The 54,129-nt window shown below is 67.0% G+C and carries 58 protein-coding genes, 1 tRNA gene and 2 pseudogenes (2 of these 61 cut by a window edge); 30 read left to right on the top strand and 31 right to left on the bottom strand.

What is annotated here, in order from left to right:
* The 4 genes from M2421_RS03125 to M2421_RS03110 all read left to right on the top strand — a co-directional run.
* On the top strand, window positions 1-290 hold the 3' portion of the coding sequence (locus tag M2421_RS03125; protein ID WP_259203162.1) for a glycosyltransferase. 733 nt of this gene lie to the left of the window's left edge; 290 of the gene's 1,023 nt are visible here — the last part of the coding sequence; its start codon lies off the left edge, out of view; its stop codon occupies window positions 288-290.
* Between the two features lie 22 nt (window positions 291-312).
* Window positions 313-1,416, top strand: coding sequence for a CDP-glycerol glycerophosphotransferase family protein (locus tag M2421_RS03120; protein ID WP_259203161.1), 1,104 nt, complete (start codon window positions 313-315; stop codon window positions 1,414-1,416).
* 31 nt (window positions 1,417-1,447) lie between these two features.
* Complete coding sequence (locus M2421_RS03115) at window positions 1,448-2,233, top strand: SGNH/GDSL hydrolase family protein (protein ID WP_259203160.1); 786 nt, start codon at window positions 1,448-1,450, stop codon at window positions 2,231-2,233.
* Window positions 2,234-2,299: 66 nt separating this feature from the next.
* The gene (locus M2421_RS03110; RefSeq protein WP_259203159.1) at window positions 2,300-3,031 is read left to right on the top strand and encodes a hypothetical protein; all 732 of its coding nucleotides are present in this window, start codon (window positions 2,300-2,302) and stop codon (window positions 3,029-3,031) included.
* A gap of 12 nt (window positions 3,032-3,043) precedes the next feature.
* Here the strand turns inward: M2421_RS03110 and M2421_RS03105 are convergent, their stop codons facing one another.
* Window positions 3,044-3,586: a thioesterase family protein gene (locus M2421_RS03105; RefSeq protein ID WP_259203158.1), complete on the bottom strand. Its 543-nt coding sequence runs from the start codon at window positions 3,584-3,586 to the stop codon at window positions 3,044-3,046.
* A gap of 69 nt (window positions 3,587-3,655) precedes the next feature.
* On the opposite strand from M2421_RS03105, the gene M2421_RS03100 reads away from it, so the two are divergent.
* On the top strand, window positions 3,656-4,240 hold the full coding sequence (locus tag M2421_RS03100) for a TetR/AcrR family transcriptional regulator (RefSeq protein WP_259203157.1): 585 nt from the start codon (window positions 3,656-3,658) through the stop codon (window positions 4,238-4,240).
* A gap of 20 nt (window positions 4,241-4,260) precedes the next feature.
* Here M2421_RS03100 and M2421_RS03095 read toward each other — a convergent pair whose 3' ends face one another.
* Window positions 4,261-4,938: a MarC family protein gene (locus tag M2421_RS03095; protein WP_259203156.1), complete on the bottom strand. Its 678-nt coding sequence runs from the start codon at window positions 4,936-4,938 to the stop codon at window positions 4,261-4,263.
* 249 nt (window positions 4,939-5,187) lie between these two features.
* Here M2421_RS03095 and M2421_RS03090 point away from each other — a divergent pair, with 249 nt between their 5' ends.
* Genes M2421_RS03090 through M2421_RS03075 form a run of 4 tightly spaced genes read left to right on the top strand, consistent with a single transcriptional unit; the run spans window position 5,188 to window position 8,924 of the window.
* Window positions 5,188-5,550, top strand: a complete 363-nt coding sequence (locus tag M2421_RS03090; protein WP_259203154.1) for a hypothetical protein — start codon at window positions 5,188-5,190, stop codon at window positions 5,548-5,550.
* 35 nt (window positions 5,551-5,585) lie between these two features.
* A complete protein-coding gene (locus tag M2421_RS03085) occupies window positions 5,586-7,166 on the top strand; it encodes a multicopper oxidase domain-containing protein (RefSeq protein WP_259203153.1) in 1,581 nt (526 codons plus the stop codon).
* Window positions 7,166-8,311: a hypothetical protein gene (locus M2421_RS03080; protein WP_259203151.1), complete on the top strand. Its 1,146-nt coding sequence runs from the start codon at window positions 7,166-7,168 to the stop codon at window positions 8,309-8,311. Before M2421_RS03085 ends, M2421_RS03080 begins: the two co-directional genes overlap by 1 nt.
* A gap of 1 nt (window position 8,312) precedes the next feature.
* The gene (locus M2421_RS03075; RefSeq protein WP_259203150.1) at window positions 8,313-8,924 is read left to right on the top strand and encodes an SCO family protein; all 612 of its coding nucleotides are present in this window, start codon (window positions 8,313-8,315) and stop codon (window positions 8,922-8,924) included.
* A 66-nt stretch (window positions 8,925-8,990) separates the two neighbouring features.
* On the opposite strand, the gene M2421_RS03070 is transcribed toward M2421_RS03075, so the two are convergent.
* Complete coding sequence (locus M2421_RS03070) at window positions 8,991-9,269, bottom strand: hypothetical protein (protein ID WP_259203149.1); 279 nt, start codon at window positions 9,267-9,269, stop codon at window positions 8,991-8,993.
* 315 nt (window positions 9,270-9,584) lie between these two features.
* Between M2421_RS03070 and M2421_RS03065 the strand changes: the two genes are divergently transcribed.
* The 4 genes from M2421_RS03065 (at window position 9,585) to M2421_RS03050 (ending at window position 11,961) form a co-directional block, all read left to right on the top strand.
* Window positions 9,585-10,340 (top strand): cyclic nucleotide-binding domain-containing protein, encoded by a 756-nt coding sequence (locus M2421_RS03065; RefSeq protein WP_259203148.1) that lies wholly within the window; start codon window positions 9,585-9,587, stop codon window positions 10,338-10,340.
* A 90-nt stretch (window positions 10,341-10,430) separates the two neighbouring features.
* The gene (locus M2421_RS03060; protein WP_259203543.1) at window positions 10,431-10,811 is read left to right on the top strand and encodes a VOC family protein; all 381 of its coding nucleotides are present in this window, start codon (window positions 10,431-10,433) and stop codon (window positions 10,809-10,811) included.
* Entirely contained in the window at window positions 10,808-11,596 is a 789-nt protein-coding gene (locus M2421_RS03055; RefSeq protein ID WP_259203147.1) for a hypothetical protein, read from the top strand. The genes M2421_RS03060 and M2421_RS03055 overlap by 4 nt, the downstream gene beginning before the upstream one ends.
* Window positions 11,597-11,607: 11 nt before the next feature.
* Window positions 11,608-11,961: a hypothetical protein gene (locus M2421_RS03050; protein WP_259203146.1), complete on the top strand. Its 354-nt coding sequence runs from the start codon at window positions 11,608-11,610 to the stop codon at window positions 11,959-11,961.
* Here the strand turns inward: M2421_RS03050 and M2421_RS03045 are convergent, their stop codons facing one another.
* The 7 genes from M2421_RS03045 to hutI form a co-directional block, all read right to left on the bottom strand.
* Window positions 11,962-12,375, bottom strand: coding sequence for a hypothetical protein (locus tag M2421_RS03045; RefSeq protein ID WP_259203144.1), 414 nt, complete (start codon window positions 12,373-12,375; stop codon window positions 11,962-11,964).
* A gap of 129 nt (window positions 12,376-12,504) precedes the next feature.
* Window positions 12,505-13,413, bottom strand: coding sequence for a hypothetical protein (locus tag M2421_RS03040; RefSeq protein WP_259203143.1), 909 nt, complete (start codon window positions 13,411-13,413; stop codon window positions 12,505-12,507).
* A gap of 65 nt (window positions 13,414-13,478) precedes the next feature.
* Entirely contained in the window at window positions 13,479-15,587 is a 2,109-nt protein-coding gene (locus tag M2421_RS03035) for a TonB-dependent receptor (protein WP_259203142.1), read from the bottom strand.
* A gap of 792 nt (window positions 15,588-16,379) precedes the next feature.
* Window positions 16,380-18,047 (bottom strand): urocanate hydratase, encoded by a 1,668-nt coding sequence (gene hutU / locus M2421_RS03030; protein ID WP_259203141.1) that lies wholly within the window; start codon window positions 18,045-18,047, stop codon window positions 16,380-16,382.
* Window positions 18,044-18,898, bottom strand: coding sequence for an N-formylglutamate deformylase (gene hutG, locus M2421_RS03025; RefSeq protein ID WP_259203139.1), 855 nt, complete (start codon window positions 18,896-18,898; stop codon window positions 18,044-18,046). The genes hutU and hutG overlap by 4 nt, the downstream gene beginning before the upstream one ends.
* Window positions 18,895-20,436: a histidine ammonia-lyase gene (gene hutH, locus M2421_RS03020; protein WP_259203138.1), complete on the bottom strand. Its 1,542-nt coding sequence runs from the start codon at window positions 20,434-20,436 to the stop codon at window positions 18,895-18,897. The genes hutG and hutH overlap by 4 nt, the downstream gene beginning before the upstream one ends.
* Before the next feature lie 23 nt (window positions 20,437-20,459).
* On the bottom strand, window positions 20,460-21,659 hold the full coding sequence (gene hutI / locus M2421_RS03015; protein ID WP_259203137.1) for an imidazolonepropionase: 1,200 nt from the start codon (window positions 21,657-21,659) through the stop codon (window positions 20,460-20,462).
* A gap of 63 nt (window positions 21,660-21,722) precedes the next feature.
* Between hutI and M2421_RS03010 the strand changes: the two genes are divergently transcribed.
* Together M2421_RS03010 and hutC are read left to right on the top strand one after the other, a co-directional pair.
* Window positions 21,723-23,114: a formimidoylglutamate deiminase gene (locus tag M2421_RS03010; protein ID WP_259203135.1), complete on the top strand. Its 1,392-nt coding sequence runs from the start codon at window positions 21,723-21,725 to the stop codon at window positions 23,112-23,114.
* Window positions 23,115-23,144: 30 nt separating this feature from the next.
* Entirely contained in the window at window positions 23,145-23,873 is a 729-nt protein-coding gene (gene hutC, locus M2421_RS03005) for a histidine utilization repressor (protein WP_259203134.1), read from the top strand.
* A gap of 67 nt (window positions 23,874-23,940) precedes the next feature.
* On the opposite strand, the gene M2421_RS03000 is transcribed toward hutC, so the two are convergent.
* The 3 genes from M2421_RS03000 to M2421_RS02990 form a co-directional block, all read right to left on the bottom strand.
* On the bottom strand, window positions 23,941-24,969 hold the full coding sequence (locus M2421_RS03000) for a restriction endonuclease (RefSeq protein WP_259203132.1): 1,029 nt from the start codon (window positions 24,967-24,969) through the stop codon (window positions 23,941-23,943).
* A 269-nt stretch (window positions 24,970-25,238) separates the two neighbouring features.
* Window positions 25,239-25,739, bottom strand: coding sequence for a phasin family protein (locus tag M2421_RS02995; protein WP_259203131.1), 501 nt, complete (start codon window positions 25,737-25,739; stop codon window positions 25,239-25,241).
* A gap of 97 nt (window positions 25,740-25,836) precedes the next feature.
* Window positions 25,837-26,112 (bottom strand): polyhydroxyalkanoic acid system family protein, encoded by a 276-nt coding sequence (locus M2421_RS02990; protein ID WP_259203130.1) that lies wholly within the window; start codon window positions 26,110-26,112, stop codon window positions 25,837-25,839.
* 120 nt (window positions 26,113-26,232) lie between these two features.
* Between M2421_RS02990 and M2421_RS02985 the strand changes: the two genes are divergently transcribed.
* The 4 genes from M2421_RS02985 (at window position 26,233) to aroA (ending at window position 30,963) form a co-directional block, all read left to right on the top strand.
* Entirely contained in the window at window positions 26,233-27,033 is an 801-nt protein-coding gene (locus M2421_RS02985) for an FHA domain-containing protein (RefSeq protein WP_259203542.1), read from the top strand.
* A 160-nt stretch (window positions 27,034-27,193) separates the two neighbouring features.
* Window positions 27,194-28,279, top strand: a complete 1,086-nt coding sequence (gene serC / locus M2421_RS02980; RefSeq protein WP_259203129.1) for a 3-phosphoserine/phosphohydroxythreonine transaminase — start codon at window positions 27,194-27,196, stop codon at window positions 28,277-28,279.
* 53 nt (window positions 28,280-28,332) lie between these two features.
* Window positions 28,333-29,532: a prephenate dehydratase gene (pheA, locus tag M2421_RS02975; protein ID WP_259203128.1), complete on the top strand. Its 1,200-nt coding sequence runs from the start codon at window positions 28,333-28,335 to the stop codon at window positions 29,530-29,532.
* Window positions 29,533-29,649: 117 nt separating this feature from the next.
* On the top strand, window positions 29,650-30,963 hold the full coding sequence (gene aroA / locus M2421_RS02970) for a 3-phosphoshikimate 1-carboxyvinyltransferase (protein WP_259203127.1): 1,314 nt from the start codon (window positions 29,650-29,652) through the stop codon (window positions 30,961-30,963).
* Between the two features lie 701 nt (window positions 30,964-31,664).
* On the opposite strand, the gene M2421_RS02965 is transcribed toward aroA, so the two are convergent.
* Both M2421_RS02965 and M2421_RS02960 read right to left on the bottom strand, forming a co-directional pair.
* Window positions 31,665-32,246, bottom strand: a complete 582-nt coding sequence (locus M2421_RS02965; RefSeq protein ID WP_259203126.1) for an energy transducer TonB — start codon at window positions 32,244-32,246, stop codon at window positions 31,665-31,667.
* A 157-nt stretch (window positions 32,247-32,403) separates the two neighbouring features.
* Window positions 32,404-33,036 (bottom strand): energy transducer TonB, encoded by a 633-nt coding sequence (locus M2421_RS02960; RefSeq protein ID WP_259203125.1) that lies wholly within the window; start codon window positions 33,034-33,036, stop codon window positions 32,404-32,406.
* A 134-nt stretch (window positions 33,037-33,170) separates the two neighbouring features.
* Here M2421_RS02960 and serS point away from each other — a divergent pair, with 134 nt between their 5' ends.
* Entirely contained in the window at window positions 33,171-34,451 is a 1,281-nt protein-coding gene (serS, locus tag M2421_RS02955; protein ID WP_259203124.1) for a serine--tRNA ligase, read from the top strand.
* Between the two features lie 511 nt (window positions 34,452-34,962).
* On the opposite strand, the gene M2421_RS02950 is transcribed toward serS, so the two are convergent.
* Both M2421_RS02950 and M2421_RS02945 read right to left on the bottom strand, forming a co-directional pair.
* A complete protein-coding gene (locus M2421_RS02950) occupies window positions 34,963-35,316 on the bottom strand; it encodes an SH3 domain-containing protein (RefSeq protein WP_259203123.1) in 354 nt (117 codons plus the stop codon).
* Between the two features lie 201 nt (window positions 35,317-35,517).
* The gene (locus M2421_RS02945; protein ID WP_259203121.1) at window positions 35,518-36,099 is read right to left on the bottom strand and encodes an NAD(P)H-dependent oxidoreductase; all 582 of its coding nucleotides are present in this window, start codon (window positions 36,097-36,099) and stop codon (window positions 35,518-35,520) included.
* A 125-nt stretch (window positions 36,100-36,224) separates the two neighbouring features.
* On the opposite strand from M2421_RS02945, the gene M2421_RS02940 reads away from it, so the two are divergent.
* From M2421_RS02940 to M2421_RS02925, 6 genes and pseudogenes are all read left to right on the top strand, one after another.
* Complete coding sequence (locus M2421_RS02940; RefSeq protein WP_256774489.1) at window positions 36,225-37,217, top strand: LysR substrate-binding domain-containing protein; 993 nt, start codon at window positions 36,225-36,227, stop codon at window positions 37,215-37,217.
* Window positions 37,218-37,372: 155 nt separating this feature from the next.
* A tRNA-Ser gene (locus tag M2421_RS02935) sits at window positions 37,373-37,462 on the top strand.
* Between the two features lie 90 nt (window positions 37,463-37,552).
* Window positions 37,553-37,663: a DUF6538 domain-containing protein gene (locus tag M2421_RS20990; RefSeq protein WP_310439221.1), complete on the top strand. Its 111-nt coding sequence runs from the start codon at window positions 37,553-37,555 to the stop codon at window positions 37,661-37,663.
* A 574-nt stretch (window positions 37,664-38,237) separates the two neighbouring features.
* Window positions 38,238-38,450 carry a hypothetical protein gene (locus tag M2421_RS02930; protein ID WP_259203118.1) on the top strand — a complete coding sequence of 71 codons (213 nt, stop codon included), beginning with the start codon at window positions 38,238-38,240 and terminating at the stop codon, window positions 38,448-38,450.
* Between the two features lie 242 nt (window positions 38,451-38,692).
* A pseudogene (locus M2421_RS20985) lies at window positions 38,693-38,761 on the top strand (hypothetical protein); the annotation flags it as partial.
* Window positions 38,762-38,818: 57 nt separating this feature from the next.
* A pseudogene (locus M2421_RS02925) lies at window positions 38,819-39,277 on the top strand (IS3 family transposase); the annotation flags it as partial.
* A 744-nt stretch (window positions 39,278-40,021) separates the two neighbouring features.
* Here the strand turns inward: M2421_RS02925 and M2421_RS02920 are convergent.
* The 8 genes from M2421_RS02920 to M2421_RS02885 all read right to left on the bottom strand — a co-directional run bounded on the left by M2421_RS02920 (window position 40,022) and on the right by M2421_RS02885 (window position 46,040).
* Complete coding sequence (locus M2421_RS02920) at window positions 40,022-40,468, bottom strand: lysozyme inhibitor LprI family protein (RefSeq protein ID WP_259203117.1); 447 nt, start codon at window positions 40,466-40,468, stop codon at window positions 40,022-40,024.
* Window positions 40,469-40,529: 61 nt separating this feature from the next.
* Window positions 40,530-41,030, bottom strand: a complete 501-nt coding sequence (locus M2421_RS02915) for a DUF4189 domain-containing protein (protein ID WP_259203116.1) — start codon at window positions 41,028-41,030, stop codon at window positions 40,530-40,532.
* Between the two features lie 172 nt (window positions 41,031-41,202).
* Window positions 41,203-41,499, bottom strand: a complete 297-nt coding sequence (locus M2421_RS02910) for a hypothetical protein (protein WP_259203115.1) — start codon at window positions 41,497-41,499, stop codon at window positions 41,203-41,205.
* Between the two features lie 120 nt (window positions 41,500-41,619).
* The gene (locus tag M2421_RS02905; RefSeq protein ID WP_259203114.1) at window positions 41,620-43,122 is read right to left on the bottom strand and encodes a DUF1254 domain-containing protein; all 1,503 of its coding nucleotides are present in this window, start codon (window positions 43,120-43,122) and stop codon (window positions 41,620-41,622) included.
* Window positions 43,123-43,169: 47 nt separating this feature from the next.
* Window positions 43,170-44,570 (bottom strand): DUF1254 domain-containing protein, encoded by a 1,401-nt coding sequence (locus M2421_RS02900; protein WP_259203113.1) that lies wholly within the window; start codon window positions 44,568-44,570, stop codon window positions 43,170-43,172.
* A gap of 396 nt (window positions 44,571-44,966) precedes the next feature.
* Window positions 44,967-45,317, bottom strand: a complete 351-nt coding sequence (locus M2421_RS02895) for a hypothetical protein (protein ID WP_259203112.1) — start codon at window positions 45,315-45,317, stop codon at window positions 44,967-44,969.
* Window positions 45,318-45,335: 18 nt separating this feature from the next.
* Window positions 45,336-45,530, bottom strand: coding sequence for a hypothetical protein (locus tag M2421_RS02890; protein ID WP_259203111.1), 195 nt, complete (start codon window positions 45,528-45,530; stop codon window positions 45,336-45,338).
* A 78-nt stretch (window positions 45,531-45,608) separates the two neighbouring features.
* Entirely contained in the window at window positions 45,609-46,040 is a 432-nt protein-coding gene (locus tag M2421_RS02885; RefSeq protein ID WP_259203110.1) for an H-NS histone family protein, read from the bottom strand.
* A gap of 173 nt (window positions 46,041-46,213) precedes the next feature.
* Here M2421_RS02885 and M2421_RS02880 point away from each other — a divergent pair, with 173 nt between their 5' ends.
* The gene (locus M2421_RS02880) at window positions 46,214-46,426 is read left to right on the top strand and encodes a hypothetical protein (protein WP_259203109.1); all 213 of its coding nucleotides are present in this window, start codon (window positions 46,214-46,216) and stop codon (window positions 46,424-46,426) included.
* Window positions 46,427-46,452: 26 nt separating this feature from the next.
* Here M2421_RS02880 and M2421_RS02875 read toward each other — a convergent pair whose 3' ends face one another.
* Window positions 46,453-47,418 carry an AraC family transcriptional regulator gene (locus M2421_RS02875; protein WP_259203108.1) on the bottom strand — a complete coding sequence of 322 codons (966 nt, stop codon included), beginning with the start codon at window positions 47,416-47,418 and terminating at the stop codon, window positions 46,453-46,455.
* A 104-nt stretch (window positions 47,419-47,522) separates the two neighbouring features.
* Here M2421_RS02875 and M2421_RS02870 point away from each other — a divergent pair, with 104 nt between their 5' ends.
* Together M2421_RS02870 and M2421_RS02865 are read left to right on the top strand one after the other, a co-directional pair.
* Window positions 47,523-48,767, top strand: coding sequence for an MFS transporter (locus M2421_RS02870; protein WP_259203107.1), 1,245 nt, complete (start codon window positions 47,523-47,525; stop codon window positions 48,765-48,767).
* 219 nt (window positions 48,768-48,986) lie between these two features.
* Window positions 48,987-49,670, top strand: a complete 684-nt coding sequence (locus tag M2421_RS02865) for a thermonuclease family protein (protein ID WP_259203541.1) — start codon at window positions 48,987-48,989, stop codon at window positions 49,668-49,670.
* Window positions 49,671-49,675: 5 nt separating this feature from the next.
* Here the strand turns inward: M2421_RS02865 and M2421_RS02860 are convergent, their stop codons facing one another.
* From M2421_RS02860 to M2421_RS02845, 4 genes are read right to left on the bottom strand one after another with little or no spacing between them, the layout of a single operon-like run.
* The gene (locus M2421_RS02860; protein ID WP_259203105.1) at window positions 49,676-50,038 is read right to left on the bottom strand and encodes a hypothetical protein; all 363 of its coding nucleotides are present in this window, start codon (window positions 50,036-50,038) and stop codon (window positions 49,676-49,678) included.
* A gap of 54 nt (window positions 50,039-50,092) precedes the next feature.
* Complete coding sequence (locus M2421_RS02855; RefSeq protein WP_259203102.1) at window positions 50,093-50,218, bottom strand: hypothetical protein; 126 nt, start codon at window positions 50,216-50,218, stop codon at window positions 50,093-50,095.
* Complete coding sequence (locus tag M2421_RS02850; RefSeq protein WP_259203099.1) at window positions 50,215-51,345, bottom strand: PepSY-associated TM helix domain-containing protein; 1,131 nt, start codon at window positions 51,343-51,345, stop codon at window positions 50,215-50,217. The genes M2421_RS02855 and M2421_RS02850 overlap by 4 nt, the downstream gene beginning before the upstream one ends.
* Window positions 51,346-51,353: 8 nt before the next feature.
* Window positions 51,354-53,492, bottom strand: a complete 2,139-nt coding sequence (locus tag M2421_RS02845; RefSeq protein WP_259203098.1) for a TonB-dependent receptor — start codon at window positions 53,490-53,492, stop codon at window positions 51,354-51,356.
* A gap of 54 nt (window positions 53,493-53,546) precedes the next feature.
* On the opposite strand from M2421_RS02845, the gene M2421_RS02840 reads away from it, so the two are divergent.
* Entirely contained in the window at window positions 53,547-53,864 is a 318-nt protein-coding gene (locus tag M2421_RS02840; RefSeq protein WP_259203097.1) for a helix-turn-helix transcriptional regulator, read from the top strand.
* 21 nt (window positions 53,865-53,885) lie between these two features.
* Here the strand turns inward: M2421_RS02840 and M2421_RS02835 are convergent, their stop codons facing one another.
* Window positions 53,886-54,129 carry the 3' portion of an NADP-dependent oxidoreductase gene (locus M2421_RS02835; RefSeq protein ID WP_259203095.1) on the bottom strand. The gene runs 755 nt beyond the window's last position, so only the last 244 of its 999 coding nucleotides appear in the window; its start codon lies beyond the right edge, outside the window — the gene reads right to left on this strand; the stop codon is at window positions 53,886-53,888.

The following is a 54,129-nucleotide window of genomic DNA, read 5'->3' as shown; positions in this document are numbered from 1 at the left end:
TGGTCGACGCCGACTGTGGCGTGTTGCTCGCCTGCACGCCGGGGGCGCCGATGGGGCTGACCCAGCGCCATCGCGTGGATGCCGCGGCAATCGAAGCCGGCGTGGCGCGCGTGCTGCAGTTGAGCGAGGGGCAATGCAGTGCGCTGGGGCAGGCGGCCCGCGCCCGCTTCCTGGAACGCGACGCCGCGTTCCGTGAACGCCTGGGTGCGGTGCTCTACGAACCGCCACGCCTGCCCACCGATGCCCTGGCGGACACAGCGCTGCCAACCGCTGCCAGCGTCCTTTCCTGACCTGCGCATGGCGGCCACGTTGATGCCCACTGCCGTCCCGCCGCCGCACGCGCCCCGGCGCTGGGTGATGCTCGCCTCGGAGGCGTACGCGCTGCCGATCCTGCGCCCGTTGGCGGCGTGCGCGCAGGCACGCGGTCACCAGGTGCTGTGGCTGGCACCGGACGCGGTGGCCGCGCGCCTGCAACCGGGCGAGCAGCGGATTGGCAGTGGCTGGCAGTTGCGCGCGTTCAAGCCGCACGCGGTGTTTGCCACCGTGAACCGGATCCCGCCGTTCTTCCCCGGCCTGCAGGTGCAGCTGTTCCATGGATTGAACCTGCACAAGCGCGACCCGGCGCAGGGCCAGTTCCGCATGCTGGGCCTGTTCGACCTGTACTGCTCGCACGGACCGGCCACCACCGCACCACTGCGGCAGTTGGCAGCCCAGCGCCGGGACTTCGGGGTGGTCGAGACAGGGTGGCCGAAACTGGATGCGCTGTTCGCTGCGCCCGGCACGCAGGTGCAGGCACTGCTTGCGGCGGCAGGCGGGCGGCCGCGGGTGATGTACGCCTCCACGTTCAATGCGCCCCTGAGCCAGGCGAGCCGGTGCCTGCCGGTGCTGGAGGCGCTCATCGCGCGCGGCGACCGGTATTGGCTGCTGACCCTGCACCCGATGTCGCCCCCCGCGGTGCGCGAGCGCTACCGCGCGCTGGCCGGCCCGAATGCGTGCTATCTGGAGGCCGAGCACGTGGTGGCCATGATGCAGGCCGCCGACGTGCTGGTCTGCGACACCTCCTCGGTGGTGGAAGAATTTATCCTGCTCGACAAGCCGGTGGTGACCGTCTGCCACCGCCAACCACAGCCGTGCATGCACGACGTGCGCTCGCCGGACGAGATCGATGCAGCGATCGACGCGGCATTGGCAATGCCCGGGGCAGCGGCACAGGCGCGGCGCGCGTATGCGATGCAGATCCACCCCGCAACCGATGCGCGGGCGGCCGAGCGTGTGCTGGCCGCGGTCGAACAGCGCCTCTGCAGCGGCGATGCGGGGTTGCGTCGGCGCGCCAGACGGCCGTTCCGACGCTGGTGGCGATCCTGGACCCTGTGGCGCGCCCTGCTGCCTGGCAAGGGCACCACGACCCCATGCTAGGCTGGTGGTGATCCCCGTCGGAGTGTTCCGGATGCCTTCATTGCCGCATGCCCTGGTCGCGGCCGCGACGCTGTCGCTGCTGATCCCCGCCGCATACGCCGACGGCCCGGCGGTCAACCCGCTGTTGCGCACGCCCGTGCAGGAGCTGACTCCCGCGCAGGTGGACGGCATGCAGCAGCGCCTGCTGGACTGGCCCCAATTGCAGCGCTACCGCGCCGAGAATGCCGCGCTGCCCGCCGCCGCGCCAGGCCAGCCACGCGTAGTGTTTTTCGGCGACTCCATCACCGAAGGTTGGGGCCGCACCGGCAGTGCGTCGTTCTTCCCGGGCAAGGGATACGTGAACCGCGGCATCAGCGGCCAGACCACCGCGCAGATGCTGCTGCGGTTCCGCCAGGACGTGGTGGCGCTGCAACCCGCGGTGGTGGTGATCCTGGCCGGGACCAATGACATCGCGGGCAATACCGGCCCGAGCACGCAGGCGATGATCGAAGACAACCTGCGGTCGATGGTGGAACTGGCCAGGGCGCATGGCATCGCGGTGGTACTGGCCTCGGTGCTGCCGGTCAGTGACTACCCCTGGCAGCCGGGCGTGCAGCCGGCGCCGAAGGTGCGCGCGCTCAACGCGGCGCTGCGGCAGTACGCCGATGCGCAGGGCCTGGTGTACCTGGACTACTACGACGCGCTGGCCAACGGCGATGGCGGCCTGGATGCGGCATTGGCCGCCGACGGCGTGCATCCCACCGCGGCTGGCTATGCGCGCATGGCGCCCCTGGCCGAGGCCGCCGTGGCCCGGGCGCTGCACGCACGGCGGCGCTGATGCGGTAGATTCCCGGGCAGCCGGGCGGCGCTGTGTCGCCGGGCAGGGAGCAACGAGGACAAGGGAATGCACGAACGACTGCAGGCGCGCCTGGCCGGCGTGGGGAGGGGCGTGTTGACGGCCCTGGCCATGACCATGACCGCTGCGAACGCGGGGAGCCCGCAGGCCGAGGCCGCGCCGATCACGCGCGCGGCGGTGCAGGGCACCACGCTGGCCGGCTGGACGGAACAGTGGTGGCGGTGGGCGGCGGCGCGGCCGATTGCGCCGTACATGGACCCCGACGGCCGCCTGTGCGACATCGACCAGGACGGGCCGGTGTGGTTCCTGGCGGGTACCAACGGTCGTTTCCAGCCGCGTCGCGAGTGCGTGGTTCCCGAAGGCAAGCACCTGCTGCTGCCGATCATCAACATGGTGATCTTCGCGTCGCCCGGGCGGCGTGAGTGCACGGCGCTGCAGGCGCGCGCGGCGGTCAACAACGAGCACCTGCTCAGCGCGGTGGTCCTCCTGGATGGGCAGCCGCTGGGCGACATGCGGGCGCACCGGGTGTCCAGCAACGGCTGTTTCCGCCTCGATCCGGAGGATGACACCTCGGCGCTGGCCGCAGCCGACGGCTACTGGCTGATGCTCACGCCATTGCCGCGCGGCCGCCACACCCTCAGCGTGGGCGCGAACTACGGCGCGCCCGACGGCAAGGCCTACAGCACGATGAAGCAGACCTTCGAGTACGTGCTGCACGTGGGCGGCAGGAGCCAGATGGTGCAGGTCGAGCAGGTGCATCCGGTACGCGCGGCACCGTGACGCGAGGGCGGCTCAGGCGTCGTCCTGCTTGAGCGCGGCGTCGGCCGCCAGCAAGGCGTCGGCGGCCTTGCCGAGCGGCGGGGAGGGCACATCCTCGGCGCCGATGGACTGCATCATGCGCGGCATGTCCACGAAGCGGCGCTGGCGACGGTCGTAGATGCCGGTCACCAGCAGGGCGCGGGTGGCGATCTTGTCCTCACCCAGCAGTACCCGTTGCTCCATGATCACCCGCGTGCCCACCCAGCCGACCAGGCGCGTTTCCAGGGTGAAGCGCTGGAACGGCTTGAGCTCGCGGCGGAACTGGATGGTGCCGGCGCCCACGATCGGCGCCCACTTCTCGCGCAGCGCCACCCGGCCCAGGCCCATGCGCAGGATCAGGTCCAGCCGGCCCAGGTCGAAGATGTTCCAGTAGCGCCCGTTGGTCATGTGCAGGTTGCTGTCCAGGTCGTTGGGCAGCACCCGGAACGGCAGTCTGGAGACCCCGAACGGTGCCGCCAGGCGCGGGCGGAAGTAACTGCACAGGAGCAGGTAGAGCAGGCGGAACCAGAGATTCATGCGGAATATGACGACTGTAATAGAGCGGATACGCTAGGCTATGACGACTGTCTTAGCAAGGAGGGGGCCATGGGACCGCGAACGACCGATGCACCGCAACGTGTGGTCGCCGCCGCAGCGGACATGCTCGCGCGGGTGGGGCTCAACGCCACCAGCATCCGCGAGGTGACCAAGGCGGCCCACGCGCCACTCGGCTCGACCTACCATCACTTCCCCGGCGGCAAGCAGGAACTGTTGGCCCGCGCCACCACATTGGCCGGTGACAAGGTGGATGCCCTGCTCGAAAAGCTGCTGCAGGAGGGCGCTGCACCGGGTATCGCGCAGTTCCTGCAGTTGTGGCGCGAGCGCCTGCTGCGCAGCAACTTCGATGCCGGCTGCCCGGTGCTGGCCGCGTCGGTGGAAGCGCCGGTGGAGGCCGTGCCGAGCCAGGCACGGGGGGCGGCGGCGGTGGTGTTCGCACGCTGGGAGCAGCGGCTTGGCAACGCGCTGATCGAGGCCGGCCACGCCCCCGCGCAGGCGGCCGTGCAGGCGACCATGATCATCGCCGGCGTGGAGGGCGCGGTGGCGATGTGCCGGGCGATGCAGGACATCGGGCCGTTTGATCGGGTGGCCACGCAGTTGCTGGCGCTGGCGGAGGCGCCCCGCACGGCATGAGTACGCGCCATCGGCGTGCTTCAATGCACGCCCGGCAGCCCCAGTAGCTCAGACAATCCCAGCCAGCCGATCTGCACGCCGATGCACAGCAGCACGAATGCCAGCAGCCGCAACACGACCTGGGTACCGGTGCGCCCGAGCAGCTGTTGCAGGCGGCCGGCATAGCGCATGCACAGGTAGATCAGCATGCACAACGCCACCAGCGCACTGGCCGCGGCAGCGACATGCACCGTCTCCGGTCCTTCGGCAGGGGAGCTCGTGCCCACCGCAATGGCCACCGCGATCGAGCCGGGACCGACCGTGAGCGGCAGCGTGAAAGGGTAGAACAACTGCGATTCCAACGTGGCGTCGACGTCCTCCCGTGCCTCCGCCTGCGCCGCGCCGGCGAGCGTGCCGTGTTCGCTCTGCGCCGGGGCCTGCAGCAGGCGCCAGCCGGTGGCGGCGATCACCAGGCCGCCGGCCAGCCGCAGCACCGGAATGGAAATGCCGAAGAACGAGAGCACGTAAGCGCCGATTCCGACGGATGCAGCGAGCATCACCAGGCTGTTGAACGCGACCGCACGCGCCACCCGCGCGCGCTGGGCCACGGTGGCGTCAGGCAGGAGGCCGAGCACCAGCAATGCCGCCCCGGGCGGATTGATCACCGGCAGCAGGCTGGTGAAGATCACCAGGAAGGTATGGCTGAAGTCATTCCACATGGCAGGCAGGAGGCGCGGCGGCGCGCGTGCGGGACCAGTGCGCACCATGCCGCGCAGGCAGTGAAGGTGGCTTGATCCTGGTCAAGCCCGCGGCGACCACGTCCGCGGGTCGCCGACGGCTGAATGCGCGCGCCCGGCCGCATGATCCGCGTCGGCTTGATCCAGGTCATGAAGTGGGCGGATGGTGCTCGCTAAGGTCGGGCTGACCCGTGCCCGGAGCGTTTCCGGACGCTGCCAGCGAGAACGCCAATGGCCCCGGTTCCGTCGCCCCCACCTGACCCGTCACTGCCACGCAATGCGCATCTGGACGAGGACATCTGCGTCCACATTTTCACCACGTCGGCCGCGATGCTGGGCGTGTGCATGACCGTGGTCGGGGTGCTGCACGTGGTCACAGTGCTGCGCAAGGTGGACACCCTGGGCGATGACCTGCTCAGCATCGATTCGCTGATCTACCTGGCCTCGTGCCTGTGTGCCTATGGCGCGCTGCGCACACGCAGGCGCAAGCGCAACCGGATGCTGGAGGTGATGGCCGACTGGCTGTTCCTGGCCGGGCTGGCGCTGAGTGCCGTCGCCACCGGCTTCATCACCTGGGCCATTGCCGGTACCTGATCCCACCCCGGAACCGTCGCCTAGCAGGTACATCCATGGATCATCCCGCCATTTTTCCGCATTCGTCACGCACACGACGGCTGCACGATCTTTACGCCGTGGTGCTGATCGGCACGCTGCTGTGGACCGGGGCCACCGTGGCCCGATCCCCGCTAGACACCGCCGCACCCGGGGCGCTGCTGCAGTCGCCGGCGGAAATCCGCTACGGGGCCGACGGCATCAGCAAAGGCACGTTGCGCCCGGCGATGTCGGCGGTGTCGGTAGGCGGGCAAGCCTATCGCGCGCTGGTGTTCAACGGGGACTACGACGCGCCGCTGATCCGCACCCGTCCCGGTGGCACGGTGTCGATCACGCTGGACAACCAGATGGACGAGAAGACCAACCTGCATTTCCACGGGATGACCGTCACCCCGTTGGATTCGGGCGACAGCATCTTCCGCGAGGTCGGCCCGCACGAAAAGGGTCTGTACCGCTTCAAGCTGCCCCCCGACCACAGTCCTGGCGCGTACTGGTACCACAGCCATTTCCACGGCGGCGCGCAGCGTCAGGTGGAATCGGGCATCGCCGGGCCGATCCTGGTCGACGGCATCCTGGATCCGTTCCCGGAACTGAAGGGCATCAAGGAACGCGTGCTGGTCCTGCGCAACTTCCAGAAGACCCTGACCGGCAGGCTGGCCAGCGAAATCGTCACCAGCGCACCGTCCATCCGCACCGTCAACGGGCAAGCCGATCCAGTGATCACGATCCAGCCGGGCGAAACCCAGCTGTGGCACCTGATGAACATCTCGGCCAACCAGTATTTCCGCATCCGCATCAACGGCCAGAACGTGCAGATCCTCTCGCGCGACGGCAACACGGTGAACAAGCGGGTGATGACCGACGAACTGCTGATCGGGCCGTCGGCACGCTTCAGCATCCTGGTGGTGGGCGCCACTACCGGCGACCATGCCGTGGAGCTGGCCGCCGGCAACACCGGTGCGGCCGGCGATCAGTACAAGGGCGCGCGCATCGCCACGCTGCGGGTGACCGGTGCGGCCCTGGCAACACGCAGCATTTCCAGTGCATACCCGGTGCTGGAGGACCTGGGCAAGGTGAAGGTCGCCAACGTCCGCCAGTTCGCCTTCCAGGATTCGGCCACCGACGGCGATGCATTCCTGATCAATGGCGAGCGCTTCGACCCGCGCCGCGTGAATACCACCGTCAAGCTGGGTGATGTGGAGGAGTGGAGACTGTACAACCCCTCCCAGGAACTGCACCAGTTCCATATCCATCAGACCGATTTCCAGGTGGTGGCGATCAACGACAAGCCGGTGCCGTTCAGCGGCTACCGCGATACGGTGTTCATCCCCGCGCGCGGCTCGATCACAGTGCGCATCCCGTTCCGTGACCCGGTGATGCTGGGCAAGTTCGTCTATCACTGCCACATCCTCGAACACGAAGACGGCGGGATGATGCAGGTGATCCAGGTGGTACGCCCCGAGGACTATGCGCAGGCGGTAAAGCTGGCGCCGCTGGGGGGCATCTACGGCGACAACCAGACCTGCAGCTACCTCACGAACAGCGGGCGCGAGTTCACCCTCCCGGCCAGTGTGCAGCTGCCTCCGGAGGGTCCGTGATGGACGCACTATGCAGACGCAGCCTGGCGCTGGGCATCGTGGGCGGGTTGGCCGTGCTGTCCGGCGAGGCCCGTGCCGACAAGGGCTATTACCCCAATTTCGGCATGGATTACAGCGCGGTGATGCAGTATGACTTCAGTCGCGTCGAGGGCGATGGGGCCACCGCGCCGCGCAACACCACCGATTTCTACCCTGACATCCAGAGCAGTTTCTACGTGCGGTTCAGCCCCAACGACCAGATCCGGCTGTCCACCGAACTCAACCCGATCAACCCGCCGGGCGCGGGTGAGAAACGCACCTTCGGTGACATCGGCCTGGTGGTCAACGAGCTCAATTACTACGCGCTCACCCAGCACACGCAGCTGCAGGTGGGCAAACTGCAGGTGCCGTTCGGGCGCGCGATGGATGCCGCACCGGGGCTGTATACCAATGATTTCGTCTCGACCTACGATCTGGGCGGCGTGCTCGGCGCAACCTACGCGTATCGCTGGTTCGGCCAGAGGCTGGGGATGCTGCAGGGCGGGGTCAATCTCTACACCGCCGACACCACCGAGTTGAGCCGGCCGTTCTTCCGTAGTGGTGGGCGCGCCCAGCGTGCCGACGGCGGCCCGGCCAACACCGGCAAACTGGATTCCTACGCGTTGACGGTGAACTGGGATGCGATTCCCGCACTGCCATTCCTGGAACTGCAGGCCGGCTACATGCGAAACCGCGCCGGGCCGGCGCAGCCAGACACCGGGCCTGCCGACGATGAAGTGATCCGCATCGTCTCAGCGCGCTATATCTGGGCACCCGATTCCAGCGCCGACCTGGACACCACGTTGCGCGGCCGCTACGTCGACGTCGTACCGCTGCTGGAGTACGCGGCCGTGCAGAACGAAGACGCCGTCGCCGGCAACGACACCCGCTACCTCACCACCTCGGTCACGATCGATTATGGCCGCTGGGTCGTGGGCGCCACCCGCACCGACAAACGGCGGCCGTGGGCACCGCGAGCCGGACGGCACGACTACCTCAACGAACTGAGTTGCGGCTACCGGGTGACCGGTCAATTGACCGTTGCCCTGTCCGTCGGCAGCCAGTCGCGGGGTGGACAGGATTCCAACCTGGTCGGCTTCGCACTGACGTACAGTGGAGCGCACTGACATGGAACGATCCCGATGGCAGGCCCTCGCGGCTGCTCTTGTGGTGTCGCTGCTGCTGACGCCACCGCTGGCGGCGCAGAGCCCGCCGCGGACTGGCGGCGCGTTCAAACTTACCGACCAGAGTGGACGCGAGGTCACCGAGCGCAGCTTCCAGGGCAAACCGGCGCTGCTGTATTTCGGGTTTACCTCCTGCCCGGATGTGTGTCCCACCGACCTGGCGCGCGTGGCGCGCATTGCCCGGCGCGTGCGGTCGCTGGGCGGGCCATCGTTGGTCCCGATCTTCGTCAGCGTTGATCCCGCCCGCGATACACCGGCCAGGATGAAGGCCTACGTGTCGGTATTCGGGCCCGACTTCGTGGGGCTGACCGGCACACCGGCGCAGATTGCCGAGGTCACCGACCGCTACCACGTGTATTACCAGAAGGTTCCGTATGGCAGTCGCGGACAGTACATGATGGACCATTCCACCTTCCTGTTCCTGCTCGACCGCGAAGGCCGCTATGTCGACCACTTCGGCCGTACCGCAGACGAGGCGCAGGTGGCCCGCCGGGTCGTCACCGCCCTGGCCGCCGCTCCGTCGCGTGCACGCTCGACATCCATGGCAGGCAAGTAGCCTCGCCACGCCTGCGTGACCCGCCTGCCGGCCTCCGCGACGGCCAGGCCGCAGAGGCCTGGTTCATTACGGTCGTCCGTTGTTGTTGGCGACATTCGCCGCCTGGCGCAGCTCCTGGTCGGCCTGGATCAGCAGTTCGCGTGCGCGCCCGGCATGGCCGCCCAGGCGTGAGTCGTTGTCCTGTTGTGCCACGCCGATCAGTTGATACGCCTGCACGATGTGCTCCTGGGCGGCGCGCAGGTTGCCGTGACGCTCGCCGATGTTGACGGTGGGCTGCTGGGCCTGGCTTGCGCCAGCCGCAGCGAGGATCAGTGCCAGCGATATGAGGCGGAACGTGCGGTTCATGGGAAAGGCTCCAGAGATGGGCGGGGACGGGGTAAGCGACGGCGATGTGCCCGGTACCCACACGATAGGTCGACGGGCCGGGTTGGCACTTGATGTGGGTCAAGCGACGGAGCGATGGCCCTGGCGGGGGTTTCGGTCGGCCAAACGCTTCATCCAACCGCGCCGGATAAGCTGAATGTGGGTGACCAGTAGAAATACTGGTGGTGGCGACATTGCACCGCGGCATCGCACAAAATAACCTGCTGGCTTGCGGTGGCACGGTTGGCTGCAATGGGGTGGGGAAGGGGGCGGCATCCAGAGCTGGAGATCTCGACCATGGCCAGGAGTGTTGTCACGCCGTCGGCGCGCTGCTGGGAGTGCGACGCCTGCCCGCTGGGTCCGGCGGGCTTTTCCGGGGCGGTGGGCGCGGACCTGTTGGGTGAGCTGGATGCGTTGATCGAGCACGCCGCCCCGGCGCATGCGGGGAGTTTCCTGTTCCACCAGGGCGACCCGTTCCGGTGCATCTCGGTGGTCCGATTGGGCACGGTCAAGACCTACGCGGTCGATCGCGCAGGCCGCGAGCAGATCCTGGGGTTCCACATGCCCGGCGATGTCATCGGCTTCAGCGCCATCGACGAGGGCCGCTATCCGTGCAACGCCGTGGCGCTGGACACGGTGACGGTGTGCAGGTTGCCCTTCCAGCGTGCGCTGGACCTGACCACCCGGATGCCTGCACTGCAGGCGCGGTTGTTCGGCATGATGAGCCGCGAGATCGCGCGCGCGGCGCGGTTGTCGTGCAGCACCAACGCCGACGAGCGCCTGGCTGCGTTCCTGATCGGCATGGCCGATCGCATGGGCGCGCGCGGCTACTCCTCCACCCACTGGCAGCTCACCATGTCGCGAATGGATATCGCCAGCTATCTGCGCCTGGCACCGGAGACGTTGAGCCGCTTGCTGCGCCGGTTCCAGGCCGAAGGGCTGGTCGTGGTCGACGGGCGCGAAGTGGAAGTGCGGGGACGTGAACGCCTGCAGGCGCTTGCCACCGCCGATCACGCGCCTTGCCTGGTCCCGGCCACCATCCGGGCGGCGTAGGCGTTCAGTGCGCGAGGGCATGTTCACGGACGTCTGCAGCGGCCCTAGAATGCGGGCATGCATTCCGCATTCCACGGCAAGGACGTCCTCGTGCTGCATCATGTTTCACTTGGGGTCCGCGACCTCGCCTTGGCCGGCGCGTTCTACGATGCCGTGCTGGGTGCACTGGGCTATCGCCGTGTGTTCGAGGACGACACCGCGATTGGCTATGGGCGGGTCGACGATGAGGACCTGCTGTGCCTGAAGCTGCACGATGATGCGGCCGCGCCTGGACCGGGTTTCCATCTTGCCTTCAGTGCGCCCACGCGCACTGCCGTCAATGCCTTCCATCACGCCGCGCTGCTCGCCGGCGGCCAGGACAACGGCGCGGCTGGATTGCGCCCGGACTATGGCGATCACTACTACGCCGCCTTCGTGATCGATCCCGATGGCCATCGCATCGAAGCGGTGACCAAGCAGGCGGATACGTGAAGCGGCGCGTACCACGGCCCAGCCACCCGCTGCTGCTGCCGTTGACCCGCGGCAGCGAAATCGCGCGTGCCCGCCAGCAGCTCCAGCGCGGCGGCTGGCCGCGCCTGCAGATGGCGGCCATCGTGCTGGTCACCGGCGTCGCCGGGCTGCTGGCCTCGCACCTGCTGCGAGTGGGCGGCATCGATACGATGCTGCTGCGCTATCCGCTGGCGGTGCTGCTGGCGTATGCCATCTTCCTGCTGCTGATGTGGGCATGGTTGCGCTGGCGCGGCGATGTCGCTGCCGATGCGGTGCTCCCGGATGCCGGTGGGGCGGGCGGTTCCGCCGCACCCGGCGGGGGACCGGACTGGTTCGGCAGTGGCGGTCGCTCCGGTGGCGGCGGTGCCTCCGCCTCGTGGGGCGAGGGGAGCACGTCCAGCAGCGCCAGCGATGGCGCGATGCTGGACCTTGCCGATGACGAAGCAGGTCTGCCGATCCTCGCGCTGCTTGGTGTCGTGGCTGTCGTGGCTGCCGCCGTGGTGGCGGCCAGTTGGGTGATCTGGACAGCGCCGGTGCTCATGGCCGAACTGCTGGTCGATGCGGCCATCGCCGGTGGCCTGTACCGGCGCATGCAGGGCATGCAGGGCATGCAGGCGCAGGGCTGGTGGCGGTTGTGCCTTGCGCATACCGTTTGGCCACTGCTCGGCGTACTGCTGTTCTTCGCCGCGCTCGGCTGGATCGCGCAGGAGATCGCACCGCACGCCACTACCTTGATGGATGTGCTGCAGACCTTACGGGATACATGACCATGGCTGGAGTGACGACATCGACCGCCTACCGCGCCGTTGGGGTGGGCGCACTGGTGGTGGGTCTGGCCACCAGTGGGGTGACCGCACTGCTAACGACCCTGATGGGAGCCGTGATCCTGCCACGGTTGCTGGCCCCCCTGCAGGCGCAGGGCATGGCGCCGCCGTCGTTCACCACTGCGTTCGCCGCGGGCTACCCGGTGGCGTGGTTGGGGCCCTTGGTGGTGTTGCTGGTCTGGCGCTTCGGCGGCATGCATGGGCGCTGGTTGGCCGGCGTGGTCGGCCTGGCCTCGATGCTGGTCGCCGGCAGCATCGCGGTGGTGGCGATGTACCTGGCGGTCTTTGCGCACGCCAGTGCGATCTGACTACCGGCGGAACCCGCTCTGGAACTCGGCCAGATCCAGCTGCTCGTCGTGGTTGGTATCCAGGCCCTCGAAGCGCATTTGCGCGAACCGGCCCGCTTCCTCGCCACTGAGGTCGCCATCGCCGTTGAGGTCGGCCACGCGCAGACGGTCGGCCGCAGAGAGCTGCCCATCCCGATCCGGGCCCAGCGCGGCCTGCAGTTCATCCAGACTGATCCGGTAGTTCTGGTTGGTGTCCAGTTCGCGGAACACCGCACCGCTGTCGTACTCGTCCGCACTGAGCGTGCCGTCGTGGTTGCGGTCCAGCAACGCGAAGCGGGTGGTCGCCGCGGTGGGCGTGTCCTGGGCGTGGCCCAGGGCCACGGCACACACCGCCAGCGTAAGTGCGCACAGGGCGCGTGTTGCGGAGGAGATCACGGCAGGCTCCAGCGACGGGAATGCCGCCAGTGTCGAGCAGGCGCGCAGCGCGCACCACGGCAAATCCCCGCGGATCGGCCCAGTACTTTTACTGGTTGAACGCCGGTGGCACGGGCGCCGACCGCGCCGTCATTCCGGGGTGATGTCCCGCCAGTGCGTGCCGTCGAAGCTGCGCACCTGGGCAGCGGTCACCCAGAGCAACACTCCATCGGCACTGGAGAGGTGCCCGCCGCCCTGCGGATCCGGCGCCACGTCCACTGGCGAGAGGACCTGGCCCTGGAGCTGGAACAGCGCGCCCGCCTCGCTGCACAGGTACACACGGCCGAATGCGGGCGCGATGCCGCAGAACGTGTGTTCGCCGTGCGCGTGCGCCACCGCGTGCACGCGCGCGCCGTCGATCACAAGGACGGTGCCACGGTCGCCCGCCGCCACGTAGCCGTCGGCGCTGCGGCAGACGCAATGCAGCGCATCGTCGGTGGCAGTGGGCAATGCCGACCAGTCCGCGCCGGTCCGGCGCCATAGCGCACCGCCGCTGCCCACCGCGAGCAGGTCGTGCTGGCCGCTGCCATCGAGGTCATGCACGCTGCTGGGATCACCGCTGCCTGCACCGACCCGGCAACCAGCGTCGCAGCGCGCCCAAGCCGCCTCATCCAGCGCACGCCGATGCACCTGGCGGCCTGCACCAAACGCATAGAGCACGCCATCGATCTGGCGCACGCCACGCAGTCGGCGCAGGCGGTTCGGCCAGGAAGCAGGATCCTCGTCGCCGATGCGGTCTTCGGCCGCACCGTCGTCATCGGTCCACTCGACATACCCTTCCTCACCCACCGTGACCGCCGTGTCCACCCCCTCCAGCGGTACGCCCACCAGACCGGCCAGGCGCTGTTCGAACGACCAGGTATCGAGCGCGTCCCCCTGGCGGGCGAACAGGATCGCGTGGGGCACGTCCTGCTCCTCCAGCTCCAGCGCGACCCCGGCGATGTACAGGCGGTCGCGGCGCAGCACCGCGCCATGGGTATAGCCAAAACGTCCGGTCATCCACGTGCTCCCTGCGCTCGATGTGAGCCGGCGATCATAACGCGGCCAACGCTGCGCTCAGGCGGTCACTCGAACCGCCAGCGCACGCCGGCATACACGCCCCGGCCTTCGCCCGGGGTCGAGCGCGCCACATCCTTTCCGGCATCGTTGTAGCCCGGCGTCACCGTGGCGGCGTAATGGCGGTCGCCGATATTGCGCAGTTCGGCCCAGGCCTGCCAGCGTCCACCGGGCGCGTCATAGCCCACCCGGCTGCCAACGATCACGTGGCTGTCGGCGCTGACACTGTTGGCGTAGTCCACGAACATCTTCGAGGCGTACTCGGTGTTGAGCGCTGCATGGAAGCCGGTCGGGTGGTCGTAGCGCAGCTCGGCCTGGTAGTAATGGCGCGGCAAGCCCGGCAGGCGATTGCTGCCGAAGACGGCGTCATGGCGATAACGGAAGTCGCTGAAGGTGTACGCCTGGCGCAGCGCCAGGCGGCCCTCGCGGCCTTCCCACAGCGTGCTGTCCAGCCCCGCTTCCAGGCCGCGATGCACGGTCGGGCTGGCGTTGTTCTCGGCCACGAACAGGTTCGGTACCGGCATTACCTCCACGGTAAGCAGTTCGTGCAACACGCGGGCGTAATAGCCGGTCAGCTCCCAGCGGCCCAGCACGCTGTCGCCGCGCGCGCCCAGTTCCAGCGTGGTGGCGGTCTGGTTGTCCAGCGGCACGGGCGCGCGCTGGCGGCCGGTGGAGGCGCCATGACCCGGGCCGAAGTACTGGTTCGAGCCCCAGATCATCGACCACGGATGGGCTGGCTCGACCGAGCGGCTCAGGTTGCCGAACCACTGCAGTTGCGGGGTCTGCTGCCAGGTGACACCCAGCCGCGGTGCGTAATCCCACTGCTGCTCGCGCAGGCGCTCGGGCGTGGCCGGCCAGGTGACCTGCACATCGCGGCGGGTATTGATCAGCGCCAGCCCGGTCTGCAGGTGCAGCGCCTCGGTGAGTGCCAGGTCGTTGCCGACGCGCAGGGTGCTGTCGGTGCCGTGGTGCGAGAAATCGCGCGTGTGCGTCCCGGCGGCATAGCCGTTGCTGGCAAATCGCAGGGTCTCGCGCACGTCCGCATCGAGGTCGTGGGTGACGCGCAGGCCGAGGGTGGTCACGCTGTCGCGGCCGAACAGTACATGCCGGTGGCGGTAGTCGAGTGTGGCGTTGAGGTTGCTGTAGTCCAGCTGCTGCCGATACAGGCTCTCGTTCAAGTCCATCGGGTACGTGTGGTACACCAGCCCGGCCTGCAGCGAAGAAGCTTCGTCGATCTGCCAGGTGGTCATGTTGCCGATCCAGGTGCTGCCCGGCTGCGGACGGCGCGCGTCGATGGCCAGGTTGGCCGGATTGGCCGCGCGCGGATCGTTGCGGATCTGGTCGCGGGTCAGGCGCCCGGGCGTTTCGTGATTGGTCTCGCGGTAACGCACGAAGAAGCGGGTTTCCAGCTGCGGGGTGATCTGCCAGCCGAGGTTGGCCATCGCCCCCTTGCCGTCGCTGGCGGCGTGGCGCTGGTAGCCGTCGGCCTCGGTATCGGTGTAGGCCAGGTAGTAGTCGACATCGCCGCTCACCCCGCCATAGCCGATGCTGCGCTTCTGGTAGCCGCGGCTGCCGGCTTCGTACTGCACGTCCAGGCCGGTCGAATCGCGCCCACTGCGGCTCACGTAATTGATGGCACCGCCCAGCGCCAACGCGCCGCGCTCGAACCCATTGGCACCCCGCAGCACCTCGGCCCGGCTCAGCCACAGCGGCTCAAGCAGCTCATACGGCGTGCCCCCCGGGCCGGTCAGGGGCAGGCCATCCAGCGACACTGAAATCCCCGAGGCATGCGCGCCCGGACCCCGGTTGATGCCCGAGCCACGGATCGAGACCTTGGCGCCTTCATTGCCCGGCGACTGCGCACTGACGCCCGGCTGGTAGGCCAGCACATCGGCGCTGGTGGACAGGCGGCGGTCGGCGTTGGTCAGGTCCACCACGTTACTGGCGCCGGGAACGCGCTTGAGCGCCGCGCGGGCCTGCTCGGTCTCGCTGGCGGCGGTCACGTTGACCACGTCGAGGGTGGTGGCCTGGGGGGCGGCGTGGGCGGTGGCCGACAGTGCGGCGGCGACGACCAGGGAGATCCGGGTAAGGGCAGGGCGATGCGACAGCAGGGACATGGGGAGGGCTGTAAACTAAAAAACTGGCGCGCAAGTTAACAGGTGTTGCCTGAAAGGTCACCCGTCAGGGGCGTATGGCCGTGATTGAGTGCCGGGGTGCAGTGCAGAGCCATGCCACGCGTGGCTGCCGAAGCCGGTGCAATCGGGGCTCCTGGGGTGGCGATCTGCGTGCAAGGCGCAGCCACGCATGGCGTGGCTCTACGGTGCGCGCGCCGGTGTGTCGTGGCGTTTCGTTGCACCACGTAGAGCCACGCCATGGGTGGCTGCACGCGGTGCCGATTGAAGAGCAGCCACGCATGGCGTGGCTCTACGATGCGCGCGCCGGTGTGTCGTGGCGTTTCGTTGCATCACGTAGAGCCACCCCATGGGTGGCTGCGCGCGGTGCCGGATTGAAGCGCAGCCACGCATGGCGTGGCTCTACGATGCTGGCACCGGTCTGTCGTGGCGTTTCGTTGCATCACGTAGAGCCACCCCTTGGGTGGCTGCGCGCGGTGCCGATTGAAGAGCAGCCACGCATGGCGTGGCTCTACGGTGCGCGGACCGGTGTGTCGTGGCGTTTCGTTGCACCACGTAGAGCCACCCCATGGGTGGCTGCACGCGGTGCCGGACGCAAGGCGCAGCCACGCATGGCGTGGCTCTACGGTGCGCGCGCCGGTCTGTCGTGGCCTTTCGTTGCACCACGTAGAGCCACCCCATGGGTGGCTGCACGCGGTGCCGGATGCAAGGCGCAGCCACGCATGGCGTGGCTCTACGTGGCGGCAGGTGCTGGCCGGTGGTCGAGACCTGCGTGCCTTAGCCCAGAATCCCCGGAAGATCCAGGCCCTTTTCCTTAGCGCATTCCACCGCGATGTCGTACCCGGCGTCGGCGTGCCGCATCACGCCCGTGGCCGGGTCGTTCCACAGCACGCGCGCGATGCGCTTGGCGGCCGCTTCGGTGCCGTCGCAGACGATCACCATGCCGGCATGCTGCGAGAAGCCCATGCCCACGCCACCGCCGTGGTGCAGTGACACCCACGTGGCGCCGCTGGCGGTGTTGAGCAACGCGTTGAGGAGGGGCCAGTCGGACACCGCATCGGAACCGTCGGCCATCGCCTCGGTTTCGCGGTTCGGCGAGGCGACGCTGCCGCTGTCGAGGTGGTCGCGGCCGATCACCACCGGCGCCTTCAGCTCGCCGCTTGCGACCATCTCGTTGAAGGCCAGTCCCAGCCGGTCGCGATCGCCCAGGCCCACCCAGCAGATGCGCGCGGGCAGGCCCTGGAACTTGATCTTCTCGGCGGCCATGTCGAGCCAGCGGTGCAGGTGCGGGTTGTCCGGAATCAACTCCTTGACCTTCGCATCGGTCTTGGCGATGTCTTCCGGGTCGCCGCTGAGCGCGGCCCAGCGGAACGGGCCGATGCCCCGGCAGAACAGCGGCCGGATGTAGGCCGGGACGAAACCGGGGAAGTCGAAAGCATCCTCGACGCCTTCTTCCAGCGCCATCTGGCGCAGGTTGTTGCCGTAGTCCACGGTCGGCACGCCGAGCGCGTGGAAGGCGAGCATGGCGCGGATGTGGTTGGCCATCGACGCGCGCGCGGCGGCTTCGACCTCCTTGGGAGCGGACACGCGCTTGTCGTCCCATTCCTCGACGGTCCAGCCCTGCGGCAGGTAGCCGTTGACCGGGTCGTGGGCGGAGGTCTGGTCGGTCAGCAAGTCCGGCTTGACCCCGCGCACCAGCAGTTCGTCCAGCACGTCGGCGACATTGCCGAGCAGGCCGACCGACAGCGGCTTCTTGGCCGTGCACGATTCCTCGATCAGGCGCAGCGCTTCATCCAGGTCGTCGGTCCAGGTGTCCAGGTAGCCGGTGCGCAGACGCATTTCGATACTGCTCTTGCGACACTCCACGGCGAGGCACGACGCACCGGCCATCACCGCCGCCAGCGGTTGCGCGCCCCCCATGCCGCCCAACCCACCGGTGAACAGCCACTTGCCGGCCAGACTGCCGTCGTAATGCTGGCGGCCCATCTCCACGAAGGTTTCGTAGGTGCCCTGCACGATGCCCTGGGCGCCGATGTAGATCCAGCTGCCGGCGGTCATCTGGCCGTACATCGCCAAGCCCTTCCTGTCGAGCTCGTTGAAGTGGTCCCAGTTGGCCCAGCGCGGCACCAGGTTGGAGTTGGCGATCAGCACGCGCGGCGCGTCCACGTGGGTGCGGAACACGCCCACGGGCTTGCCCGACTGCACCAGCAGGGTCTGGTCGTCGTCCAGGCGCGTGAGCGTCGCCACGATGGCATCGAAGCTCTCCCAGTCGCGCGCGGCGCGGCCGATGCCGCCGTACACCACCAGTTCCTGCGGGCGCTCGGCCACGTCCGGATGCAGGTTGTTCATGAGCATGCGCAGCGGTGCTTCGGTGAGCCAGCTCTTGGCGGTGAGCGTGCTGCCGGTGGACGCGATGATGGTGCGGGACGGGTCGTTGCGGGTCATGCGGCGCTCCGGTTCGTAGCAAATGCAAGGCAGGCGTTGAGCACCTGCGCCAGGGTGTGGCGCAGCGGTGCGGCGTGGTCGGGGTCGAGCGGGGTGGGCCAGCTGTGCTCGTCCACCTGGTCGGGCAGCGGCTCGTGCATGTAGCCGCGGCAGGCCAGTTCCATCTGCAGGCTGTGCACGCCGCCGGGGATGTCGCTGTAATGGCGGGTAATCCAGCCGCCCTTGAAGCGGCCGTTGCGCACGTGCGACAGGCCGCTGATCCGGCACAGGTTTTCCACCACATCGCTGAGCGCGTTGTCGCAGGCGGTGTCCACCGTGCCCGACGGGCCGGCGGTGCCGAGGTTGAACTGCGGCAGTTCGCCCTCGAACAGGTGCGGGATGTGCGAGCGGATCGAGTGCGCGTCGTACACCACCACCGTGCCGTGGCGCTGGCGCAGCCGCGCGATCTGCGCAGCCAGCGCATCGTGGTACGGCGCGAAATAGGTGTCGCGGCGGCGCGCGATTTCCGCGTCGTCCGGTTCCATGCCCGCGTGGTACAGCGGCTGGTTGTCGAAGGTGGTCAGCGGGCACAGGCCGGTGGTGTTCTGGCCCGGGTACAGCGACACGCCGCTGGGATCGCGGTTGAGGTCGATCACCGAGCGCGAGATCGCCGAGCGCACCGTGGTCGCGCCCATGCCCCGCGCGAAGTCGTACAGCTCGTGCACCCACCAGTCGGCGTCGCGGCGGGCCAGCCACGGGGAGTGGTAGCGGTCGATCAGGTCGTGCGGCAGCTCGCTGCCGGTGTGCGGGAAGCTGACCACCAGCGGCGCATCGCCTTCATGCACCTGCAGCCAGTCCGGGTGGGTGGTCATGCCAGTGGCTCCACCTGCGGCAGCACGTCGGCCAGGCCCTCGGCCAACGCGCCGCTGCGCACCAGCGTGGTGGCGGCCACCATGTCCGGGTGGAAATAGCGGTCGTCCTGCAGCGTCGGCACCTGCGCGCGCAGGCGTGCGCGGACGCCTTCCAGGGCGTCGCTGGAGCGCAGCGGGGCGTGGAAATCGCAGCCCTGCGCGGCAGCCAGCAGCTCGATGCCCACCACGTTGGCCGCGTTCTCGGCCATCGCCAGCAGGCGGCGCGCACCGTGCGCGGCCATCGACACGTGGTCTTCCTGGTTGGCCGAGGTCGGGATCGAATCGACGCTGGCCGGGTAGGCGCGCTGCTTGTTCTCCGAGACCAGCGCGGCGGCGGTCACCTGCGGGATCATGAAGCCGGAGTTGAGGCCGGGCTTCGGGGTAAGGAAGGCGGGCAAGCCGGACAGGGCCGGGTCGACCAGCATCGCGGTGCGACGCTCGCTGATCGAGCCGATCTCGCACACCGCCATGGCCAGCATGTCCGCGGCGAAGGCCACCGGCTCGGCGTGGAAGTTGCCGCCGCTCAGCGCCTCGTTGGTGTCGGTGAACACCAGCGGGTTGTCGGACACGCCATTGGCCTCGATCGCCAGCGTGGTGGCGGCCTGGCGCATGACATCGAACGCCGCGCCCATCACCTGCGGCTGGCAGCGCAGGCAGTACGGGTCCTGCACGCGCACGTCGTTGTCGCGGTGCGACTCACGGATGGCCGAGCCCTGCATCAGTGCGCGCAGCGTAGCCGCAGTGGCGATCTGGCCACGCTGGCCGCGGATGCTGTGGATGCGCGGATCGAACGGGGTGTCCGAGCCCTTGGCCGCTTCCACCGACAGCGCGCCGGTCACCAGCGCGGCCTGGAACACGGTGGTGATCTCGAACAGCCCCGCCAGCGCGTAGGCGGTGGAGTACTGGGTGCCGTTGAGCAGGGCTAGGCCCTCCTTGGCGCCCAGCACCAGCGGAGTCAGGCCGAGCCGCGCCAGCGCTTCGGCGGCGGGCAGGCGCTCACCGTTCGAGAACGCTTCGCCCACGCCGATCATGACGCTGGCCAGGTGCGACAGCGGGGCCAGATCACCGGAGGCGCCCACCGAGCCCTGGCAGGGAATCACCGGCACGATGTCGTGCTGCAGGAAGGCTTCCAGCAGCGCCAGCGTCTGCGGGCGGATGCCCGACGCCCCCTGGGCGAGGCTGGTCAGCTTGAGGGCCATCATCAGCCGCACCACCGGGGCCGGCATCGGCTCGCCCACGCCCGCGGCATGCGACAGCACGATATTGCGCTGCAGGGTTTCCAGGTCGTCGCGCTCGATGCGCACGCTGGCCAGCTTGCCGAAGCCGGTGTTGATGCCATACACCGGTGCGCCCCTGGCCACGATGTCGGCCACGGTCTGCGCGCTGCGCAGCACGGCGGCGGCCGAGGCCGGGTCCAGGCGCACGCGGGCGCCGTCGTAGATGGCGCGCCAGTGCGCCAGCGTCACCGCGCCGGGCTGCAGGGTCAGGGTAGTGCTCATGGAATCTCCAGACATCACAAAGATCAGACGGAAACGCCGCGCATCACGCGCGCGTGCAGGGGGTTCAAGCCCATGCGGTACACCAGGTCGGCAGGCGCCTCGATGTCCCACAGGGCCAGGTTGCAATCCAGGCCGGTCGCCAGCCGGCCCACGCGGTCGTGGCGGCCCAGCGCGCGCGCCGCTTCGCGGGTGAAACCGGCGATGCATTCGTCCACCGTCATGCGGAACAGGGTGGCAGCCATGTTCATCGCCAGCAGCGGGCTGGTCAGTGGCGAGGTGCCCGGGTTGGAATCGGTGGCCAGGGCCAGTGGCACCCCGGCCGCGCGCAGGGCGGCGATCGGGGGCAGGGTGGTGTCGCGGGTGAAATAGAAGGCGCCCGGCAGCAGCACCGCCACCGTGCCGGCGGCCGCCATCGCCGCGATGCCATCGGCATCGAGGTGTTCGACATGGTCGGCCGACAGCGCGCCGTGGCGTGCAGCCAGCGCCGCGCCATGCTGGTTGCTCAGCTGCTCGGCGTGGATCTTGATCGCCAGGCCGTGCCGGCGTGCCGCCACGAACACCTGCTCGGCCTGCACCGCGCTGAAGGCGATGTTCTCGCAGAACACGTCCACGGCCTCGGCCAGGCCCTGCGCGGCCACCGCCGGGATCATCACGTTGCAGACCTCGTCGATGTAGTCCTGTGCCTGGCGGCCGGGCGGAATCGCGTGCGCACCCAGGAAGGTCGGCACGATCTCCACCGCACGCAGCCGGCCCAGTTCACGCGCCACGCGCAACTGCTTGGTTTCATCCTCCAGGCTCAGGCCGTAGCCGGATTTGATTTCCAGGGTGGTGATGCCCTCGGCGAGCATCGCGTCCAGGCGCGGCAGGCTGGCCGCGATCAAGTCGGCTTCACTGGCCGCGCGCGTGGCCCGCACCGTGGAGACGATGCCGCCGCCGGCACGGGCGATGTCGGCGTAGCTCACCCCCTGCAGGCGCTGCTCGAACTCGCCGGCGCGGTTGCCGGCATAGACCAGGTGGGTGTGGCAGTCGACCAGGCCCGGGCTGATCCAGCGCCCACCGCAATCGATGCGCCGGGCCGGTTGCAGGTGCGCCTCGGAACCGGCCGCGCCCACGTGCACGATGCGGCCATCGGTCGCGGCAAGCACGCCGTTCTCGATCAGGCCCAGGCCGGGGCCATCGACGGTGATCAGGTGGGCGTGGTACCAGAGGGTGTCACAGTGCATGGCAGCAACCACGTCGGCGTATATGTCTATACAATATAGGCGCCACTTCCGGGATGTCCAGTGATGCCAGCCAGCCCCGCCGCTTCGGCCAATCCGCCGCTTGTTTTCCACGCCGCCCATGCGCTGTTGCCGCAGGGCTGGGCCCGCGATGTGCGCATCAGCTGCGCCGGCGGCACGCTCAGCGAGGTGACCGCGGGTGTTGCCGCGCAGCCTGGCGACACCGCGCTCGCCATCGCCCTGCCGGGCCTGGGCAACCTGCACAGCCACGCCTTCCAGCGCGGCATGGCCGGGCTCACCGAGATCGGCGGCAACAGCGGCGACAGCTTCTGGAGCTGGCGCGAGCTGATGTACCGGTTCCTGGCCCACCTGCAGCCCGAGGCGGTGCAGGCCATCGCCGAGCAGGCCTACGTGGAGATGCTCGAATCCGGGTTCACCCGGGTCGGCGAGTTCCACTACCTGCACCACGCGCCGGACGGCGCGCCCTATGCCAACCGGGCCGAGATGGCCGAGCGCCTCGCCGCCGCCGCGCACGGCAGCGGCATCGGCCTCACGCTGCTGCCGGTGTTCTACGCGCATGCCGATTTCGGCGGTGCGCCGCCCAACCCGGCCCAGCGCCGCCTCATCCACGACGTGGATGGCTTTGCCGACCTGCTGCAGGGCTGCTCCCGCGCACTGGCAGGCATTGATGACGCGGTGCTCGGCATCGCCCCGCACAGCCTGCGGGCGGTTACCGGTGGCGAGCTGGCCGCCCTGCTGCCGCTCACCACCGGCCCGGTCCACATCCATATCGCCGAACAGACCCGTGAAGTGGACGCCTGCGTGGCCTGGAGCGGCCTGCGTCCGGTGCGCTGGTTGTACGAGCACGCTGCCGTCGACGAGCGGTGGTGCCTGGTGCATGCCACCCACGTGGATGACGACGAGGTGCAGCGCATCCTGGCCAGCCAGGCCGTGGTCGGGCTCTGCCCGATCACCGAGGCCAACCTGGGCGACGGGCTGTTCCCGATGCAGGCCTTCGCGCGGGCCGGTGGCCGCTTCGGCGTGGGCTCCGATTCCAACGTGCTCATCGACGCGGCCGAAGAGCTGCGCCTGCTCGAGTACGGGCAGCGCCTGCAGTTGCGCGGGCGCAACGTGCTGGCCCCGGGCACCGGCCAGTCCAGCGGCCGCTGGTTGTTCGAACAGTCGCTGCATGGCGCCGGCCAGGCGCTGGGCGTGGCCACCGGGTTGCAGGTGGGCGCGCCAGCTGACGTGGTCGAGCTGGATCCCGGCCATCCGGCGCTGATCGCCCGCGACGGCGATGCCTTGCTTGACAGCTGGGTGTTCGCCGCACGTAATGGTGCAGTGCGTTCGGTGTGGCGCCAGGGGCGCCAGCTGGTCCATCAGGGCCGTCACCTGCAGCGTGACGCGGTGGCCGCCCGTTTCGCCCACGCATTGCGCACGTTGTTGTCGGCCGGCTGAGTGCCGGTCGCACCCATCCAGGACTCCCGAGTGACGGGCAAGAAAGCAGAAACCCTCAACCAGCGCATCCGCGCCGACCTGGAAAGCCGCATCCTCAGCGGGCAGTGGCCGCCCGGGTTCCGGATCCCGTACGAGCACGAACTGATGGAGCAGTACGGCTGTTCGCGGATGACCGTGAACAAGGTGCTGACCGCACTGGCCGAGAGCGGGATGATCGAGCGCCGCCGCCGCGCGGGCTCGTTCGTGGCCCGGCAGCCGCCGCACCTGGAGCAGGTGGCGCTGGAAATCCCCGACATCGCCATGGCAGTCGGCGCGCGCGGGCACACCTACGGTTACCAGTTGCTGGAGCGCGCCTACCGGCGCCCGCGTGCGCAGGCCGAGGACGAAATGGCGCTGTCCGGGGGCGAGAAGCTGCTGGCGATCCGCTGCCTGCATCGCGCCGATGGCCGCCCGTTCGCGCTGGAGCACCGGCTGATCAGCCCGGTCGGCGTGCCGGAGGTGCTGGAGGTGGATTTCGACACCACCGCGCCGGGCAGTTGGCTGTTGCAGAACGTCTCGTGGACGCGCGCCCAGCACCGCATCAGTGCCTGGGGCGCCGATGACGCCGCCGCCGCCCTGCTGGAGGTGAAGCCCGGCACCGCCTGCCTGGTGATCGACCGCCTCACCTGGCGCGGCGAGCAGCCGATCACCTGCGTGCGCCAGATGTTCCTGGGCGATGCCTGGGACCTGGTCGCCAGGTTCGCCCCCGGCGCGCGCTAAAACCGGCCGTCGGCCGCCTCAATCCGGGCGGTGCCGGCCTTGGGCCGGCTGCGCTACCCGCCAACGATCACAGCGTCGCGCACTGCCGCCAACGCACCGGCTCGTCCACGCCCGGGCGCGGATTGAGCTGGATGCGCACCGTGCGCAGCGCCGGATAGCGCTTCACCTCGGTGCAGACCCGCGGCCAGATCGTGTCGATCTCGTCGCTGCGGTTCACCGCCAGGGTCTGCCGGGTCAGCCAGAACGCGCTCACCACGCCGGGCTGGGTGGCCAGGGTGCGGGTAAGTTCCTTCTGATAGCGCGCCAGCGTGGCCGGGTCCGGATCGGGCTCATCGCCCAGAATGCCCGGGGCAGGGCGCGTCGGCGCGGTGGCCGGCGTGGCGACCGCTGCCACCGGCGCGGCCGTGGCCGGTTCGGTCGCTGCCACGGGAGCGGGGGCCGTGTCCGGCGGCGCGGGGGTGTTCGCCTCGACAGCCGGGGCGGCGGGCGGCTGGCGTTCCAAGCGCGAGGTCAGGTAGCCCATGCCCACCAGCAGGCCCAGCGTCAGCGAGCCCAGTGCGGCGATCGAGATGCGGCGGATGGCCTCGCGGCGGGCGGCGTTCTTGACCCGCGCTTCCATGTCGCCGGGCAGGTAAGGCTGCAGCAGGGGCCACAGCATGTGGCCGTCGAGCACCTCCACGCCTTGCTTCTCGGCGGCCACGCGGCCATCGCGCTCGACCATGCCCTCGGTGATCAGGATGCCGCCGCGGGCCCCGGCCAGGCGCGCGGCCGCGCCCAGTTCGTTCACTGCCGCCGTACCGATCCGGTAGGCGCGGCCATGCTTGCACGACACCAGCCAGCGGTGCTGGTCATCGTGCATCAGGAAATCGCTGCGCGGCTCGCGGCTGTCGTCCACCTCGCCGGGCACGTCCTGCAGCCCGCGTTGTTCGCGCATGGCGCGCCGCACGATCTCGGAGAAGTCGCGCCAGTGCATGCCCGCCAGGGCGTTCAGACCCAGCCGGGTCTCCTTGCGGCGGCGCTTGACCAGCCAGAACCAGGCGGCGCAGAGCGTCCAGACGATGAGGGCCAACAGTAAAGCGAGAATCCAGGAGAACATGAGGCGCTAGGGTTGAACGCGAGGGTGCAAGTGACAGTTTATATGCGCTTGTGGGCGTCTGCGGGGCCGCATCACGGCAGTTGCAGCCGGGCTGTCATCGCAGCCGGTGACGGATGTCTCACTTTGCCGGCGAGCGGACACAAAAAACCCGCCAATCCATAGCCGTGAGGGGAGGGAACAAACGGCGCAACAGCGATTGGCGGGTCGATTTCGATTGTCAACAAAGTTGTGCTGCTTTGCAACAATCGATATGGAGCGGGGGCGGCGGGTCAGGCGCCGCCGGGGGCCTGGTGCGTGCCCGGGGCCGGGTCCGCATTGGGCGAGGCATTGCGCGCTTCGGCGCGGTTGACCCGGGCGTTGAGGGCATCGATCCGGGCGTTGAGTGCGGCCACGTCCTCGGCGGTGGGGATGTTCAGGCGCTTGAGCACGCCCTGCACCCGCTCGTCGAAGGCCTTCTCCACCTTGTCCCAGGTGCCGGCCGCCTTTTCGCGGGCCTCGCCGAGGTGTTCCTCGACATTGTCGCGCCAGCGCGGTGCATCGCCGGTCTGTTCCCGGTTGCGGGCCTCGATGGTTTCGCCTTCGCGCACCAGGGTATCGAAGACGCGGCTGCCCTCGGCCTGGGCGCGACCGAAGGCGCCCAGCCCGGCCAGCCACACCTGTTGGGCCGAGCCGGTCAGCTTGCGCGAGAAGCGCTCGGCCTGTTCCTGCAGCGAGGGCTTGTCGTCGGGGCTGCGGGTATCGCGGTCGTCGAAGTCGTCGTGTGCGGTCATCGGGGGGATCCTGTGTGTGGACACCCCGATGCTAATCAGCGCCAGCTTTGCGCGATGTGATGGCGCGCGCCGGCGCGATCGGCGCCCGCGGCACCGTTCAGCCGAGCTTTTCCTGCAGCACGCGCTGGATCTCGCTTTCCACCATGCCCTTCATCGCCGACAGCAGGAAGCCCAGCTTGGCGGTCACCCGCACCGCACCCGGCTGCAGCTCGATGGCCCCGTCCACGCCGGAACCGTTGAAGTTCAGCACGTCGCCGACCCAGCTGCTCTGCAGGCCGAAGCGCTCGGAGAGCTTGGCCGCCACCTCTTCGATCGCCTGGCGCGCGCCGTCGGCGGGCAGGGCATGGGCGTGGCGGATATCGATGTTGGACATGGAGGGCTCCTGGCGGGCCGCTGCGGGAAGGGCGTGCATTGTGCGCATCCTCGCGCTCAACTCCAAGGTCTGCGTCACACTTCTTCTTCGATGACATCCAACCTGCTAGGCTTGCGCCGCGTGCAGAACCTGCTAGTTCACTTCACCCATCGCCAACACCCCGACCAGCCCCTGCGGCCCGGGGTGCAACGCATCGTGCGACACGCCTCGGGCAGCGTCCGGCTCAGCAGTGATGCGGTCGGCAACCTGTTGCTGGCCCAGTTCTGCCTGGACGACCGTGGCCTCTGGCTGCAGGTCGCCAATGGCATCCGCGGCATCCACGTCAACGGTCGCCCGGTGCGGCGCATGGCCATGCTGCGCGCCGGCGACGCGGTGTACGCCGACGGCGTGGAGATGGTCATCCAGGGCGAGTGCGAGGCGCTGGCTCAGGCGCCCGCGCGCAACGACGACGGCAGCGACGAGCAGCGCCTGCTGCGCGGGCTTGGCGGTCAGCACCACGGCCGCAGCTTCACCCTGGACCGGCCGCGCCTGGTGGGCAGCAGCCCCGAGGCCGACATCGTCATCGACGACCCGGCCTTCGCCGCCCAGCACGCGCGCCTGGAGCTGCACGGCGACCGCGTCCTGCTGCGCGACCTCGGCGTAGGCGAGTCGACCCGGGTCAACGGCGTGGCCGTACGCCATTGCTGGCTGCAGGCGGGCGACCAGCTGGTCTTCGACACCCAGCACCGTTTCGTGCTGGAAGTGCCGCATGACAGCCGCGTGCGCATCGTCAGCGAGGACGAGGACGACCTGCTCGACCTGCCCACCCCGGTCACTGCACCGGTCAAGCCGAGGCGGGTGCGCCGCTGGCCGTGGCTGCTGGCCAGCGCGCTGCTGCTGGCGGCGGTGATCAGCGGCCTGCTCTGGTTCGGCGCGCGATAAGCGACATCGCACCCCCCGACTCAGGGGGGCGTGTGGCGGGCCAACGGCCTGCAGCACCGGGCTGCGGATAGATTCGTTTGCAACCAAATTCGCCCGGTCCTGCAAGGCCTAAAGCCTGGTGCGCTGCGGCATACTAGGGGTCTTGCCCCATAGGTGTGACATGACGCGCGCGTTCAATTTCAGTGCCGGCCCTGCAACCCTGCCGGAATCGGTCCTGCGCAAGGCGCAGGAAGAGATGTTGGAATGGAACGGCGCGGGCGCCTCCATTGTCGAAATGAGCCACCGTGGCCCGGAGTTCATGGCCGTCGCCGCCCAGGCCGACGCCGACCTGCGCCGCCTGATCGGCATTCCCGATGACTACGCCGTGCTGTTCCTGGCCGGTGGCGCCACCACCCAGCAGGCCCTGCTCGCGCTCAACTTCGCCCAGCCCGGCCAGACCGTGGATTACGTGCTCACCGGGCACTGGGGCAAGACCGCGATCAAGCAGGTCACGCCCTACGTCAACGTCCACATCGCCGCCAGCAGCGAAGCCAACGGCTTCCACGACATCCCCGCGCGCGACACCTGGCAGCTCTCGGCCGATGCCGCCTACGTGCACATCACCGCCAACGAGACCATCCACGGCGTCGAGTTCCGTGACACCCCGGACGTGGGCCAGGTGCCGTTGTTCGCCGATTTCAGCTCCTCCATCGCCAGCGAGCCGCTGGATGTGAGCAAATACGGCCTGATCTACGCCGGCGCGCAGAAGAACCTCGGCCCGGTCGGCGTGTCGGTGGTGATCGTGCGCCGCGACCTGCTCGCGCGCAGCGGCCAGCCGCGCGCGGACATCTTCGATTACCGCTCGCACGTGGGCCGCGATTCCATGCTCAACACCCCGCCCACCTGGAACTGGTACCTGGCCGGGCTGGTGTTCCAGTGGATGCTGGCCGAGGGCGGCGTGGAGGAGTTCGCCCGCCGCAACGCCGCCAAGGCCGCGCTGGTCTACGGCGCCATCGACGGCGCCGGCGGCTTCTACCGCAATGAGGTGGTGCCGGCTGCGCGCTCGCGCATGAACATACCGTTCTTCCTGCCCGATGACACCCTCAACGCGCGGTTCGTCAGCGAGTCCAAGGCCGCCGGCCTGCTCGCGCTGAAGGGCCACGCCGCCGTCGGTGGCATCCGTGCCTCGCTGTACAACGCCCTGCCGGTGGAAGGCGCGCAGGCGCTCGCCGCCTTCATGGCCGACTTCCAGCAGCGCCACGGCTGAGTCACTCGTTTCGACCGGGGCGCATGCCGCCCCACTGCACCTGGAATCCCCTGATGGCCAAACAACCCGCCAAGCCCGTCGCCAAGGCCAAGACCGCCAAGCCCGCGCCGACCAAGACCCAGGCCGCCGCCAAGGCCACGCCGGACGCCACGCCTGCGGTCAAGCCCGATGCCGCGCCGGTGCTGTCGGACGTCCGCGCCAAGATCGACCACATCGACCGCAGCATCCAGGCGCTGATCGCCGAGCGCGCCAATTTCGCCCACCAGGTCGGCAAGGCCAAGGGCAAGCTCGCCGCCGCCGTCGATTACTACCGCCCCGAGCGCGAAGCGCAGGTGCTGCGCATGGTGGTGGACCGCAACGAAGGCCCGCTCAGCGATGAAGTGCTGGTCCATGTGTACCGCGAAATCATGTCGGCCTGCCTGGCCCAGCAGGAGCCGTTGAAGATCGGCTACCTCGGCCCGGAAGGCACCTTCAGCCAGCAGGCCGTGCTCAAGCACTTCGGCCGCTCGGCGCTGGGCCTGCCGCTGGCCAGCATCGAAGAGGTGTTCCAGGAAGTGGAAGCGGGCAACGCCGATTTCGGCGTGGTGCCGGTGGAAAACTCGGGGCAGGGCACCATCCAGATCACCCTGGACATGTTCCTCACCTCCAACCTGAAGATCTGCGGCGAAGTGGAACTGCGCGTGCAGCAGTACCTGATGTCGCGCAGTGGCCGGCTGGAAGATGTCGAGCGCGTCTACGGCCACCCGCAGTCGTTCATGCAGACCTCCTCGTGGCTGCGCGCGCACCTGCCAAAGGCCGAGAAGATCCCGGTTTCCAGCAATGCCGAAGGCGCCCGCCGCGCGCGCAATGCCGACGACGCCGCCGCCATCGGCGGTGAGAGCGCCGGGCACGTGTACGGCCTGAAGAAGGTGGTGACCAAGCCGATCCAGAACGATGCGGACAACACCACGCGCTTCCTGGTGGTCGGCCGCAACATCTTCCCCAGTTCCGGCCACGACCGCACCTCGGTGCTGGTGTTCATCCATGACAAGCCCGGTGCGCTGTTCGACGTGCTCAGCCCGTTCGCCCGCCACGGCATCAGCATGAACCGCATCGAGTCGCGCCCCTCGCACAACGCCAAGTGGGAATACGGCTTCTTCATCGACCTGGCCGGCCATGTCGAAGACGAGGCCATGCAGGCCGCGCTGGCCGAACTCAAGGCGCACTCGGCGCAGATCAAGATCCTTGGCTCCTATCCGGTCGCCATCCCGTGATCCCGGTGGCGTAGCCGCGTTGCGCGCTACGCCCGGCCCGGCGCACTCGCGGGTGCCGAGGCCACTCCCGCACACCGTTGCATCGCCGCCGCGGCGGCCCGCCCCTTAGGATTCCCGATGACTGCTTCACCGTACTGGATCGCCCACAAGGGCCAGCCCCTGCAGGGCAGCCTGACCATTCCCGGCGACAAGTCCGTCTCGCACCGCTCGGTGATGTTCGCCGCGCTGGCCGATGGCGTCTCGCACATCGATGGCTTCCTGGAAGGCGAAGACACCCGCGCCACCGCCGCCATCTTTGCCCAGATGGGCGTGCGCATCGATACCCCGTCGCCGTCGCAGCGCGTGGTGCACGGCGTGGGCGTGGACGGCCTGAAGGCGCCGAGCGCACCGCTGGACTGCGGCAATGCCGGCACCGGCATGCGCCTGCTCGCCGGCCTGCTGGCCGCGCAGCCGTTCGACAGCGTCATGGTGGGCGACGAATCGCTGTCGCGCCGGCCGATGCGCCGGGTCACCGGGCCGCTGGCGCTGATGGGCGCGAAGATCGATACCGACGCCGATGGCACCCCGCCGCTGCGCGTGCACGGCGGCCAGTCGCTCACCGGCATCGAATTCGCCTCGCCGGTGGCCAGCGCGCAGGTCAAATCGGCCGTGCTGCTGGCCGGCCTGTATGCGGATGGCGAGACCTCGGTCAGCGAGCCGCACCCCACCCGCGACTACAGCGAGCGCATGCTGCGCGCCTTCGGCGTGGACATCGCGTTTTCGCCCGGCAAGGCCCGCCTGCGTGGCGGCCAGCGCCTGCGCGCCACCGACATCGTGGTGCCGGCCGATTTCTCCTCCGCCGCGTTCTTCCTGGTGGCTGCCAGCATCATTCCCGGCTCCGAACTGCGCCTGCGCGCGGTGGGCCTCAACCCGCGCCGCACCGGCCTGTTGGCCGCGCTGCGCCTGATGGGCGCGGACATCAGCGAAGAGAACCATGCCGAGCAGGGCGGTGAAGCGGTCGCCGATCTGGTGGTGCGTTACGCCCCGCTGCATGGCGCGGAGATTCCCGAAGCGCTGGTGCCGGACATGATCGACGAGTTCCCGGCGCTGTTCGTCGCGGCCGCGGCCGCGCAGGGCAACACCGTGGTACGCGGCGCGGCCGAACTGCGGGTCAAGGAATCCGACCGCCTCGCGGCCATGGCCACCGGCCTGCGCACGCTGGGCGTGCAGGTGGACGAAACCGACGACGGCGCCACCATCCATGGCGGCGCGGTACTGGGCAGCGGCACCATCGAAAGCCACGGCGACCACCGCATTGCCATGGCGTTCGCCATTGCCGGCCAGCTCAGCAGCGGCGAGGTCCGGGTGAACGACATCGCCAACGTGGCCACCTCGTTCCCGGATTTCGACGGCCTGGCGACGCGAGCAGGATTCGGGCTGCGCCAAGGCTGACAGGGGAGAAAGCCGGGTAGAGCCGAGCCATGCTCGGCTGCTTTTCGCTTTTGCTCCTGCTCTGCTCCTGCTCTGCTCCTGCTCTGCTCCTGCTCCTGCTCCTGCTCCTGCTTCCGCTTCTGCTCCTTTGCCCCTGCGCTTTGTTTCCTGCACACCTGCTTGCCGAGCATGGCTCGGCACTACCGATGCGTGATGCATTGCCGGTGCGCAGCACGATGGCGTCAGTCATGTCGCCACGCGGATCCACCCTCAACCTGGCCACTCGACCCAACCGGTAGAGCCGAGCCATGCTCGGCTGCTCTTCCGCTTCTGCTCCTTTGCCCTTGCGCTTTGTTTCCTGCACACCTGGCTGCCGAGCATGGCTCGGCACTACCGATGCGTGACGCGTTGCCGCTACGCGGCACGATGCTGGCGTCAGTCACGTCGGCACGCGGATCCACCCTCAAGTTGCCTCCCAGACCCAACCGGTAGAGCCGAGCCATGCTCGGCTGCTTTTCCGCTTCTGCTCCTTTGCCCTTGCGCTTTGTTTCCTGCACACCTGGCTGCCGAGCATGGCTCGGCACTACCGATGCGTTATGCATTGCCGGTGCGTGATGCACTACCGGTGCGCGCTGAATGCGCATCCTGAGCAGACCAATGCGATCCACCACGAAAAAGGGAGGCCAATGGCCTCCCTTTTCGTTACGCCTCAACGCACCCGCTTAACGCTCGGTGCGGAAATCCACCGGCACGCGCACCACGCTGGCCACGGCACGACCATTGTTCATGGCCGGCTCGAACTGCCACTCACGCACGGTGTTGAGCACCGAACGGTCCAGATCGCGATCACGCGAACCGGTACGCTGCACGATGCTGGCGTCGGTCACGTGGCCACGCGGGTCCACGTTCAAGCTGGCCACCACGCTGCCCTGCACGCCATTGCGCAGCGCCGAGGCGGGGTAGGTCGGCTTGGTGTTGCTGGCCAACGGGCGCGCCTCGCGGTTGCGCACCGCCGGGGTGGCCTTGCGCTGGGCGGTATTGGCCGGTGCGGCCTGGCGTGCGGCCGGGGCCGGAGTGGTCGTGGCAACCGGGGTCTCGGTCGCCGGCAGCATGCGCTCGCCGACGGGCGCCGTGCTGGTGTCATCGGGGTTGGCGTAGCGCAACCAGACCAGCGCGGCGGCAAACATCGCCACGATCAGCGCCATCCACAACCACGGCGAAGTGCCACGGCGGGCGGGTTCATCGGTCACGTCGCGCTGGTTGTGCGGCGACGCGTGCATGTCCTGGGCATGGGTAACACTCATGGCTGACTCCTGGTGTCGTTGTGACAGCCGCAGTCTTGCCCGTGCACGGTTGCCAGTGTGTCAGCGCAACGTCAACGTGACGACTGCATTCCCGACGAGGTTCAGCTTGATGAGCCCTTGCCCAACCGGCCCGCGTGAGGGCCGGGCGAAGTGCGCGTTACTGCGGCTTGAAGTCGAACGGCACTTCAATGCTGCCCGGCACCGGCTGGCCATTGCTCTGTGCCGGATGGAAGCGCCAGCGGCGCACCGCCTCGGCGGCCGCGCGGTCAAGATCGCGTGAACCGCTGCGCTGGATGATCGTCACGTTGGACGGATAGCCGGTGGCATCCACGTCCACGCGCACCACCACGCTGCCGGAGTCGCCCCGGCGCAATGCGGCAGGCGGGTAGGAGGGCGGCGGCGACTGCTCGGCGATCGGTTGCGGGCGGTCACCGGCCGCGGCGGCTGCCGGGGCAGCCTCGGCTACCGGTGCCGGCGCGGCGGCCGGCGGTGCCGGCGGCGCGGTTTCCACCAGCTGCGGCGTGTCCTCGCCCGCCGGGGGGGTCTTGGCATCGGGCATGTCGCTGGAGCCGGCGGCGGCCGGCAACGGCTCGGGCAGCGGCTCGATCTCGGCCACCTGCTGGGGCGTGGCCGCCGGGCCGGCCTTGTAGAACTCGTCGTTGCGGCTGCTCAGCCACACCACCAGGAACAGCGCGATGCCGACGCCGAAGGCGATACCGGCGATCATCAGGCTGCGGCGGGGCAGGTGGAAGGTGATGTTCTTGCCAGACGTAGAGCGGGAAGCGGACATGAGCCATACCGTTGTGAACAGCCCGATTCTGCCACGCCGGCAATGACTGAGGGGTACATGGCCGCCCGTGGGCGGCAGAAATCCGCGTAACAGGCGATAATCCCCCTCCGTACCCGAACCCACCTGCCACCGCCATGCTTGATCCAGCCCTGCTTCGCCAACACCCCGCCGACCTTGCCGAACGCCTGCGCACCTCGCGCGGTTTCGAGCTGGATGTGTCCGGGCTGGAGTCGCTGGAGGCCGATCGCAAGCGCATCCAGGTGCGGACCCAGGAGTTGCAGAGCCTGCGCAACAGCCGTTCCAAGGCCATTGGGCAGGCCAAGGCCAAGGGCGAAGACGTCTCGGCGATCATGGCCGAAGTGGCCGCCTTCGCCGACGAGCTGAAGGCCTCGGAAGTGGCCCTGGACGAACTGCGCGACAAGATCGAAGCCATCGCCCTGGGCATCCCGAACCTGCCGGCCGACGACGTGCCGGCCGGCAAGGACGAGACCGAGAACGTGGAGCAGAAGCGCTGGGGCACCCCGCGCACGTTCGACTTCCCCGTGCTCGACCACGTCGAGCTGGGCGCCCGCAACCGCTGGCTGGACGGTGAGACCGCCGCCAAGCTGTCCGGCTCGCGCTTCACCGTGCTGCGCGGCCCGATCGCCCGCCTGCACCGCGCGCTGGCGCAGTTCATGCTCGACCTGCACACCGGCGAGCACGGCTACGAAGAAACCAACGTGCCGGCGCTGGTCAATGCCGACTCGCTGCGCGGCACCAGCCAGCTGCCCAAGTTCGAGGACGACCTGTTCAAGACCGCGGTGGGCGAGTCCACGCGCTATCTGATCCCCACCTCGGAAGTGCCGCTGACCAACATCGTGCGCGATGACATCATCGACCCCGACCAGCTGCCGCTGCGCATGACTGCCCACTCGCTGTGCTTCCGCGCCGAAGCCGGCAGCGGCGGTCGCGACGTGCGCGGCATGATCCGCCAGCACCAGTTCGAGAAGGTGGAACTGGTGGCCGCCTGCACCCCGGCGCAGAGCGACGACGAACACCAGCGCATGACCCGCTGCGCTGAAGTGGTGCTGGAGAAGCTCGGCCTGCCGTACCGCAAGGTGCTGCTGTGCACCGGCGACATGGGCTTCTCGGCAGTGAAGACCTACGACCTGGAAGTGTGGCTGCCCTCGCAGGACACCTACCGCGAGATCTCCTCGTGCTCCAACTGTGGCGATTTCCAGGCCCGCCGCATGCAGGCCCGCTGGCGCAACCCGGAGACCAGCAAGCCCGAGCTGCTGCACACCCTCAACGGCTCCGGCGTGGCCGTGGGCCGCGCGATGATCGCGGTGATGGAGAACTACCAGAACGCCGACGGCAGCATCACCGTGCCGGACGCGCTCAAGCCCTACATGGGCGGCCTGGACACCATTGCCTGATTGACGAAAAACCCGCCGGAAGGCGGGTTTTTTTGGGGCACTGGCTGCGCACCGCGTGTCGTTCGGGTACCGCGTGCAGCCACCCATGGGGTGGCTCTACGGGCGATCCTGCAACCGGGGTGTCGAGATTCGTAGAGCCACGCCATGCGTGGCTGCGTACCGTTCGGGCACCACGTGCAGCCACCCATGGGGTGGCTCTACGCGGCGATCCTGCAACCGGGGTGCCGAGAATCGTAGAGCCACGCCATGCGTGGCTGCGCACCGTTCGGGCACCACGTGCAGCCACCCATGGGGTGGCTCTACGGGTGATCCTGCAGCCGGGGTGTCGAGATTCGTAGAGCCACGCCATGCGTGGCTGCGTACCGTTCGGGCACCACGCACAGCCACCCATGGGGTGGCTCTACGCGGCGATCCTGCAACCGGGGCGCCGAGAATCGTAGAGCCACGCCATGCGTGGCTGCGTATCGTTCGGGCATCACGCACAGCCACCCATGGGGTGGCTCTACGGGGGCTAATACACTGCCTGCAGCACCCGCAGCGGTACCCAGCCTTCAACCCCGCCTTCGGCCGGCACACACCACGCCCAGCCATTGACCACACGCCTGCCCAGCAGCGCCTGGTCCGGGTCCACGTCCAGCTCGCGGGCGCAGTACGCCTCCTGTGCGAAGGCGCGCCCCTGCGCATCGCGCCCGATCATCTGCGCCGGCACCCAGCCTGGCGCCTGCCCGGGCACCCTGCACAGGTACCAATCGTCCCAGGCTTCGGTGCCCTGGTAGCGCTCGCCCACCTCCAGTGCCTGCCCGCGCTCAAGCGCCAACGGGTGCGGAAACGCGCTCCGGTGCGGAGCAATCACGAGGTAGCGCATGGACGGGCCCTCCAACACGGTGAGCCCATCAGCCTAGGCCTGCCGCTGGCGGGCGCACAGCATCGCCGTCGCACTTGCATCATCGAAAAAAAAGATGGCCCCAAAAGGGGCCATCAGGCGCAACGCCGGCAAGGGAGAGAAAACCGGCACTGCGCACCACGCCACCACGACGAGGGGGAGGGAGTGGCGTGGGGTTACCTCTTAGGCAGCAGCCAGCTCACGCGGCTGCGGCAGCGCGGCCAGCGCCTGCGCGATGGCATCGGTGCGGTGCTGCGGCGAATAGGCGATGCCCTCGGCGCGCACGAATTCCACGTCGTCGATGCCGAAGAACGCGAACACCTGGCGCAGGTAGGGGTCCTGGAAGTCGGTCGGGGCGCCGGTGTGCAGGCCGCCGCGGCTGCTGGCCACGATCACGCGCTTGCCGCCGGCCAGGCCCACCGGGCCATTTTCGGTGTACTTGAAGGTCTTGCCGGCCACCGCCAGGCGGTCGATCCACGCCTTGAGGGTGGAGGCCACGCTGAAGTTGTACATTGGGGAGCCGATAACCACCACGTCGGCGGCCAGGAACTGCTCCAGCACCAGCGCCGCGTCCGCCACTTCAGTCGCGTCGGTCTGGGCAAACGAGCTGCTGCGCAGGTGCGCTACAGGCTGGGCGTCCAGGTCGCGGTAGGTCACTTCCAGGCCCGGCACCTGGTCGCGCCACTGCTGGACCACGGCGGCCGAGAGCTGGCGGGAAACCGAGTTGTCGCCAAGGACGCTGGCATCGATGTGAAGAAGCTTCATGGCAGTCACCTGTTATCTGGGGAGGGGCGGGCAAGGCGCCGCCGACGAAGAACAGGTTAGGTTGTTGCTTGACTGGGATAAAGGTGGTTGAATACCACGTATTGTTCTATATCTGGAACTTCGGTATGCAAGACCTCAACGATCTCTACTACTTCGCCATGGTGGTCGACCACGGCGGTTTCGCCGCCGCCGAGCGCGCGCTGGGCATCCCCAAATCCCGCCTGAGCCGCCGTATCAGCCAGCTCGAAACCGACCTGGGCGTGCGCCTGCTGCAGCGCTCCACGCGCCGCTTCGCGGTGACTGACGTCGGCACCAGCGTGCACCGCCACGCCCAGACCATGCTCGCCGAGGCCCAGGCCGCGCGCGAAGTGGTGGACCGGCTCAGCGCCGAGCCACGCGGCCTGGTGCGCGCCAGCGTGCCGGTGTCGCTGGCGCAGATGCAACTGCCCAAGCTGCTGCCCAAGTTCCTGGCCCAGTACCCCAAGGTGCGGCTGCAGCTGAACATCAGCAACCGCCGCGTGGACATCATCAACGAAGGCTACGACGTCGCCCTGCGCGTGCGCTCGCGGCTGGACGATGACGGCAGCCTGGTCATGCGCAGCTTCGGCCAGGTGCAGGAACTGCTGGTGGCCAGCCCGAAATACCTCGATCGCGCCGGCCGCCCCAAGGACCCGGACGAACTGGCCAATCACGTCACCCTGAGCATCAGCGAGGACGAAGCCCGCCAGCGCTGGGAACTCCATGGCCCCGAAGGCGCGGTGCGCCGGGTGGACCTGCAGCCGCGCGTGGCCGGTTTCGACTTCCCGCTGCTGCAGAGCATGGTCAAGGACGGCTTCGGCATCACCATGCTGCCCGAAACCGTCTGCGCCGACGCCGTGCGCAGTGGCGAGCTGGAAGTGGTGCTGCCGGAATGGTCGCTGCCGCAGGGCGTGTGCCACGCCGTGTTCGCCTCGCGCCGCGGCCTGCTGCCGGCGGTGCGTGTGTTCATCGATTTCCTGGCCGAACATCTGCCGCCGCAACTGGAGGCCTCGCGCCTCGATTGCGGTGGCGCGTGCGAGCGGGCCAAGGAGAAGATCAAGGCCAGTGCGCTGGGGGCGTTGGCGGTGGATGCGGGCTGAGCCCGACACCGGCCGGGTGGGCAAACCACACCTGAAATGCGAGAATGCGACCCCCGGCCCGTGCCGGGGAGCAATGCCGGGAGGGGCGACGCCCCGACCGGATGCCCGGGTGGCAATGACCTGGGCACGCGGGGCGCGGACAGCGTTACCGATACGGAGAGATGGCCGAGCGGTTTAAGGCACCGGTCTTGAAAACCGGCGAAGGGTCAAACCTTCCGTGGGTTCGAATCCCACTCTCTCCGCCAATGCTCATCTAAGTTATTAATTTAATTTAATTTAATTTATTCGAATATATGGGTCTGCCAGCGGGACCCAGATCGGGACACATCTCCCGAATGCGCAGCCCCCATCACCTGATCCGCACCACCTCAGGCACCTATGCCTTTCGTCAGCGCGTGCCCAACGATTTGCAAGTCGTCATCGGTCGTAAGTTCATCTCGGGCTGAAAGGGGGCGTCAGCACCTTTGCATACGTGGACTTGAATCCCACTGCGTCTACTGACCCGAAAGGTCTGGCAAAGAAAAAAACCTGTGTCAATGCGTATATCGCTGGTGGGGCAGTTTGTGGTGGTGCTGTCGGCTACTACGGAGGTGGCGCCTTGGGCGGTGTGGGTGGCGCTGCGGCTGCGGTCCGGCGGGTCCTGGAGCAGTGGTTTGTGCTGTCGGGGGCGCTGTTGGCGGAAGCTCGATACGGGGCGGTGCGGGCTCTGTCTTTGGGGGGCTCTGGTAACTTGGCTAGACAATGCCCCAGGTGACAATGGTTTTGTTGCTTGACGGGGCGTGACTCCGTTAGATGTTAGGCTGGCTGAGGAAGTCGCGTTCTGAGCAGTATGTGCTTAGCCCTGAATTTCATACGTAACCGTTACGTCGCCTGCGGTGGCAGCTGTGCATTTCACGTCTTGAACCAGTTCGGAAAAATCGCCTGCAGAGCTGGTGCAGTCTGTCAGGCGCCGGCGAGTCAGAAGCACGCTATCTGCCTCAGCGGAAGTCCTGTTTATCCGTTTATTGCTTGGAACCAGCTATGAATATTTACGATCATCTCGTTTGTGTCGATGAAGATGCCAAACAATTGGCTGTGTTTCGAGTGGGGGCGGATGGAAGGAGGACCTTGCTCACCAACGTCCCGCTTCCGAAGGTTGAGGGATGGTCGGCCGAGTTGCAGGATCTTGCGAAAAAGCTTGGTGAAAATCTGCTGATCGACTCTCCGGTGATTCGGCGAATTCTCAATGTCTGAGGCATGAAACCGATATGTCTAAATACTCAGTTGCGCATGGAACGCTTGCGGCGGGCGATACATTTCTAACAGGCGATGGCGACGTGTCCCCGGACTGACACACGTATCAAAACTTACAGCCGAACTAAGGGTCATTCGCCCTCGCAACAGCTGCCTATCGACGGGGATTTTTGCTCGCTGATCCCAGATCCGGCGTCAAACATGACTACCGAGGCAGAGCTGGCATCATCCAAGCCTGCTGAGTGGCTCCCCTTGGATCGCCTGCCTGGGTCAATGATCCCCAGCATCTCTGGGCCGCAGCAGAGGAAGCGGAGCGGCGGCGCAACAGCACCGTGTGTCGCGACTTCACCATTGCATTGCCGTACGAGGCAGCACTGGTGGATCTGATCGCAAGTAAACTGTATGACCAGGTTAGAGGCAAGGCTGTGCGTTTCCTCACCGAGGAGCGCGCACGGCTCCTGGGCGGTACTGCGGTTACGTGGGTTTGTCTCGTAAGGCTTGGTATGCGCCACCACTAGATTGGACTGCGCATGATGCCGAACTGATATTAGTCCTGGATAAACTGGTTGAGAAGCGGCTCAGCCGAGGTTTCTGGAAGCGCAGAGATCAGCTCCGCAAGAAACGAGCTGACTGGAATCCGAAGCGGATCTTTCGCATTTATACAGCGATGAAGCTCAATCTGAGAAGAGATGCCAAGCGCCGTCTGCCAAAACGCGAGCGGATGCCGCTGTACGTCTCCAGATATCCCCGATACCTTCTGGTCCATGGACTTCAAGAGTGACGGGGTGGCCTGCGGCAGAAGATTCCGAAAATTCAATACTGTAGAGATGTCTGCTTTACGGGGGAGCTTGCGATCCTGTGGCATCCCCCGTCAGGCAGACAGCAGAATTCCCGTCTGCTTGTCGGTGCCCGGTGAAGAGCAGATACCATTGGCCCCCTTCGAGGTAGAAGTGCCAAGGTGGCACATCTTGAGCGTTCGCGGCAAAACAGCGCAGAAATTGGATAGGGTATTGATCGCTCCTCTGACAGCGGGTGGGGGCGGCAACTTTACTGCCGTGCCAATTGCTGCGCGTGACGCTCTGCCCTCTTGGAGTTGCCCGAGTTCCGATTGGCCTCTAGACTTCAAGGACACTCACCAGGGCACAGTCCAGTCTTGGTTCTGTAGAAAAATCAAGGGCTTAGGGATGGGAGCGTTTAGTCCCACGCTCTCCGCCACTAGATCCTAAATCATTGATTTGAAATTGAAATCGTGATTCGGGTCGATTGGAAGGCAGGAAGCATGCAGAGGAAACGCTCGCATGTGCACCCCCATCACCTGAGCCGATCTGCGACCGGCCGCTGGTCATTTGTCCAGCGAGTCTCTGTTGATCTGCAAGCCGTGTTCGATTGCCGGCTGATCAAGCTGCGATGGACAGGTGAGAAGAGGAGGAGCATCCCTCGGCGCCGCGATCCACAACGAAATAATTGGCGCCGGCAACCGAGTTGACATCGCGAGTATCGATGTCGGGGGATGCTGGCGACGTTGTCACTCTGATGGGCGCTGGGCTGTTCCATTGAATGACACGTTGCGGCTACCGATCGTTTGCGATCGATACGTACTCTTCCAGAACATTGGCGCGTTCGCAGAGACGGAAAATTTCTCGCTGCATGACTTGAAAGCTGCTCACCGTTTCGCTGCCATAGAGTGACGCCTCAAAGGCATTGCTGGTGCTGTGGAAATCGAGCCAGGCGCGTTCGGCGCGGATCAGAGTGTCCTTGGCCGTACCACGCTGCTTGCTGAGCAGCGAATTGTAAGCAGCGTTCAATCGCGCGTCTTGTCGCTTCTTCTCCGCAGATTGACATGCAGCAAGTGCGATGTTGTCTGACTCCGCCTTTTCAACGCAGCCATAGAACACATTGCTAATGCCTGCGGGCGCTTGACGTTTGATGACCTGAGCGGTGCTTTCATACGCTTGCGCGCCCGATCCATACATGATGAGTGCAAGGCTGAGGGTGAAAAGTCTGGTTTTTGTTCTCATGCGGGGAGATTTCCGTCCGTAAAATGCGTCAAGTAACATTATTTTTGTTTGAAGCTTTCAGCTAGCGGATGCGGACTGGGGGACTGCATGCACTGTACGAGGCCACGCAGTTCCTGTCGACCTCTTCGCATTTTTGAATGCCGGATGCAATCGCTTCATCCACGGTCGCTCTGGACGCGATGTTGTATACCCGTTCGCCAACAATCATTGCTGTGCAGCCGTTCTTGTAGGAGTTTTCGATCTTGCAGCTGCTGCCGCCTTTCGACGCGCAGTCAGCCAACGCTGCTTGCTGTGCGGCAGGTTCACTCGGGAACGCGGTCGAGAAACCGAGAATGCCTTGTGGCTTGTCGCCTGCAATCGCACCCCAGCGGTCCTCCCACACAGGCGCTGGAGGTTTGGATGCTTGCTGGTGTCCTCCGCCATTACCCGGAATAGGAGCGCATCCTGCAGTCGCGCGTCCGCCAATCGGGTAAAAACCTGCGGGGCAGTTTCCTTCGGCATGCGCGCCAGCGCTGACACACGAAAGCCAAAGTAGTGCGCCTAAACCACTGACACGCTTCAAGTACGAACTCCTTCGCGTTGATGTGGCCCGATGGCATCCTGAGCGGGCGATTGATTGGACCGTTGAACCCTCCACCGCCAACGTGTCGCGACCGTCGCCTGACCGCTTCAGCCAGTGGCTGTGCACGTCCTTCCGGTCACCGGCGTCAGGTAGTGCTCACTCTCCCAGGCCGTCATTTTTCGTCGATAGACCAATAGCAGTCAAGCGGCGGAAACAGGCCCGGCAACCGACCGGGTCCCCAGTGCCCTGCGCCGATGTGCCAACCGTTCCACGGAATATTGAGAGGAAACCTGCCGAGCAGGCCTTCTGCACCGTTTTGAAAGGGTTGGATCGGATCAAATGTGATCCGATCCAAGCCTTTCCCTTGCTCGCGCATAATGCAGTGATTTTGAAAACGATCAATTGAGTGTGGCGGAGTGGAGCGAAGGCGGCGCGTCGAGGAAACACTCGCATACGCATACTCCTCCATGTCACTCAGTCTCCAACCGGTCGCTGGCCCTCTGTCCAGCGCATCCCCGTGGGCCGCCAGGCGGTGCTCGCCTGTATGCCGGGTCTGGGCGAGCGGTCGACGGGATCGATGGGACCGCAGTCATTGCCCATCGCTGCCTTGCGTCCTGGTCACAGCGGGGGTTTCCCAGTGGCCATCCAGCAACGCCGGCTTGGGACGGTAGTAGCGCATGAACATCACGAACGGCCCGCTGGGTGCCGGCAGCCAATTGGCCTGCTTTTCCTTACCAGGTGACTGGGCCTGGATGTAAATCGTCAAACCGCCATCTGCATCTTTCTTCAAGCCCGGCAACATCGGCGAGTTGATGAGATAGCGGTTGATCGGATTCTTGACCAGCAACTGCTGCGGCAAGCCATACATGGTGACCGACCAGAACGCGTCCACGGGCGGCAATTGGTCCTTGGCGAAGCGCAGCGTGTATGCGCCTTTGCTGCCGTCCAGCGGTTGGCCGTCGGAATCCTTGTCCAGAATCGGATACATCGCCTCTTCGCGCGAGTTCGCGCCGATGCCGACCTGGGTGCCGGTGGCACGGGCGACGTAGTCGTTCTTCAGGAAGTCCCGGTTGCCGAACAGGGCGTCGGTCCTTCCTCCCAGCGACGCGCGCCTGTCATCGATCTGCTTCTGCCCCTCGGCCATGCCCTCCTTGAGCGCGGCCTGCATCGGCGGCGGCAGCCGGTTGGCATCGAATGGTTTGCCAGCCTCGATACCCAACCGGGCAAAACGCGCACGCAGGTCAGATTCGCTGGGATGCGGGGGCTGCGCGAACTGCAGCAGGAACGCCAGCTGATTGAAAAACTCCAGCGACGTCCTGTCCTGCGCAGGCGGCGTTGGCTTGATCCATTCGACGGCAGGGGCCGGCGGCGGCGCTGGCGTTCCCGCGAACGCTGACAAGGGCTGCACCTTGTAGCCGGCCTGTATCTTCTTCACGTTCTCCAGGTCCGCGGCGTTGAACAGCTGCGTGCGCCCGACCACGCTGACGAGATCGGTTTCAGACCGGATCACCTTGGTAATGCCTTTGGGTGCCTCGCCCTTCCACGCCGGCCCGGCGATAAGAAAGCTGCCGCCGTCATTCCCGGTTGCGCGGCTGCCGATGTAGTCGAAATTGAAGGTGTAGAGATCCATCAGCTGGAAAACGAAGTAGCGGTCCTTCGCCATCGTCGGCACCGTGATGACGACCGGCTCCGCACGCAGGTCCAGCATGGCGAAGGAGTAGGGCGTGTCCGAGTTGGGCGTGACGAAGGCGGTGTCGTCGGGGGTGAACACCCGGGCGATGTTCAGAATGGAATTGAACGGGCCCTTGTACTGCGGGTTGGCGGTGTCGACGTTGAACGCATAGACGGTCTTGTAGGTGTCCACCATCGGGACACCGTAGACATAGGCGTCCCTCGCGGTCGTCTTCGCCTCCTCCAATGCCGAGGCGTCTGCCGGCGCTTGCGCGGGCGGAGCCGATTGGCCCGCGGGGGTGGCCGTATCCTTCTCTTTGTCGGACGATGCCCGCTCGCTGCAGGCACTGAGTGTCATGCAGCCGGCGAGGGCAAGGAGCATCCCGATCCCCGGAGCGGATGGAATTCGATGGTCGCGCATGTGGTCTCTCCTGGGGGGTCTGGTTCGCCGACATAGGTCGTGCGGAGTCACGGCGTATCTGTGTCAGCCGGTTGCAACGGGGGCAGATTCCAATTGCCTTCGATCGCAGCAGGGCTCGGGCCGTAGACGCGTCCCACCGCGCTGTAGGGCCCGGCCGGGGCAGGCAGCCAGTTGCTTTCCTTTTCCTTGCCAGGCGAAACGTGGCCGACATACAGGGTCAGACCTCCATCGGCGTCATACCTGAGCCCGGGGGTCCGGTCGCCAATGGAGTAGCGCTTCAATTCATTGGCGTAGAGGAAGCGATCCGGCAGGGTGTAGAGCGTGACCGACCAGAAGAACCTGGCGGGGGGCAGGGCGTCCTTGCTGAAATGGATCAGTGACGCCTTGTTGCCGTCGCCTTCGTAGCCGCCATACCACGCCTCATCGATCGAATTCCCATAGAGACCCTTCTCGGCCGCGATGGCGCGCGTGAGGTAGTTGTTTTCAAGGAACGCGCGCGAGCCGAACAGGCCGTTGGACGAAAGCATCGTCTTGGCCTTCTCGGACATTTCCGCCTTGGCATCTGCCACGCCTGCATCGATCGCGGCCAACCGGGCGGGGGGCAACGTCCTGGCATCGAACGGAAGGCCGGGGCCGATGCCAATCGTCGCGAACCGCTGCATAAGCTCGGTCTCACTTGGATGCGGCGGTTGAGTGAACTGAAGCAGGAAGTTGAGGTAGCCGATGAAGTCGTGCGAATGGACCTTGTCAGCATCATAGGGGGGGAACCGGATCGCCGGTGCTGCCGGTGGAGACTGGGTTTTCAGATAGGCACTGAGCGGCTGGAGCTTCATCCCCGCCTGCACTTTCCTGACGTTGGCGATGTCGTCGGGGCCGTTCAGTGCGATGCGCGTGAGCGTCATCACCAGGGCAGTTTCCGAGGGAAATACCTGCTTGATGCCTTTCGGTGCCGCGCCCGTCCAGCCGGGGCCGGTAATCAAGTAGCTGCCGGCGTCGTTACTCGTGGCACGCGAGCCGATGTAGGCGAAGTTGTATGTGAACAGGTCGACCCACTGTTGCACGTAGTAGCGTCCGTCGGGCACCTTGGGAACGGTGACCACCCAGGGTTCAGCGCGCAGGTCCAGCCAGGCCCACGAATAGGGCGTGTCGTTGTTGGGGGTCACAACGTCATGGTTGTCGGGTGTATAGAGCTGCGAGTAATGCCTGAATGTCCCGAAGCCACCGACGTATTCCGGAGCAGTGGGAGAGGCCACCTGCTTGTACAGGGTGTTGTAGTTTTCGAGCATCGCAAACGCGTAGATGTAGGCCTCTTTGGCGATCGCTCGCGCCTCCGCCTGTTCGCGGTCGCTGGCGGTCGCCTGGACGGGCTGTGTGGCCGGAACCGGCGCCGGTTTCGCTCCATCCGGCTGACGTTCCTGCCGCTGGCATGCTGGAAGCAGCATGACCATGGTCATCAAAAGCAATGGACCGCAAGGCATTGGGCGCATGGACATGAGCTCGATTGGGTGGGGCAGGGTGAAGAGAGAGCCGACTCGCGGGCGCAACCGGCAGCGCTTGGCCCACGCCATGCACCACGTTCGTGCGTGCAGAGGTCCGAGAAGGTCCAACGCCACTGTGGTCTCCCGGCCACACAGGCGACAAGCGCGTATCCACTGTCTTCCGCTCAGTATTTCTACTGACATTGAGGCTCGGCCTCGATGGCCTGTGCGGCTCGAACGGTTACCCGTCAATCCGACCCGCGTCGTCCTATCCGGCCGACGTCCTGTTGAACCGAGCAGAGATCACGCCGGGAACCTCGGCCTTGCGCACGAGGTCGATAGTCCCGTGGATACCCAGCGCCTGCATCAGCGCGCAATTAGGGGGTGGGTGTACTTGATCACATGATCGGGAAACAACGCTTCATTAAAAGCGCTGGGAATGCCGAGGATGGTTATCTCGATGCAATCAGGCGGGAACGCTTCAGCGCCGTCCAGAATGGCAATTGCCATGGATGGAACAACCATGCCCGATTCCGTTTTTGCTGAAAGTCTCAAGCCGGACGGGTCGATGTGATTGGTGCGGCACCCGTTTTGAATGGCCAGATACCCAGCGGTTGGCTCGAACCGGCCGAAAGGAACGGGCATGGGAGGATCGCCACTCTCCAGCGACGCGTAGCCAGCCAGGATCAATCCGCTATGGATCGAGAATCGCGCCATCTGATCGCCAGCCTGGATTCACTTGGCGGCGAGTGATGCCTGGAGCGCTGCAGCCAATGCGGCGTCGCCGTTGACCAACTCGGTCCACTGCAGCTCCAATCCTTTTCTCCGCCCTTTCAGCACGAGCTTGAGCCCGCTCGGGTCGATGGTCAGTGTGTAGGTGTCGTCGCCGACCTGCAGTTCTCTACGGATCGCTTTGTCGAGTGGGGTCATGTCCAGCGCCTGCGCGAAGGGGTGGATGGCGGGGCAAGACGCTGGCGCTGGGGAACGCCTGCGATCTTGCCGCCGGACTCAGGCTGGATAGGTGGGGAATCGCTCGCCCGGGTGGTGCTTCTTCCACTCGGTATGGGCGACGGTTCCCTCCCAGGCGAGGAACGCGGCCGGTGGGCGTCCTCGCCCAGACCACGTCTCACCACTGAAGGGCAGCCAGAATCGGGGCGTCAGCGCTTCCTTCTGAGCCTTGGGAGCCTTGGGTACCTTGGGGACCTTGGCCCGTCCAGGCGGCTTCGCACGGGCGTTCGCTCCGATCGCTTCGCGGATCCTGCGCTGCTGCGCAGGGCTGAAATCCTCGAAGTAAGCGGTCAGGAGCAAGTTGACGCGCTTGTAGGCTTCCTTGGTCGCTGCACTGAGAAGTGCCTTGTCCGTTGCGGTTCCCGAACGGGGCGCGATGGCAGGGACGTCCAGCGGCGATGCAGAGGGGGTGTTCGAGGGCTTGCGGGGCATGGGATTCGGATTGTGTGCAGAGCTGGCGCCCACGATACCAAATGGCGGGGCCATCACTTCCTATCGGTCCTGCTGGGCATCGGCGCACCGCTCCCGACCGGTGCAAAGCAGCGTAGTCAGCCGGCGTTGCCTTCGTATCGCCCCGTGCGACGCCCCGCATTCACTCTGGGCCCATGACGAAAGCAGACATCGGAAAAGCGCGCTGGGCGCGCGCACGCGCGGCGTCGCTGTGGCAGCAGGCCGACGCACTGGACCTGCAGCGCGGGGGCGACTGGCGGGCAAGGGCCAGTCGAGGGACTGCGGCCGATCGCCTTCGAACAGAGGCGGCGCGCTTCGATGCGATCGCCAACCGACTGCAGCCCGTTGACGACGCTCAGGCGGCTTGAGCAACTGACCCCAAAAGAACGGCCCCCTATGGCGAGGCCAGGGCGCGGCCGCGCCGGGTCGCGCCAGGCGAGTGCCCCATGACGCGCTTGTAGGCACGACTGAACGCGGCCTGCGACGCGTAGCCCAGGCGCTCTGCCACTACCTCGATGGACAGGCGCTGGTGGGTCAGCCATTGGCTGGCCAGGTGCATTCGCAGTTCGGTCACGTACCGCAGGGGCGCGGTTCCGACGACGGTCTGGAACCGGTCTGCAAAGACAGAGCGTGAGATGTTGGATTCTGCCGCCAGCGCGTCGACGGTCCAGTCACGCCCAGGGTCTTTATGTAACGCGAGCAACGACAGCGACAGGCGCGGGTCGCGCAGGGCCATCACCAGGCCGGATGCGCCGTCGCAACCGCGCTCGACCCAGTCACGGACGATCATGGCCGCCACTGCATCCGCCAGCCGGGCGAGTATGCCTGCATAGCCGATACGCCCGGAGCACACCTCGCGCTTCATCGCATCGACCATCGGCAACAGCCCAGGGAACTGCGTGGCGCTGCCATCGGCCAACATCACCGCCGGCATCGCCTTGCTCAACCCTTGCATGCCACCCAGATCGAACACCATGCAGCCGTGGAAGAGCACCGCGCTTGGCACGGCGTGCGTGCTCGGGCAGGTGTCGATCCCGCTCACCGCGTCACCCAATGGGGCTGCGTCGATCGTGTCCAGGCACTGGACGGGATGGTCCTCGCCCGACAGCAACGCGTGTTCGTCTCCGCGGGGAAGCAGCACGACATCCCCGGCGGATAGACGGTGTTGGCTGCCGTCCGCGCCACGAAGAATCGCCGTACCCACTGCGAGGTAATGGAAGTAGGCATGGCCCGGCTTCGGGGGAAATCCAAGGCCAAAGCGCGGTCCGGTCTGGATGCGCCGGTACTGAACGCCGTGGAGCCGCATGCCGGTCAGCAGTTCGCTGATCAGATCGGTGGGCTGGGGAGCACCAGGGGGCATCGAGAGGTTCCGGGGTTTCGATCAAAAATACAGGTCAGGCAATCATAGATCATCCTGAAGTGGCTCCCTAGACTCTCGGCTGCACGATTGCACTGGGATCTTTGATGAGCAATGACGTAGTTGATGCCGCAGGCGCACCTGATGCCGTGGACTGGGATAGCGGGGAGCCTTCTTCCCCGGCATGGGTGGCGGTGTTTTCGCTGGCCATGGGGGTGTTTGGGCTGCTCACGGCCGAATATCTGCCCGCAAGCCTGTTGACGCCGATGGCGGCGGACCTGGGGGTATCGGAGGCGCTGGCCGGGCAAGCCGTGACGGTGACTGCGGTTGTGGCTCTGTTCGCCGGCCTGCTGGTGCCGCGGCTGACCCGCTCGATGGACAGGCGCCGGGTGCTGCTGGGTTTCACCGGCCTGATGATTCTCTCCAACGCCCTGGTGGCGCTGTCGTCCAGCATGGGCGTCCTGCTGGTGATGCGCGTCCTTCTGGGCGTCGCGCTGGGCGGTTTCTGGAGCATGGCAGCGGCGGTGGCCATGCGGTTGGTGCCGCCACAGCGCGTGCCTCGCGCGCTCTCCGTCATCTTCAGCGGGATTGCGGTCGGCACGGTGGTGTCCGTTCCCTTGGGGAGCTACCTCGGCGGGCTGCTGGGCTGGCGCAGCGCCTTCTGGGCGGCGACGGCGGTAGGCGGACTCACGTTTGTGTTCCAGTGGTTCACGCTGCCCCGGATGGCCCCGCGCAAGGCGGCAGTCCCCGAGTCGGTGGTGACGCTCCTGCGCCGGCCAGGCGTTGCGGTCGGCATGCTGGGCTGCGTCCTGGCGCACACCGGGCAGTACGCGCTTTTCACCTATATCCGCCCAACGTTGGAGAGCCTGGGGCAGATGAGCGCTGATGGCCTGGCGCTGATTCTGCTCGGGTTCGGTGTGGCGAACTTTGTGGGCACGCTCCTGGCCGGCTGGCTCATGGAGCGCAGTTTGAAAGTCACGTTGGTGATCATGCCTGCCCTGGTGGGCGCAGCCGCGCTGGGCATGCTGCTGTTGCCGGTGGGCGTTGGCGGACTATCGATCCTGGTCGCGCTCTGGGGCCTGGCCTTCGGTGGCGTGCCGGTTGCCTGGTCGAGCTGGGTCGCGCGTGCGGTGCCTGACCAGGCCGAGAGTGCCGGCGGGATGGTGGTGGCTGCGGTGCAGTCCTCCATCGCCGCGGGCGCCGCCTTGGGCGGGCTGGTGTTCGGGCTGGGGGGCATCGTCGCAGTGCTCACCGTTGCGGCGGCGGTGATGCTCCTCGCCAGCCTGCTCATTGCGTTGCGAGTGAGGGTGAGCGCGCCGACATTGTCGGCGGGTCCGGCGTTTCATATTTAGTCGGACATTGGCGTCCAGGGTGGCTGCGTGATCGCCACGCAGGCCTTGGAGCCACTACGTTGTTGTAGAAGACACCGACGGCGACCACGTCAGGAACAGACGTCGGGCTGGAATGACTGTCGATGTGGTCGGCGTCCTTTCGCCACTTCCGCTAAAGTGCTCGCCCCTGTTTTGACTGGCGCTCGCACCCGAGCGTGCGCTTGGAGGACGTCGTTGTTGATGGTGTTGAAAGGTCTGGTGGTGTTGCTTTTGTTGGTTGCGTCGGTTCCTGGTGTGGCCGCAGAGCTGGTCGGCCGCGCGACGGTCACGGACGGGGACACCCTCACCCTGGCGAAGCAGCGCATCCGCCTCTGGGGCATCGATGCGCCGGAGAGCGCCCAGCAATGCACCGCAAAAGACGGGCGTTCCTGGCCCTGTGGCCGACGGTCTGCCGCCGCGCTGGACGCGTATCTGCTGGACCAGACCGTGCGTTGCAAGCCCAAGGACACCGACCGCTACGGCAGGGTGGTGGCGGAGTGCTTTGTTCAAGGGGCGTCGGTCAATCGGTGGATGGTGCGCTCCGGTTGGGCGGTCGCCTATCGCCAATACGCCACGGCATTCATCGCAGACGAAGCCGACGCGCGCGAGCACCAGCGGAACCTCTGGCAGGGGCGGTTTCAGATGCCAGCGGACTTTCGTCGCGGCAAGCGTGACGAAGCGTCACGACGAACCCCGGTGGCCGCGCAGCCGGCGCCGGGCGGATGCCGCATCAAGGGCAACATCTCCCAGCAGGGCAAGAAGATCTACCACGTGCCGGGCCAGCGGGACTACGCGCGTACGAGCATCGACCCGAGCCGCGGCGAGCGCATGTTCTGCAGTCCTGGGGATGCACTGCGAGCAGGGTGGCAGCCGACAAAGCGCTGAGCGTCTCACGACCTCCCATGCAGGCGGCGGCGCAGCGCGCCCGCCGCCGCCGCGATAGCCATCGCAGGCAGCGCCAGCACCAATGCGTACACCAGCCCGGCCAGCAACAACGGGCCAACGCCAGACGTCACGGCCACCACCGGCACCTGCAGCGCGATGAGCAGCAGCCCCCAAAGCCACGCCCGCCGGGGAAAACAGGCGCCTAGAACGGCGGCGATGCCCAGTGCGATGGGATAGACGACGGTCCAGAACGCAGGCGCGTCCCACGGCTCGCCCCCCGGTGTCCGCCAGGCCACCAACACCCAGAACACCACGCCGACCTTGAGCGTGACAGCGCTTGCTGCCAGAAAATTTCCCGTCATCCGCATCGTTGCTCTCCCGCACGTACAGGCAGCATGCCATCGTTCGACGGGCGAGTGCTTCTACTTCATGGCCTCAAGCGGCACCAGCGATGCCCACACCAGCAACAGGGCCAGCCACAGCCAGCGCCAGCGACCCATGCCTTGCCACGCCGCGCGCCAGGGGCCGGGCAATTTTTCAGGACTCATGCCTGCCGCCTCTTTGCTTTTGATCGCAGCGCATCCACTGTGCGAAGCCCGTAGAGATACACGCCGGTAAAGCACAGCCCGGTCAGCAGCGTGCCGGCCAGCAACCAGAGCAGTCGGATCGGCCAGCCACCGAAGCTGCCGAAGTGCAGGGGATCGGCCATTTCGGCGATGCGCTGATGGACCCCCAGCGCACGGCCGTCATGCATGCCGATCACGCGCCCGGTGTGCAGGTCCACGGCGATGTTGTTCGCCCGCTCCCGCACCAGCCAGGCGTCGGCCTCGCCCAGGAAGAGGATGCTCCCGCCATCGCGCGCGGGTAGGGCGCCGAGGATCTCCAGGCGAGGCCATTGCTGGCGGACGGTCTGCACTGCGGCGTCGACGGCGGCCGGGTCTACGGCGCCAACGCGGTCATCGCCCTTGGCCAGTCGCAGGGTCGGCGCGGCCGGTGCATCGCCGCCGAGCGATTCGATCAGGTACCACGCCCCGGTCAACCCGATCAGCAGCAGAAACCAGAGTGACCATACCCCGGCCAAGCGATGGACATCGCCCCACAGGCGGCGTGGTCGTGAGGGGTCGGGCCGTTTGAAGAAACCGCGCCACCACTTCTTGTAGATGTACAGGCTGCTCAACAGCGACAGCAGCAACGGGATGGACAGAGAGGCCACCAGCGGCACGCCCCAGGCCACCGGCAGCATCAGGTGGCGGTGGGTGTTGCGCAGCAGCCGTTGCGTATTGAACCAGCCCGTGTCGCCGGTCACCTGCGCGGTATACGGGTTCACCCAGACAAAGCGCCGCTTGCCATCGGGCAGGCGCATCTGCGCGCGCCCGGCAAACAGGCGGGTGTGGCCGGCCGTGATGCCTTCCAGCTCCCAGTCCGGATGTGCCGCCTGTGCGGCGTGGATGATGGGCCCCCAGCCGGCGTGTTCACCGCCGTCTGCCACGCGCATGGGCGCGTGCAGCAGCCAGTCGATCTCCTGCGAGAACACCGCCAGCGTGCCGGTGAGGCAGACAAAGCCCATGAACAGGCAGAGCTTCAGGCCCAGCCAACTGTGCAGGTCGAACCAGAGCCGGCGGCTACTCCCGCTACGCGCCGGGCGATCAGGATGCGCTGGCGTAGGCTGGCGCATGGGCGGGCTCAGAAGGCGTACGCCGCTTGCACGTAGACGCGGCGCGGTTCACCCGGGAAGTGGCCGGTGCGCTCGGTGAACCCACTGGCGGCATAGACCTTGTCGAAGAGGTTTTTGACGTTGGCCTGGAACTGCCACTGCTGCCACTGGGTCTTCCAGCTCATATCGAACACGGTGTACGGCTTCACCCGTTGGCCATCCAGGCTGACGCGCTCATCCACGTAATCGGCCCCAAAACCAATGGCCGAATGGATGGCCGGCAGGTCATAGCGCGTCCACAGGCCAAGTTTGTTCTGCGGCGCGTTGGCGAAGCGGTCGCCGGAGGCATTGGTGATGCCGTTGCTGCCGGCATCCATTACCCGGGCATCGTTGTAGGCGTAGGTCAGGTTGAGCACCCAGCGGTCGGTCACATCGGCCAGCAGATCCAGCTCCATGCCCGTGCTGCGCACCAGGCCCAGGGCGGCCAGTTGGTTGACGCCGTCCACGATCTCACCGGTGGCCTGCACGATATTGCTGCGGTCGATCCGATACGCCGCCAGGTTCAGGGTGACGCGCTCGGCCAGCAGGGATTTCAACCCGACTTCCCATTGTTTGCTGCGCTCGGCATCGAACGGGCCGCCCGCCTCGGCGCTCTGGTTGGCCGCGCTCTGGGGCATGAAGCCGCTGGCGATGTTGGCGTAGAGATTGACGCCTTCCCGCACGGTGTACGTGCTGCCCAGCCGCCAGCTGATGTCGTTGCCATCCACGGCGGTGCCGGCAATGCGGTCATCGTCCTTGAACCCGTCCCAGCGCAGTCCGGCCAGCACATGCCAGCGCGGGGTCAGGGTCAGCTCATCCTGCAGGTAGCCGCCATAGCGCTTGCTGCGCGTGCTCGTGCTGCGCCAGGGCAGGGCGGCCAGGTTGTAGTCGGGCCACGAACTTGCGCCATACACCGGGTTGAACAGGTCGATGCCGGGCACCGGGCCGGCACCCCGGGCCAGGTCGGCGCTGTTGGCGGTCTGCGCGGTGAAGTCGGCATCCTGCTGGTACACATCGGCGCCAAACAGCACCTTGTGCTCGATGCTGCCGGTGCTGACGCGCCACACGGCGTTGGCGTTGGCGGTGAATGCATCGTTGTCGCGGATCTGGTTGCGCAGCTGGCGGGTCATCCACTCGGGCACGCCGTCGCGGTTGCGGTCGATCAGCCCCATCGGCTCGTGGTAGATCTGGTGCTCGTTGTTCTCGAACCAGCGCGCACCCACATCCACGTCCAGGTGGGTGCTGGGCGAGAAGCGGTACTGCGCCAGCGCCACCTTGGCACGCATGTCGAGGAAGTCCGTGGCTTCGTTGTGGTTCCAGCGCCGGTCGGTGAGAAAGCTGCCGTTGTCGTCCACCGGCACGCCACGCAGGCGGTTGCCGCCCAGGTTCTGGGTGATGTCGGTGAACTGCAGGGTCAACTCGCCGGTGTCGCCCACGTCGAAAGCCAGCGATGCATCCCCGATCACGCTCTCACTGTCCGCGTTCCAGCGCACGCCCTGTTCGGTGTCGCCGTACAGCCCGGCGCGGTAGCGCACGCTGCCGGCGGTGTTCATCGGCCCAGTGGCCTCGATCGATACAGCCCGGAAATCGTTGTTGCCGGCCTGCAGCTCGATACGGCGCTCGGGCGCGGCGTTCGGCTTGCGCGTCACGTAGTTGATGACGCCCCCGGCATCGCCACCGCCATACAGGGCGCCGGCCGGTCCCTTCAGGACTTCCACGCGCTCGATGTTGAACAGCTGCGGCACCGAAAAGCCGGCATAGGGGTCGCCGCGCAGGCCGTCATACAGCACGTTTTCCTGGCGGAAGCCGCGCAGGGTCACGCCGGCATAGCTGAAGAAACTGATGCCGCTGATGCTGCGGTACAGGTCGGTGATCTGGCGGGCCGCCTGGTCTTCAATCAGCTCACGCGGTACCACCTGGATGGACTGCGGCACCAGCGCCAGCGGCGTATCCGTCCGCGTGCCCACCGTGGCGTCGTCCACCCGGTAGAGGGTCTGGGCGCGGCCGAGCACCTGCACTGCGTCGAGCTGCTGCACATCGGGGGAGGAGGGAGGAGCGGCGTGGGCCGTAATGCAGGCCAGGGTGAGGGACAAGCCCAGGGCAGAGAGATGAAGCGACGGGCGGGTCATCGGGGTGGGATGGGGTAGGTGCGAATGAGAAATATTAACATGTAGGGCGATTGGGTGTTGGCGGCGGGGTCTGAGATCGCCAACCGCCTCAAGGCGTGCCGGCTCAAGCAGGGCCTGACTCAACGCGCGTTGGGGGTGCTTGTGGGATTGCCAGAAGAGGTTGCGGGCGTTCGCATCAACCGGTACGAGCGGGCCGTGCACAATTTCGACATTGAGACAGCGCAGAAGATTACGCGTGCCCTGGGCGTTTCCATCGCCTATCTGTTTGCTGAAACCGACCAGCTTGCCGAGCTCATTGATGAGTTCGGCAAGCTGTCTGGCAAGGCGCAGGACGCGTTGCTTCTGGACGTGCGGCGCAAGGCGACGAGGTAGCGCGGGCTTGCGCGCGCCTGCTTACAGCTCCACCACCACTTTGCCCTTCGCCCGCCCACTCTCCACATACGCCAGCGCGCCCTGGGTGTCCTGGAACGGAAACACCCGGTCGATGACCGGTGCGAGTGCGCCGGACTCGACAAGCGAGGTGATGGCGCTCAGTTGCGCCCCTTCGGCCCGCATGAAGACGAAGGTATACGTGACCGCCTTCTTCCTGGCCCTGCTGCGGATGCCATGGCTGAGCAGGCGCATGACCTGCTTCAGC

It is taken from the genome of Stenotrophomonas sp. BIGb0135, from assembly GCF_024810105.1.
Taxonomy (GTDB): domain Bacteria; phylum Pseudomonadota; class Gammaproteobacteria; order Xanthomonadales; family Xanthomonadaceae; genus Stenotrophomonas; species Stenotrophomonas maltophilia_AB.
This window is presented reverse-complemented; position numbering and strand designations above follow the sequence as displayed.

What these genes read in the sequence shown, in the direction of transcription:
- M2421_RS03120 (WP_259203161.1), top strand. Translation starts at nt 313, where the DNA reads ATGCCCACTGCCGTCCCGCCGCCGCACGCGCCCCGGCGCTGGGTGATG.
- hutI (WP_259203137.1), bottom strand. Translation starts at nt 21,659, where the DNA reads ATGCACTGTGACACCCTCTGGTACCACGCCCACCTGATCACCGTCGAT.
- M2421_RS03065 (WP_259203148.1), top strand. Translation starts at nt 9,585, where the DNA reads ATGGCCAGGAGTGTTGTCACGCCGTCGGCGCGCTGCTGGGAGTGCGAC.
- M2421_RS02880 (WP_259203109.1), top strand. Translation starts at nt 46,214, where the DNA reads ATGACGAAAGCAGACATCGGAAAAGCGCGCTGGGCGCGCGCACGCGCG.
- M2421_RS02950 (WP_259203123.1), bottom strand. Translation starts at nt 35,316, where the DNA reads ATGCGCTACCTCGTGATTGCTCCGCACCGGAGCGCGTTTCCGCACCCG.
- M2421_RS02870 (WP_259203107.1), top strand. Translation starts at nt 47,523, where the DNA reads ATGAGCAATGACGTAGTTGATGCCGCAGGCGCACCTGATGCCGTGGAC.
- M2421_RS02920 (WP_259203117.1), bottom strand. Translation starts at nt 40,468, where the DNA reads ATGAGAACAAAAACCAGACTTTTCACCCTCAGCCTTGCACTCATCATG.
- M2421_RS03110 (WP_259203159.1), top strand. Translation starts at nt 2,300, where the DNA reads ATGCACGAACGACTGCAGGCGCGCCTGGCCGGCGTGGGGAGGGGCGTG.
- M2421_RS02885 (WP_259203110.1), bottom strand. Translation starts at nt 46,040, where the DNA reads ATGCCCCGCAAGCCCTCGAACACCCCCTCTGCATCGCCGCTGGACGTC.
- M2421_RS02905 (WP_259203114.1), bottom strand. Translation starts at nt 43,122, where the DNA reads ATGCGCGACCATCGAATTCCATCCGCTCCGGGGATCGGGATGCTCCTT.
- M2421_RS02850 (WP_259203099.1), bottom strand. Translation starts at nt 51,345, where the DNA reads ATGCGCCAGCCTACGCCAGCGCATCCTGATCGCCCGGCGCGTAGCGGG.
- M2421_RS02855 (WP_259203102.1), bottom strand. Translation starts at nt 50,218, where the DNA reads ATGAGTCCTGAAAAATTGCCCGGCCCCTGGCGCGCGGCGTGGCAAGGC.
- M2421_RS02845 (WP_259203098.1), bottom strand. Translation starts at nt 53,492, where the DNA reads ATGACCCGCCCGTCGCTTCATCTCTCTGCCCTGGGCTTGTCCCTCACC.
- M2421_RS03105 (WP_259203158.1), bottom strand. Translation starts at nt 3,586, where the DNA reads ATGAATCTCTGGTTCCGCCTGCTCTACCTGCTCCTGTGCAGTTACTTC.
- M2421_RS03100 (WP_259203157.1), top strand. Translation starts at nt 3,656, where the DNA reads ATGGGACCGCGAACGACCGATGCACCGCAACGTGTGGTCGCCGCCGCA.
- M2421_RS20990 (WP_310439221.1), top strand. Translation starts at nt 37,553, where the DNA reads ATGCGCAGCCCCCATCACCTGATCCGCACCACCTCAGGCACCTATGCC.
- M2421_RS02940 (WP_256774489.1), top strand. Translation starts at nt 36,225, where the DNA reads ATGCAAGACCTCAACGATCTCTACTACTTCGCCATGGTGGTCGACCAC.
- hutU (WP_259203141.1), bottom strand. Translation starts at nt 18,047, where the DNA reads ATGACCCGCAACGACCCGTCCCGCACCATCATCGCGTCCACCGGCAGC.
- M2421_RS02945 (WP_259203121.1), bottom strand. Translation starts at nt 36,099, where the DNA reads ATGAAGCTTCTTCACATCGATGCCAGCGTCCTTGGCGACAACTCGGTT.
- serS (WP_259203124.1), top strand. Translation starts at nt 33,171, where the DNA reads ATGCTTGATCCAGCCCTGCTTCGCCAACACCCCGCCGACCTTGCCGAA.
- M2421_RS03075 (WP_259203150.1), top strand. Translation starts at nt 8,313, where the DNA reads ATGGAACGATCCCGATGGCAGGCCCTCGCGGCTGCTCTTGTGGTGTCG.
- pheA (WP_259203128.1), top strand. Translation starts at nt 28,333, where the DNA reads ATGGCCAAACAACCCGCCAAGCCCGTCGCCAAGGCCAAGACCGCCAAG.
- M2421_RS03085 (WP_259203153.1), top strand. Translation starts at nt 5,586, where the DNA reads ATGGATCATCCCGCCATTTTTCCGCATTCGTCACGCACACGACGGCTG.
- hutG (WP_259203139.1), bottom strand. Translation starts at nt 18,898, where the DNA reads ATGACCACCCACCCGGACTGGCTGCAGGTGCATGAAGGCGATGCGCCG.
- M2421_RS02930 (WP_259203118.1), top strand. Translation starts at nt 38,238, where the DNA reads ATGAATATTTACGATCATCTCGTTTGTGTCGATGAAGATGCCAAACAA.
- M2421_RS02910 (WP_259203115.1), bottom strand. Translation starts at nt 41,499, where the DNA reads ATGGAGGAGTATGCGTATGCGAGTGTTTCCTCGACGCGCCGCCTTCGC.
- M2421_RS02960 (WP_259203125.1), bottom strand. Translation starts at nt 33,036, where the DNA reads ATGTCCGCTTCCCGCTCTACGTCTGGCAAGAACATCACCTTCCACCTG.
- M2421_RS02900 (WP_259203113.1), bottom strand. Translation starts at nt 44,570, where the DNA reads ATGGTCATGCTGCTTCCAGCATGCCAGCGGCAGGAACGTCAGCCGGAT.
- M2421_RS03090 (WP_259203154.1), top strand. Translation starts at nt 5,188, where the DNA reads ATGGCCCCGGTTCCGTCGCCCCCACCTGACCCGTCACTGCCACGCAAT.
- M2421_RS03000 (WP_259203132.1), bottom strand. Translation starts at nt 24,969, where the DNA reads ATGTTCTCCTGGATTCTCGCTTTACTGTTGGCCCTCATCGTCTGGACG.
- M2421_RS02865 (WP_259203541.1), top strand. Translation starts at nt 48,987, where the DNA reads ATGGTGTTGAAAGGTCTGGTGGTGTTGCTTTTGTTGGTTGCGTCGGTT.
- M2421_RS02860 (WP_259203105.1), bottom strand. Translation starts at nt 50,038, where the DNA reads ATGCGGATGACGGGAAATTTTCTGGCAGCAAGCGCTGTCACGCTCAAG.
- M2421_RS03035 (WP_259203142.1), bottom strand. Translation starts at nt 15,587, where the DNA reads ATGTCCCTGCTGTCGCATCGCCCTGCCCTTACCCGGATCTCCCTGGTC.
- M2421_RS03095 (WP_259203156.1), bottom strand. Translation starts at nt 4,938, where the DNA reads ATGTGGAATGACTTCAGCCATACCTTCCTGGTGATCTTCACCAGCCTG.
- M2421_RS03115 (WP_259203160.1), top strand. Translation starts at nt 1,448, where the DNA reads ATGCCTTCATTGCCGCATGCCCTGGTCGCGGCCGCGACGCTGTCGCTG.
- M2421_RS02990 (WP_259203130.1), bottom strand. Translation starts at nt 26,112, where the DNA reads ATGTCCAACATCGATATCCGCCACGCCCATGCCCTGCCCGCCGACGGC.
- M2421_RS02875 (WP_259203108.1), bottom strand. Translation starts at nt 47,418, where the DNA reads ATGCCCCCTGGTGCTCCCCAGCCCACCGATCTGATCAGCGAACTGCTG.
- M2421_RS03070 (WP_259203149.1), bottom strand. Translation starts at nt 9,269, where the DNA reads ATGAACCGCACGTTCCGCCTCATATCGCTGGCACTGATCCTCGCTGCG.
- M2421_RS02965 (WP_259203126.1), bottom strand. Translation starts at nt 32,246, where the DNA reads ATGAGTGTTACCCATGCCCAGGACATGCACGCGTCGCCGCACAACCAG.
- M2421_RS03080 (WP_259203151.1), top strand. Translation starts at nt 7,166, where the DNA reads ATGGACGCACTATGCAGACGCAGCCTGGCGCTGGGCATCGTGGGCGGG.
- hutH (WP_259203138.1), bottom strand. Translation starts at nt 20,436, where the DNA reads ATGAGCACTACCCTGACCCTGCAGCCCGGCGCGGTGACGCTGGCGCAC.
- M2421_RS02890 (WP_259203111.1), bottom strand. Translation starts at nt 45,530, where the DNA reads ATGACCCCACTCGACAAAGCGATCCGTAGAGAACTGCAGGTCGGCGAC.
- M2421_RS03040 (WP_259203143.1), bottom strand. Translation starts at nt 13,413, where the DNA reads ATGACCGGACGTTTTGGCTATACCCATGGCGCGGTGCTGCGCCGCGAC.
- M2421_RS03010 (WP_259203135.1), top strand. Translation starts at nt 21,723, where the DNA reads ATGCCAGCCAGCCCCGCCGCTTCGGCCAATCCGCCGCTTGTTTTCCAC.
- M2421_RS02895 (WP_259203112.1), bottom strand. Translation starts at nt 45,317, where the DNA reads ATGGCGCGATTCTCGATCCATAGCGGATTGATCCTGGCTGGCTACGCG.
- aroA (WP_259203127.1), top strand. Translation starts at nt 29,650, where the DNA reads ATGACTGCTTCACCGTACTGGATCGCCCACAAGGGCCAGCCCCTGCAG.
- serC (WP_259203129.1), top strand. Translation starts at nt 27,194, where the DNA reads ATGACGCGCGCGTTCAATTTCAGTGCCGGCCCTGCAACCCTGCCGGAA.
- M2421_RS02995 (WP_259203131.1), bottom strand. Translation starts at nt 25,739, where the DNA reads ATGACCGCACACGACGACTTCGACGACCGCGATACCCGCAGCCCCGAC.